56 protein-coding genes (2 of these 56 running past the window's edge) are annotated in these 57,474 nt (G+C 51.1%); 29 read left to right on the top strand and 27 right to left on the bottom strand.

The features are described from left to right. On the bottom strand, positions 1-556 hold the 5' portion of the coding sequence (locus QUF18_RS14325; RefSeq protein ID WP_289387911.1) for a complex I NDUFA9 subunit family protein. 434 nt of this gene lie to the left of the window's left edge; 556 of the gene's 990 nt are visible here — the first part of the coding sequence; its start codon is at positions 554-556; its stop codon lies off the left edge, out of view. A 276-nt stretch (positions 557-832) separates the two neighbouring features. On the opposite strand from QUF18_RS14325, the gene lepA reads away from it, so the two are divergent. Together lepA and QUF18_RS14315 are read left to right on the top strand one after the other, a co-directional pair. Beyond that, positions 833-2,641: a translation elongation factor 4 gene (gene lepA, locus QUF18_RS14320; RefSeq protein ID WP_289387910.1), complete on the top strand. Its 1,809-nt coding sequence runs from the start codon at positions 833-835 to the stop codon at positions 2,639-2,641. Positions 2,642-2,714: 73 nt separating this feature from the next. Then, positions 2,715-2,966, top strand: a complete 252-nt coding sequence (locus QUF18_RS14315) for an Rdx family protein (RefSeq protein WP_289387909.1) — start codon at positions 2,715-2,717, stop codon at positions 2,964-2,966. Positions 2,967-3,314: 348 nt separating this feature from the next. On the opposite strand, the gene QUF18_RS14310 is transcribed toward QUF18_RS14315, so the two are convergent. After that, positions 3,315-4,502, bottom strand: a complete 1,188-nt coding sequence (locus QUF18_RS14310) for a DNA recombination protein RmuC (protein WP_374807178.1) — start codon at positions 4,500-4,502, stop codon at positions 3,315-3,317. A 231-nt stretch (positions 4,503-4,733) separates the two neighbouring features. Between QUF18_RS14310 and def the strand changes: the two genes are divergently transcribed. The 4 genes from def (at position 4,734) to truA (ending at position 7,579) form a co-directional block, all read left to right on the top strand. Then, positions 4,734-5,267: a peptide deformylase gene (def, locus tag QUF18_RS14305; RefSeq protein WP_289387908.1), complete on the top strand. Its 534-nt coding sequence runs from the start codon at positions 4,734-4,736 to the stop codon at positions 5,265-5,267. Between the two features lie 81 nt (positions 5,268-5,348). Further along, positions 5,349-6,299 carry a methionyl-tRNA formyltransferase gene (fmt, locus tag QUF18_RS14300; protein ID WP_289387907.1) on the top strand — a complete coding sequence of 317 codons (951 nt, stop codon included), beginning with the start codon at positions 5,349-5,351 and terminating at the stop codon, positions 6,297-6,299. Further along, entirely contained in the window at positions 6,296-6,823 is a 528-nt protein-coding gene (locus QUF18_RS14295; protein WP_289387906.1) for a GNAT family N-acetyltransferase, read from the top strand. The genes fmt and QUF18_RS14295 overlap by 4 nt, the downstream gene beginning before the upstream one ends. After that, positions 6,824-7,579, top strand: a complete 756-nt coding sequence (gene truA / locus QUF18_RS14290) for a tRNA pseudouridine(38-40) synthase TruA (protein ID WP_289387905.1) — start codon at positions 6,824-6,826, stop codon at positions 7,577-7,579. Positions 7,580-7,595: 16 nt separating this feature from the next. Here the strand turns inward: truA and QUF18_RS14285 are convergent, their stop codons facing one another. Together QUF18_RS14285 and dapE are read right to left on the bottom strand one after the other, a co-directional pair. After that, positions 7,596-8,201, bottom strand: coding sequence for a hypothetical protein (locus QUF18_RS14285; RefSeq protein WP_289387904.1), 606 nt, complete (start codon positions 8,199-8,201; stop codon positions 7,596-7,598). Positions 8,202-8,271: 70 nt separating this feature from the next. Beyond that, complete coding sequence (dapE, locus tag QUF18_RS14280; protein WP_289387903.1) at positions 8,272-9,459, bottom strand: succinyl-diaminopimelate desuccinylase; 1,188 nt, start codon at positions 9,457-9,459, stop codon at positions 8,272-8,274. A 415-nt stretch (positions 9,460-9,874) separates the two neighbouring features. Here dapE and QUF18_RS14275 point away from each other — a divergent pair, with 415 nt between their 5' ends. The 3 genes from QUF18_RS14275 to QUF18_RS14265 all read left to right on the top strand — a co-directional run bounded on the left by QUF18_RS14275 (position 9,875) and on the right by QUF18_RS14265 (position 10,766). Next, on the top strand, positions 9,875-10,090 hold the full coding sequence (locus QUF18_RS14275) for a hypothetical protein (protein WP_289387902.1): 216 nt from the start codon (positions 9,875-9,877) through the stop codon (positions 10,088-10,090). Positions 10,091-10,212: 122 nt separating this feature from the next. Continuing rightward, positions 10,213-10,428 (top strand): hypothetical protein, encoded by a 216-nt coding sequence (locus QUF18_RS14270; RefSeq protein WP_289387901.1) that lies wholly within the window; start codon positions 10,213-10,215, stop codon positions 10,426-10,428. A gap of 122 nt (positions 10,429-10,550) precedes the next feature. Next, a complete protein-coding gene (locus QUF18_RS14265; RefSeq protein ID WP_289387900.1) occupies positions 10,551-10,766 on the top strand; it encodes a hypothetical protein in 216 nt (71 codons plus the stop codon). A 75-nt stretch (positions 10,767-10,841) separates the two neighbouring features. Here the strand turns inward: QUF18_RS14265 and dapD are convergent, their stop codons facing one another. After that, positions 10,842-11,696, bottom strand: a complete 855-nt coding sequence (gene dapD, locus QUF18_RS14260; protein WP_289387899.1) for a 2,3,4,5-tetrahydropyridine-2,6-dicarboxylate N-succinyltransferase — start codon at positions 11,694-11,696, stop codon at positions 10,842-10,844. A 373-nt stretch (positions 11,697-12,069) separates the two neighbouring features. Between dapD and QUF18_RS14255 the strand changes: the two genes are divergently transcribed. Further along, entirely contained in the window at positions 12,070-12,909 is an 840-nt protein-coding gene (locus QUF18_RS14255; protein WP_289387898.1) for an LOG family protein, read from the top strand. Positions 12,910-12,964: 55 nt separating this feature from the next. On the opposite strand, the gene QUF18_RS14250 is transcribed toward QUF18_RS14255, so the two are convergent. Both QUF18_RS14250 and QUF18_RS14245 read right to left on the bottom strand, forming a co-directional pair. Next, positions 12,965-13,855: a DUF817 domain-containing protein gene (locus QUF18_RS14250; RefSeq protein ID WP_289387897.1), complete on the bottom strand. Its 891-nt coding sequence runs from the start codon at positions 13,853-13,855 to the stop codon at positions 12,965-12,967. 1 nt (position 13,856) lies between these two features. Continuing rightward, positions 13,857-14,555 carry a pyrimidine 5'-nucleotidase gene (locus tag QUF18_RS14245; RefSeq protein ID WP_113945137.1) on the bottom strand — a complete coding sequence of 233 codons (699 nt, stop codon included), beginning with the start codon at positions 14,553-14,555 and terminating at the stop codon, positions 13,857-13,859. Positions 14,556-14,701: 146 nt separating this feature from the next. Here QUF18_RS14245 and QUF18_RS14240 point away from each other — a divergent pair, with 146 nt between their 5' ends. After that, on the top strand, positions 14,702-15,607 hold the full coding sequence (locus QUF18_RS14240) for an EamA family transporter (protein WP_289387896.1): 906 nt from the start codon (positions 14,702-14,704) through the stop codon (positions 15,605-15,607). A gap of 161 nt (positions 15,608-15,768) precedes the next feature. Here QUF18_RS14240 and argB read toward each other — a convergent pair whose 3' ends face one another. The 5 genes from argB to rpmH all read right to left on the bottom strand — a co-directional run bounded on the left by argB (position 15,769) and on the right by rpmH (position 20,224). Then, positions 15,769-16,656, bottom strand: coding sequence for an acetylglutamate kinase (gene argB, locus QUF18_RS14235; protein WP_374807172.1), 888 nt, complete (start codon positions 16,654-16,656; stop codon positions 15,769-15,771). Positions 16,657-16,814: 158 nt separating this feature from the next. Further along, the gene (yihA, locus tag QUF18_RS14230) at positions 16,815-17,507 is read right to left on the bottom strand and encodes a ribosome biogenesis GTP-binding protein YihA/YsxC (protein ID WP_374807173.1); all 693 of its coding nucleotides are present in this window, start codon (positions 17,505-17,507) and stop codon (positions 16,815-16,817) included. 141 nt (positions 17,508-17,648) lie between these two features. After that, positions 17,649-19,499 carry a membrane protein insertase YidC gene (gene yidC / locus QUF18_RS14225; protein WP_289387895.1) on the bottom strand — a complete coding sequence of 617 codons (1,851 nt, stop codon included), beginning with the start codon at positions 19,497-19,499 and terminating at the stop codon, positions 17,649-17,651. Between the two features lie 184 nt (positions 19,500-19,683). Further along, on the bottom strand, positions 19,684-20,067 hold the full coding sequence (gene rnpA, locus QUF18_RS14220; protein ID WP_289387894.1) for a ribonuclease P protein component: 384 nt from the start codon (positions 20,065-20,067) through the stop codon (positions 19,684-19,686). Between the two features lie 22 nt (positions 20,068-20,089). Further along, the gene (gene rpmH / locus QUF18_RS14215) at positions 20,090-20,224 is read right to left on the bottom strand and encodes a 50S ribosomal protein L34 (protein WP_113945134.1); all 135 of its coding nucleotides are present in this window, start codon (positions 20,222-20,224) and stop codon (positions 20,090-20,092) included. Positions 20,225-20,513: 289 nt separating this feature from the next. On the opposite strand from rpmH, the gene QUF18_RS14210 reads away from it, so the two are divergent. Further along, positions 20,514-20,861 (top strand): RidA family protein, encoded by a 348-nt coding sequence (locus QUF18_RS14210; protein ID WP_289387893.1) that lies wholly within the window; start codon positions 20,514-20,516, stop codon positions 20,859-20,861. Positions 20,862-20,904: 43 nt separating this feature from the next. Here QUF18_RS14210 and QUF18_RS14205 read toward each other — a convergent pair whose 3' ends face one another. Beyond that, positions 20,905-21,951: an Lnb N-terminal periplasmic domain-containing protein gene (locus QUF18_RS14205; protein WP_289387892.1), complete on the bottom strand. Its 1,047-nt coding sequence runs from the start codon at positions 21,949-21,951 to the stop codon at positions 20,905-20,907. Positions 21,952-22,186: 235 nt separating this feature from the next. Here QUF18_RS14205 and QUF18_RS14200 point away from each other — a divergent pair, with 235 nt between their 5' ends. Then, a complete protein-coding gene (locus tag QUF18_RS14200) occupies positions 22,187-23,182 on the top strand; it encodes an alpha/beta hydrolase (protein WP_289387891.1) in 996 nt (331 codons plus the stop codon). 139 nt (positions 23,183-23,321) lie between these two features. Here the strand turns inward: QUF18_RS14200 and QUF18_RS14195 are convergent, their stop codons facing one another. The 3 genes from QUF18_RS14195 to QUF18_RS14185 all read right to left on the bottom strand — a co-directional run bounded on the left by QUF18_RS14195 (position 23,322) and on the right by QUF18_RS14185 (position 26,383). After that, entirely contained in the window at positions 23,322-24,296 is a 975-nt protein-coding gene (locus tag QUF18_RS14195; RefSeq protein ID WP_289387890.1) for a WD40 repeat domain-containing protein, read from the bottom strand. 2 nt (positions 24,297-24,298) lie between these two features. Beyond that, positions 24,299-25,447: a CobW family GTP-binding protein gene (locus tag QUF18_RS14190; protein ID WP_289387889.1), complete on the bottom strand. Its 1,149-nt coding sequence runs from the start codon at positions 25,445-25,447 to the stop codon at positions 24,299-24,301. A gap of 171 nt (positions 25,448-25,618) precedes the next feature. Beyond that, entirely contained in the window at positions 25,619-26,383 is a 765-nt protein-coding gene (locus QUF18_RS14185) for a creatininase family protein (protein WP_289387952.1), read from the bottom strand. 274 nt (positions 26,384-26,657) lie between these two features. Between QUF18_RS14185 and QUF18_RS14180 the strand changes: the two genes are divergently transcribed. Continuing rightward, complete coding sequence (locus QUF18_RS14180) at positions 26,658-27,170, top strand: MarR family winged helix-turn-helix transcriptional regulator (RefSeq protein WP_289387888.1); 513 nt, start codon at positions 26,658-26,660, stop codon at positions 27,168-27,170. A gap of 391 nt (positions 27,171-27,561) precedes the next feature. After that, positions 27,562-28,575, top strand: a complete 1,014-nt coding sequence (locus tag QUF18_RS14175) for a LacI family DNA-binding transcriptional regulator (protein ID WP_289387887.1) — start codon at positions 27,562-27,564, stop codon at positions 28,573-28,575. Between the two features lie 77 nt (positions 28,576-28,652). Here QUF18_RS14175 and QUF18_RS14170 read toward each other — a convergent pair whose 3' ends face one another. Then, positions 28,653-29,411, bottom strand: a complete 759-nt coding sequence (locus tag QUF18_RS14170) for a gamma-glutamyl-gamma-aminobutyrate hydrolase family protein (protein WP_289387886.1) — start codon at positions 29,409-29,411, stop codon at positions 28,653-28,655. A 507-nt stretch (positions 29,412-29,918) separates the two neighbouring features. On the opposite strand from QUF18_RS14170, the gene QUF18_RS14165 reads away from it, so the two are divergent. From QUF18_RS14165 to QUF18_RS14140, 6 genes are all read left to right on the top strand, one after another. After that, positions 29,919-32,243: a putative bifunctional diguanylate cyclase/phosphodiesterase gene (locus tag QUF18_RS14165; protein ID WP_289387885.1), complete on the top strand. Its 2,325-nt coding sequence runs from the start codon at positions 29,919-29,921 to the stop codon at positions 32,241-32,243. A gap of 377 nt (positions 32,244-32,620) precedes the next feature. Continuing rightward, positions 32,621-33,367 carry an N-acyl amino acid synthase FeeM domain-containing protein gene (locus QUF18_RS14160; protein ID WP_289387884.1) on the top strand — a complete coding sequence of 249 codons (747 nt, stop codon included), beginning with the start codon at positions 32,621-32,623 and terminating at the stop codon, positions 33,365-33,367. A 154-nt stretch (positions 33,368-33,521) separates the two neighbouring features. After that, positions 33,522-33,740, top strand: coding sequence for an aa3-type cytochrome c oxidase subunit IV (locus QUF18_RS14155; protein ID WP_289387883.1), 219 nt, complete (start codon positions 33,522-33,524; stop codon positions 33,738-33,740). A 250-nt stretch (positions 33,741-33,990) separates the two neighbouring features. Then, positions 33,991-35,316: a Re/Si-specific NAD(P)(+) transhydrogenase subunit alpha gene (locus QUF18_RS14150; protein WP_289387882.1), complete on the top strand. Its 1,326-nt coding sequence runs from the start codon at positions 33,991-33,993 to the stop codon at positions 35,314-35,316. After that, positions 35,313-35,729, top strand: a complete 417-nt coding sequence (locus tag QUF18_RS14145; protein ID WP_289387881.1) for an NAD(P) transhydrogenase subunit alpha part 2 — start codon at positions 35,313-35,315, stop codon at positions 35,727-35,729. The genes QUF18_RS14150 and QUF18_RS14145 overlap by 4 nt, the downstream gene beginning before the upstream one ends. 11 nt (positions 35,730-35,740) lie before the next feature. Beyond that, positions 35,741-37,141 carry an NAD(P)(+) transhydrogenase (Re/Si-specific) subunit beta gene (locus QUF18_RS14140; RefSeq protein ID WP_289387880.1) on the top strand — a complete coding sequence of 467 codons (1,401 nt, stop codon included), beginning with the start codon at positions 35,741-35,743 and terminating at the stop codon, positions 37,139-37,141. Positions 37,142-37,293: 152 nt separating this feature from the next. Here the strand turns inward: QUF18_RS14140 and QUF18_RS14135 are convergent, their stop codons facing one another. Further along, on the bottom strand, positions 37,294-38,613 hold the full coding sequence (locus QUF18_RS14135) for an NAD(P)H-dependent oxidoreductase (RefSeq protein ID WP_289387879.1): 1,320 nt from the start codon (positions 38,611-38,613) through the stop codon (positions 37,294-37,296). Positions 38,614-38,846: 233 nt separating this feature from the next. Between QUF18_RS14135 and QUF18_RS14130 the strand changes: the two genes are divergently transcribed. Next, complete coding sequence (locus QUF18_RS14130) at positions 38,847-39,530, top strand: HAD family hydrolase (RefSeq protein ID WP_289387878.1); 684 nt, start codon at positions 38,847-38,849, stop codon at positions 39,528-39,530. 31 nt (positions 39,531-39,561) lie between these two features. Continuing rightward, on the top strand, positions 39,562-40,035 hold the full coding sequence (locus QUF18_RS14125) for a MaoC family dehydratase (protein ID WP_289387877.1): 474 nt from the start codon (positions 39,562-39,564) through the stop codon (positions 40,033-40,035). Between the two features lie 241 nt (positions 40,036-40,276). Here QUF18_RS14125 and QUF18_RS14120 read toward each other — a convergent pair whose 3' ends face one another. The 5 genes from QUF18_RS14120 to QUF18_RS14100 form a co-directional block, all read right to left on the bottom strand. After that, the gene (locus QUF18_RS14120; RefSeq protein WP_289387876.1) at positions 40,277-41,443 is read right to left on the bottom strand and encodes an alpha/beta hydrolase; all 1,167 of its coding nucleotides are present in this window, start codon (positions 41,441-41,443) and stop codon (positions 40,277-40,279) included. A 193-nt stretch (positions 41,444-41,636) separates the two neighbouring features. Then, entirely contained in the window at positions 41,637-42,194 is a 558-nt protein-coding gene (locus QUF18_RS14115; RefSeq protein WP_289387875.1) for a sarcosine oxidase subunit gamma, read from the bottom strand. Next, positions 42,187-45,180: a sarcosine oxidase subunit alpha gene (locus QUF18_RS14110; protein WP_289387874.1), complete on the bottom strand. Its 2,994-nt coding sequence runs from the start codon at positions 45,178-45,180 to the stop codon at positions 42,187-42,189. The genes QUF18_RS14115 and QUF18_RS14110 overlap by 8 nt, the downstream gene beginning before the upstream one ends. Further along, a complete protein-coding gene (locus tag QUF18_RS14105) occupies positions 45,177-45,503 on the bottom strand; it encodes a sarcosine oxidase subunit delta (RefSeq protein ID WP_289387873.1) in 327 nt (108 codons plus the stop codon). The genes QUF18_RS14110 and QUF18_RS14105 overlap by 4 nt, the downstream gene beginning before the upstream one ends. Positions 45,504-45,514: 11 nt before the next feature. After that, entirely contained in the window at positions 45,515-46,768 is a 1,254-nt protein-coding gene (locus tag QUF18_RS14100) for a sarcosine oxidase subunit beta family protein (protein ID WP_289387872.1), read from the bottom strand. 556 nt (positions 46,769-47,324) lie between these two features. Here QUF18_RS14100 and rpsU point away from each other — a divergent pair. From rpsU to QUF18_RS14085, 3 genes are all read left to right on the top strand, one after another. Continuing rightward, positions 47,325-47,555, top strand: a complete 231-nt coding sequence (rpsU, locus tag QUF18_RS14095) for a 30S ribosomal protein S21 (RefSeq protein WP_022712514.1) — start codon at positions 47,325-47,327, stop codon at positions 47,553-47,555. A 523-nt stretch (positions 47,556-48,078) separates the two neighbouring features. After that, entirely contained in the window at positions 48,079-48,876 is a 798-nt protein-coding gene (locus QUF18_RS14090) for a tetratricopeptide repeat protein (protein WP_374807179.1), read from the top strand. Positions 48,877-48,978: 102 nt separating this feature from the next. Continuing rightward, positions 48,979-49,389, top strand: a complete 411-nt coding sequence (locus QUF18_RS14085; RefSeq protein WP_289387951.1) for a VOC family protein — start codon at positions 48,979-48,981, stop codon at positions 49,387-49,389. Positions 49,390-49,483: 94 nt separating this feature from the next. Here QUF18_RS14085 and QUF18_RS14080 read toward each other — a convergent pair whose 3' ends face one another. From QUF18_RS14080 to pbpC, 4 genes are all read right to left on the bottom strand, one after another. Further along, positions 49,484-50,149 carry a methionine ABC transporter permease gene (locus QUF18_RS14080; protein ID WP_289387950.1) on the bottom strand — a complete coding sequence of 222 codons (666 nt, stop codon included), beginning with the start codon at positions 50,147-50,149 and terminating at the stop codon, positions 49,484-49,486. After that, positions 50,130-51,227 (bottom strand): methionine ABC transporter ATP-binding protein, encoded by a 1,098-nt coding sequence (locus QUF18_RS14075; protein ID WP_289387870.1) that lies wholly within the window; start codon positions 51,225-51,227, stop codon positions 50,130-50,132. The genes QUF18_RS14080 and QUF18_RS14075 overlap by 20 nt, the downstream gene beginning before the upstream one ends. 161 nt (positions 51,228-51,388) lie before the next feature. Continuing rightward, entirely contained in the window at positions 51,389-52,240 is an 852-nt protein-coding gene (locus QUF18_RS14070) for a MetQ/NlpA family ABC transporter substrate-binding protein (RefSeq protein ID WP_289387869.1), read from the bottom strand. Positions 52,241-52,610: 370 nt separating this feature from the next. Beyond that, positions 52,611-54,683, bottom strand: a complete 2,073-nt coding sequence (gene pbpC / locus QUF18_RS14065) for a penicillin-binding protein 1C (protein WP_289387949.1) — start codon at positions 54,681-54,683, stop codon at positions 52,611-52,613. A 148-nt stretch (positions 54,684-54,831) separates the two neighbouring features. Between pbpC and QUF18_RS14060 the strand changes: the two genes are divergently transcribed. The 3 genes from QUF18_RS14060 to QUF18_RS14050 all read left to right on the top strand — a co-directional run. Continuing rightward, the gene (locus QUF18_RS14060; RefSeq protein WP_289387868.1) at positions 54,832-55,731 is read left to right on the top strand and encodes a LysR family transcriptional regulator; all 900 of its coding nucleotides are present in this window, start codon (positions 54,832-54,834) and stop codon (positions 55,729-55,731) included. 111 nt (positions 55,732-55,842) lie between these two features. Then, positions 55,843-56,364: a formate dehydrogenase subunit gamma gene (locus QUF18_RS14055; RefSeq protein WP_289387948.1), complete on the top strand. Its 522-nt coding sequence runs from the start codon at positions 55,843-55,845 to the stop codon at positions 56,362-56,364. Further along, on the top strand, positions 56,361-57,474 hold the 5' portion of the coding sequence (locus QUF18_RS14050; RefSeq protein WP_289387867.1) for a formate dehydrogenase beta subunit. It continues 455 nt past the right edge of the window; only the first 1,114 of its 1,569 coding nucleotides appear in the window; the start codon lies at positions 56,361-56,363; its stop codon lies beyond the right edge, outside the window. Before QUF18_RS14055 ends, QUF18_RS14050 begins: the two co-directional genes overlap by 4 nt.

The following is a 57,474-nucleotide window of genomic DNA, read 5'->3' as shown; positions in this document are numbered from 1 at the left end:
AAGGCATGAATGGCGAGAAACGCGACATGCTGGAGAATTTATTGAAGAACTGATCTTCAGGGCCGAAAACAACACTCGGACGCAGAATAATTGCATCCGGTTTAATGCTCAGTACTTGACGTTCAGCTTCGGCCTTGGTGCGGGCATATTCCGATGCGCTTTTCAGGTCTGCACCGAGTGCAGACATATGCAACAGCGGCAGACCGGCAGCTGCGACCACTTCGGCTACGTGTTTTGCACCAATTGCATGCACAGTGTTGAAGCGCTGTTTACCGCTTTCAGACAGGATGCCGACCAGATTGACCACATAGTCCGCACCTTTGACAGCACGTTCAATTGACCAGCGATGACGGATATTGGCCTGTACCAGCTGGATTTGACCGATATTGCCGAGCGGCTGCATATAATAGGCAACTTCCGGCTTACGCACAGCAACGCGGACGCGAAAGCCGCGACGTGCCAGTGCATCAACCACATGACGCCCGACAAAGCCTGAGCCGCCGAAAACTGTAACCAGCTTTGGGGATGTACGGTGATTAAGCGTTTGCGTGTCCATGACCTGTCTCCTGCGCCGGTCCTATTGCGGCATTCTACGACTCTTAAGGCTACTGCTTATCAGTGTTATGCCCGCAGAACCGTAAACTCTTTCATGCTGTTGCTTAAAGCTTTTAAGCGCATTACCAGCTTTTTGCACCGCTTTACTGGTTTTTTGCTGCTTCGCAAAGGGGACATAATGCTCCATACCCCGAAAGATTGAACTTTAAGCCCTGATTTGCCCCGATTTGCACGAAACCCCTTTGCCTTTGCGCAATTCTGCTGCTAAATCGCGCGCATGAGCACACCACTTGACCATATCCGGAATTTTTCCATCGTCGCCCATATTGATCATGGGAAGTCGACCCTTGCCGACCGTCTGATTCAGCAGACCGGTGGCCTTGAAAATCGTGAGATGAAAGAGCAGGTGCTCGACTCGATGGAAATCGAGCGCGAGCGCGGCATCACGATCAAGGCGCAGACCGTGCGTTTGAATTATCGTGCGAAAAATGGTGAGGACTATGTTCTCAACCTGATCGACACACCGGGACACGTTGACTTTGCCTATGAAGTTTCCCGCTCGCTTGCGGCCTGTGAAGGCTCGCTGCTGGTGGTTGATGCCTCACAGGGCGTGGAAGCGCAGACACTGGCCAATGTTTATCAGGCGATCGACAATAATCACGATCTGGTTGTTGTGCTGAATAAGATTGATCTCCCTGCAGCTGATCCTGACCGCGTGAAAGAACAGGTTGAAGATGTGATCGGTATCGATGCATCGGATGCTGTTATGATTTCCGCTAAAAGCGGCATCGGTATTCCTGATGTACTGGAAGCGATTGTTAATCGTCTGCCGGCACCGAAAGAGGGCGATCGCGATGCGCCGCTCAAAGCCATGCTGGTGGATAGCTGGTATGACACTTATCTCGGCGTGATCGTGCTGGTGCGCATTATTGATGGCGTGCTGAAAAAAGGCCAGACCATCCGTATGATGGGCACGGGTGCTAAATATCCGGTAGAGCGCGTCGGCGTTTTTACACCAAAAATGCTATCCGTTGAGGATTTGGGGCCGGGTGAACTTGGTTTTATCACCGCTTCGATTAAGGAAGTTGCGGATACCCGCGTTGGTGATACGATCACTGAGGACAAGCGCCCGACAGCCAATATGCTGACAGGCTTTAAACCGGCGCAGCCGGTGGTGTTCTGCGGCCTGTTTCCTGTGGATGCGGCTGATTTTGAAGACCTGCGTGGCGCTATGGGCAAGCTGCGTCTCAATGATGCGAGCTTCTCCTTTGAGATGGAAACATCGGCGGCGCTGGGCTTTGGTTTCCGCTGCGGGTTCTTGGGGCTGTTGCATCTTGAAATCATTCAGGAACGCCTTGAGCGCGAGTTCAATCTTGATCTGATTGCAACCGCACCATCGGTTGTCTATCGCATGAATATGCTCGACGGTTCGGTGAAAGAACTGCACAATCCGGCGGATATGCCGGATGTGGTGAAAATCACTTCCATCGAAGAGCCTTGGATTAAGGCGACAATTCTGACGCCGGATGAATATCTGGGTTCGATCCTGAAACTCTGTCAGGAGCGTCGCGGTATTCAGGTGGATCTGTCCTATGTCGGCCCGCGTGCGATGGTGACTTATGAACTGCCACTCAACGAAGTGGTGTTTGATTTCTACGATCGTCTGAAGTCGATTTCTAAGGGTTATGCTTCTTTCGACTATAATCTGTCGGAATATAAAGAAGGCGATCTGGTGAAAATGTCGATCCTCGTCAATGACGAGCCGGTTGACGCGCTTTCGATGCTGGTACACCGCTCGGCTGCTGAAAAACGCGGTCGTGTGATGTGTGAGAAGCTGAAAGAACTGATCCCGCAGCATATGTTCAAGATTCCGATTCAGGCGGCAATCGGCGGACGTATCGTGGCGCGTGAGACCATTTCGGCTCTGCGTAAAGACGTGACAGCGAAATGTTACGGCGGCGATATCTCGCGTAAGCGCAAACTTCTGGATAAACAGAAGGAAGGTAAGAAGCGCATGCGTCAGTTCGGTAAAGTGGAAATTCCTCAGGAAGCTTTCATTCAGGCGCTTAAAATGGGTGATGAATAATCACTTCAAAATAACAGTTTTTACAGACCCGCCTTTTGGCGGGTTTGCTTTAACCAGATATGGGATTTTCAATATGACCACTAAACCACGTATTACGATTGAATATTGCATCCAGTGCAACTGGATGCTTCGCGCTGCCTGGGCAGCACAGGAATTATTGCAGGCATTCGGTGATGAGGTCGGTGAGATTGCACTTATCCCTGGTGGCGACGGCAACTACATTATCCGCCTGAATGATCAGATTGTTTGGGATCGTAAAGTCGAAAACGGCTTTCCGGAAACCGATGCGTTGGTCGCACGTATCCGTGAGACAGTGAAGGGCTGATGAGACTCTGGGCTTTATGTTGTATATAAAGACATAAGTGACTGATTTTTATCGTGAAATTAAAGCCGGTTACCTTGTGTGGCCGGTTTTTTATTTGTCGGGGCAAGGACTTGGGAGCAAGATTTGAGCTTTAGATTCTGCGATTGTGGTTTTGGCTGAGCGCCGGATAATTGGTGTATGACGGGTTGGAATGTCCTGTTATGCATTTAATTTCTGTAGCGAATAAAGACTAAATAGTTAATTTTATTGAGTAAAATAAGCTTTTGTCTGTATCTTATCCGGTTTTAAACGGGCAATTGCAAAGGCTTAGAATGCCGCTTTAAAAAATAGATTCTGCAAAGCTGGTCGCTATAAAAAACGTGGAGGTTGTGAAACGCCATTCTGGTGCAGCGCTGGCTGTTCCGGTGTCTTTTTCTGCTCATGATTGTCCGTATTATCCCCTAGCTCCAGCGCTTCGATCTTTGCGCCACGGCGGGTGACTTTAGAGGACGAAATCAGAATATCATCAATGTCGCGGCTCGCTTGCGAGAAGTGGGTTTGTAATTTACGTACCCGTTCATCAAGGCGCGCAACATCATCCATCAGCCGCACGACTTCGCCCTGAATAAGATGTGCCTGCTCCCGCATCCGCGCATCTTTGAGTACAGACTGAATCACCTGAATGGAGAGCATCAGCAGGGAAGGTGAGACAATCACCACGCGTGAGCGATGTGCCCGCTGGATAATGACCTCAAAATTCTCATGAATTTCCGCAAAGATTGATTCTGACGGCACAAACAGAAAAGCCGTATCCTGTGTTTCACCGCTGATGAAATATTTGGCGGCAATATCACGGATATGAACTTCCATATCACGACGAAACTGCTGTTCGTAATGGCGTTTGGCTTCCGGTGTTTCGGAGGCTTTCAGCGCATTCCAGCTTTCCAGCGGGAATTTGGCATCGACCACCAGCGAGGCTGTGCCATTGGGCATCCGTACAAGACAATCAGGCCGCATACCGTTGGATAGCGTGGCCTGAAATTCATAGGCACCCATTGGCAAACCATCGGCAATAATCGCTTCCATCCGTGACTGGCCGAAAGCGCCGCGCGTTTGTTTGTTGGCGAGAATGGCTTGTAACTGCACGACCTGTCCGGCAAGGGATTGAATATTATTTTGCGCGGTATCAATCACCGCCAGTCGCTCTTGCAGCTTGCTTAGGTTTTCATGGGTTGAACGGGTTTGTTCATTGATGCTGCGGCCAAGATGACTGGTCATACCATCCAGCCGGTCGCGGATCGATTTATTCAGTTCTGCCTGCCGCGAGCCGAAGAGCTCGGCCATGGTCTGAATGCGCCCCTGCATTTCTGCCTGACTTTTCAGGATGGAGTGCATCTGCATTTCTGCTTCCCGCGCGCGTTCTTCCGACTGGAACTGCGCATGGATCATCGCTCTGCTGTTACGGCCGGAGAGCCAGACCAGCATGACAATAAAGAGCAGCACAAAACTCGCCGCAAGCAGCAATGTCTGTGCAGGAATGGTGCTGAGTACATCCATAAAGGACGGCGGTGTTTCAGAGGCAGAAAATGTTTCCATTTGCAAAGATTACATGATTCGCGGTAAATATAAGAATAAAACGTGAACAGATTTTTGATGTGATCATGTAAATTATTGACGGCAGAGTGCTGAGAGATTAGATCGGACATCATTCAGATCAGGCCTGCCTTGCGGGTGTTCGATATTTTCAATGAATTGCGACACCGGCAATTGCAACAGCGGATAAATCTTATGACCATTAAGCCGATTATTTTTCTTCCTGATCCGGTTTTACGTCAGGTTTCAAAACCGGTTGAACGCTTTGATGCGGATTTGCGTAAATTCTCCGCTGATATGTTTGCCACGATGTATGATGCGCCGGGTATCGGGCTGGCTGCAATTCAAGTGGCCGAGCCGATCCGCATGGTTGTGATTGATCTGGCTAAAGAGGGTGAAGCGCCGGAGCCGCATGTCTTTATCAATCCGGTGGTGGTTGAGCGCTCAGATGAGCCGAGTTCTTATGAAGAGGGTTGTTTGTCGATCCCTGATTATTATGCGGAAGTGGAACGCCCTGCGACTGTGCGTGTGACCTATCAGGATATTGAAGGCAAACCGCAGGAAATCAAGGCTGAAGGTCTGATGGCCACTTGTCTGCAGCATGAAATTGATCATCTGGATGGTGTGTTGTTCATTGATCATATTTCCAAGCTGAAGCGGGATATGGTGATCAAGAAATTCAAAAAACTGGCCAAGACCCATGAGCCGGCAGCGGCCAAAAAAATCTGAAGCACGATTTGAGTTTCACTCAGGTCAGTGAAGTTATTTAGGCCGGTGTCTCGTAGGCCAGTATTTTCGTTAGGATAGTCTATGTCGTTACGTATTGTGTTCATGGGCACACCGGAATTTTCTGTGCCGGTGATGACAGCGCTGATCGGGCAGGGCTATGAGATTGTTGCCGTCTACAGCCAACCACCGCGCCCTGCCGGACGCCGTGGTCTCGAGCTGACCAAATCACCGGTTCATGAAAAGGCTGAAGAATTCGGCATTCCTGTTTTCACGCCAAAAAGTCTGAAAGGCGAAGAAGAACAGCAGATTTTCCGTGAGCTTAATGCGGATGTCGCAGTGGTTGTTGCCTATGGCATGTTGTTGCCAAAGGCCATTCTCGATGCGCCTGCACTGGGCTGCTATAATGGTCATGCGTCACTATTACCGCGCTGGCGTGGTGCTGCACCAATTCAGCGTGCGATTATGGCTGGCGATGCCGAGAGCGGCATGATGATTATGAAAATGGATGAGGGGCTGGATACCGGTCCTGTCGCCATGGTTGAGAAAATCACCATCACGCCGAATATGACCTATGGCGAGTTACATGATCGTTTGAGCATTACCGGTGCCGATCTGATGGTGCGTGCCATGGCGGCACTGGAGCGCGACAGTCTGAGGCTGAACCCGCAATCTGAAGATGGCGTGACCTATGCTTCCAAGATTGAAAAATCTGAAGCGCGGATCGACTGGTCGCAACCGGCGCAGGCTGTGCATGATCGTATCCGTGGCCTGAGCCCGTTTCCGGGCGCCTGGTGCGAGATGGAAATCAATGGCCAGCTCGAGCGCGTAAAAGTGCTGCGCTCGGTGATCGCTGATGGTGCAGGCAAAGCCGGAGAAACACAAGCTGGTGAAGTGCTGGACGGCCAGCTGGTGATTGCTTGCGGTGACGGAGCGGTTGCGCTGACACTGGTGCAAAAGGCCGGTGGTAAACTGGTGAGCGCTGCTGAGTTTTGCAACGGCGTTAAGCTGAGCCGCGGTGTGGTTTTGCCATGAGCCATTCGCCCGTCAAGCAGTTTGATATCCGTCCGGTCAGAGAGCAGGATCGCTCTCAGATTGATGGCGTGATCGCGGCTGCTTTCAACGGGAATGATGAAGTGCGTTTGGTGCGCCAACTGGTTGCAGACAATGATGTTGTGCTGGAATTGGTTGCTGAGGCGGAAGATGCAATCATCGGGCATATTCTGTTTTCGCGCTTATGGATTGAACAGGCGGATAGCCGTCTGGCTGCGGTTGCACTCGCACCGCTCGCAGTTTTGCCGGATCATCAACGGGCAGGCGTGGGGCATGCGCTGATGAAGGAAGCCCACAGGCTGCTCGTGCAACAGGGTGAAAAACTCAGCGTTGTTTTAGGTGATCCTGCTTATTACGGCAGTTTTGGCTATAGTGTTGAAGGCGCTGCCGGGTTTAAAAGTGCTTATCCGGCGCAATATTTGCAAGCGAAGTGCCTGACCGATAATGATCCTTGCCAGTCTGTGCAAGGACAACTGATTTATGCTTCTGCATTCGGAGACAATTGAGTGCCGCGTTATCGTCTGACAGTTGAATATGATGGTTCACCTTATGCCGGATGGCAAAGGCAGGATAATGCGCCGAGTGTGCAGGCGGCGATTGAAGCTGCGATTTTCAAATTTTGCGGTGAAAGCACTGCTTTGGGTACCGCAGGACGTACCGATGCAGGGGTGCATGCTTTTGCACAAACAGCCCATGTTGATTTGACGAGAGACTGGGCTGCATCCAAAATTCGTGACGCTGTGAATGCTTATCTGACACAGGCTGGCGACAGTATTTATTTGCTGAATGTAGAAAAGGTGCCGGATCATTTTGATGCGCGGTTCAGCGCTTTAGGACGGCACTATATTTACCGGATTGTTAATCGCCGTACACCATTAGCTCTTGATGCAAAACGTGCGTGGTGGGTATCACATAAGCTTGATGCCGATGCCATGCAGGAAGCTGCGCAATTACTCATTGGTACGCATGATTTTACAACATTCCGCTCGGTGCAATGCCAATCCAAAAGTCCTGTGAAAACGCTGGGTGTTTTGAATGTACAGCGTCATGGTGAAGTGGTTGAGGTGCGTGCTTCTGCCCGCTCTTTCCTGCATAATCAGGTGCGGTCATTGGTTGGCAGTCTTTATGAGGTTGGCAGGGGACGCTGGGAGCAGAGTACTTTGCTGGCTGCACTGGAAGCGCGTGATCGCAAAGCCTGTGGTGTGGTAGCGCCTGCCCACGGGCTTTATATGATCGGTGCGGATTATTCGCTTATTTTATAAGGCAAAAGCCTGCGGCTCATGAAGCAGGCATAAACCCTGCCAGATTTTGCAAGATAATTGTCAGCATGATGCTGCCTAATATCACTGAGACAAAAAAGGGTGCTGCAAAACTATGCGGTCTTTGCAGCGCCGCGCGGGTGAGTCTGTAACTGAGCAGTAATGTCACTAGAAAAAGGCCAAAGCCGATACCGGCAAACACCGCTGATAAATCCGGCAGCAGCAGATTAAGAAATGACAGCGGGGCATAGACCCACGCGAACAAAGCCGTGGCCCAGTTGGTTGCCACGACATAGGTCGAGAAACGGCGTTCCAACCCAAGGCTGCGGCTCAGGAAACCGATAATCACCAAGGGCAGCAGCCACACCACCATATCAACCGCACCAAGTTTGGCTGTATTGATAAGACGCAGCGCAGTTTCCCCGCTGTCTTCCGTATTCTCTGTAAGACGTGCAGCGATTTCAACCCAGCCGATCAGCATCGGCGGTATGGCAATCAGAATGGCATAAAACGACCGCCAGAAACCATCAGCATCGGTATTGAGATCATTCAGCGCTTCCGGATGACCGGTCATCGTGCGCCAGACTGCGGAGAAATAATACTGAATCTCTTCAAAACTAGGCATAGGCACCCTGCGCTAACGACGGATAGGTTCAGGTGCCTGTATTTTTACCGGCACCTGAAGGGCATATGAATCAGGCGAAAAAGTCCTCAAGGAATTTTTCATAAATTGCAGTGAGATTTTCAAGGTCGCGCAGCGATGTGCGCTCATTGGCCATATGCATAGTCTGACCAACAAGGCCGAACTCCACAACAGGGCAATAATCCTTGATGAAACGGGCATCGGATGTGCCGCCGGAAGTCGAAAGCGCTGCCTGTTTGCCTGTCACTGCTTTGATCGAGCCATTGAGTGCATCAATCAGCTTGTCATTGCGGGTCAAAAACACATGGCTTGGATCTTCACCCCAGATCAATTCATAATTGACCGGCTCAGCTTTGCCTTGTCTGAACGGGCTGTTCAGCGCTGCTTCTTGTAAACGGCGCGAGACTTCCTGTTGCAGGCTGTCTGCAGTCCATGTGTCATTAAAGCGGATATTGAATGAAGCGGTTGCTTTGGCCGGAATAACATTAGTGGCCGGATTGCCGACGTCAATCGAAGTGATTTCGAGGTTGGTTGCCTGAAAATTCTCAGTGCCCTGATCATAAGCCGGTATCAGCAGGCTGTTCAGCAGTGCCATAATACCGCGCACGGGATTATCGGCATTATGCGGATAGGCGACATGACCCTGTGTGCCATGAACAATAACCGTACCGGTGACTGAACCGCGGCGGCCGATCTTGATTGCTTCACCCAGACGATCAGGATTAGTTGGCTCGCCAACCAGTGAGGCATCCCATTTTTCGCCCTTAGCTTTCGCCCATTCCAGCACTTTGACTGTGCCGTTAATAGCGGGACCTTCTTCATCACCGGTAATCAGGAATGAAATATTAGGTTTGCGGTCAGGAAACTTTTGCAAGTAACGCGCTGTTGCCGCAACAAAGCAGGCGATGCCGCCTTTCATATCCACTGCGCCACGGCCATAAAGCTCGCCATTATCGATGACCGCGCCAAAAGGTGGATGTTTCCAGAGCGATAAATCACCTGTCGGCACCACATCTGTATGGCCGGCAAACATCAGGTGAGGGCCGGTTCCGGTCAGGCGGGCATAGAGATTTTCTATATCCGGCGTCCCCTCTGCGGTAAACACAGGACGGTCTATATGGAAGCCGAGCGGCTCCAGCATTGACTGAAGAGCGGTAAGGGCTCCGCCTTCTGCCGGCGTAACAGACGGGCAGCGGATCAGAGCGGCGAGATTTTCTGCGGGATCAAATGTGGTCATCATAATGAAGGCTTAGCAGATGCCGATTACCGGTGCATCCGGAATTTCCGTTCTGGCTCTCAACTTCTCACGGTAATGTGTTTTTCGCGCAATAAACGGACTCTTTCAAATGGTAATATTTCCGTGAGAAAAGTGTCATTGTCTTCATTTTGTGAACTATAAGAGATACAGATCGTTTGCTATTTGCGAACGATTAAGGACGATTTTTTGAGAAATTGTAAAATCTTTTCAGCTAAATTACTGTAATTGTTTATCAATTTAGATTAAAGATTTAAACATTTGTGGAAATGTGTTCTAAATTTGTAATTTTCGTAAAATTTACGTGAGTTGAAATCATAAACAATCAGGCATATCTCATGTTCATCGGAACGGCGCTCCTCCCAAGCACGTTCACATAAGTTGAACAAGGAATATGAAAATGAAAAAGATTATTTTGACTATTGCTGCTCTTACCATGACTGCCGGTGTAGCTCTTGCCGATAATCCAAATGTGGGCACACCGGACAATCTCTATGGCAATGACCAGACACCGGTGGTGACAACATCCACTGTGAAGAGCACTGCGCCTAATACTTATACTGACGGTTCTGCCAATGGTTTTGGTGACAATTCACCATCCAGCTACAACCGCTAATCAGGCCGATAATTTTACTGCGTATTATATGAAGATGATCTGCCGCTCATTCTGAAGTGTACCAAGACAGACCTCCCAAGCGTCCTGACCAGAGTGAACGGCACCTAAAAAGGAAGATTGAAATGAAAAAGATTATTTTGACTGTTGCTGCTCTCACCATGACTGCCGGTGTGGCTCTTGCCGATAATCCAAATGTGGGCACGCCAGCTGATCTCTATGGCAAGGATCAGACGCCAGTGGTTACAACATCCACTGTGAAGAGCACTGCGCCTAATACCTATACTGACGGTTCTGCCAATGGTTTTGGTGACAATTCACCATCCAGCTACAACCGCTAATCAGGCCGGTAATTTTACTGAGTATTTAATGAAGATGATTTGCCGCTCATTCTGAAGTGTACCAAGACAGACCTCCCAAGCGTCCTGACCAGAATGAACGGCACCTAAAAAGGAAGATTGAAATGAAAAAGATTGCTTTGACTATTGCCGCTCTTGCTATGACTGCCGGTGTTGCTATGGCTGAAAACCCAAATGTGGGTACTCCGGATAACCTTTATGGCAATGATACAACACCAGTCGCTGCTAACTTCACCCTTAAAAGCACACAGCCTACCACTTATTCAGATGGCTCAGCCAATGGTTTTGATGATCATTCACCTGCAAGCACACGTCGCTAAGAACGACTTGTGTCTGAAAATAAAAAGCGACAGGCTTGAAGCCTGTCGCTTTTCTTTTTGTCGTCATGAATAATTTTAGTCGCGCAGCAGATCATTGATCGAGGTTTTTGAACGGGTTTTTTCATCAACGCGCTTGACGATAACTGCGCAATACAGGCTTGGGCCCCAGTTTTCGCCCGGGACATTTTTACCCGGCATCGTACCGGCAACAACCACCGAGTAAGGTGGAACCTCGCCATAGAACACTTCGCCGGTCGCACGATCGACGATCTTGGTGGATTTACCGATATAGACGCCCATACCCAGCACGGAACCTTCACGGATGATGCAGCCTTCTACAACTTCAGAGCGTGCGCCGATAAAGCAGTTGTCTTCGATGATGGTTGGCTCGGCCTGTAATGGCTCAAGCACGCCGCCGATGCCAACACCGCCGGATAGATGCACATTCTTACCGATCTGCGCGCAGGAGCCGACAGTTGCCCATGTATCCACCATAGTACCTTCACCGACATAAGCGCCAAGATTGACAAAAGACGGCATCAGAATGGCATTTGGCGCAATATAAGCGGAGTGACGAACAACGCAGTTTGGTACAGCGCGGAAACCGGCTTGCGTAAATTCATTCGCAGACCAGCCGTCAAATTTGGAAGCCACTTTGTCCCACCAGACGGATTCACCAGGGCCACCTTTGATGATTTCCATCGGGTTGAGACGGAATGAAAGCAGCACTGCTTTTTTCAGCCATTGATTGACCGTCCAGTTGCCGTCGGCTTGTTTTTCAGCAACGCGTACTTTGCCCTGATCAAGCAACAACAGGGATTGTGCGACGGCATCACGGATTTCTCCGGTGGTTGATACCGACACTGTGTCGCGCTCATCAAAAGCTTTTGTGATAATTTTTTCGAGAGCTGACAGATCAAGTTGGGACATATTACTGCTCCTGAGGCGTTAAAACGCAGTTAATTCAGTTTTAATTCGGCGTTAAGACGAAAATAACGACGAAATATGTAAATTACGAAATATTTTCGGCAAATGATTAGGCTATGCTCAATGCAGGGTCAATCTTGGCAATGCCGCTTTTGCACTATATGCCTCAGTATCTGATCCAAAAGTCGCCATGCCGACCTGCAAAGAGCGATTTCTGCGTTTCCGGTACTCACGTACATTCAGTACGCTCCGTTCCGGTTCTCGAAATCACCCTTTTCGATGCGACCTGACGGTTTTTGATTCAGATATTCTAAGAAAACACGAACAGTGGCTCGCTGTGATGATTTATGGTGCTGCCACAACAGGATGATACTGCATGAATCCGCTTGAGAAAGACGGCTGGACACCTTTCAGCAATTCCGGTGAAACTGTTAAACGTGTGGCGGCGGTGCCGGATACACCGCAGACCCGTGCACCTGCCTATAAGCTGGCATTCAGTGATACGGAATTTATGACCAAGCGTGAATTGCGCCCGATCCGTTTGCAGCTTGAATTGCTGAAGCCGGAAATGGTTATGGAAGAACGCGGCATTAAATCAACCGTAGTGCTGTTTGGCGGTGCACGTATTCCTGAGCCGGGTGGTGAAGCATGGGCTGCGAAAAACGAAGTTCAGAAAAAGAACCTCGAAGCCAATTCAGTCTATTATGAAGAAGCGCGTGAATTTGCCCGTCGCTGTTCGGAATATTCGGCCTCTACCTATTACCGTGAATTCGTCGTTGTGACCGGTGGTGGACCAGGTGTGATGGAAGCGGGCAACCGCGGTGCTGCCGATATTGGTGCGCCGTCTATTGGCCTGAATATTGTGCTGCCGCATGAGCAGGCGCCGAATGCCTATGTCACGCCGGAACTGTGCTTCAACTTCCACTATTTCGCATTGCGCAAGATGCACTTCCTGTTCCGTGCCAAGGCTTTTGCAGTTTTTCCGGGTGGTTTTGGTACCATGGATGAGCTGTTTGAGACGCTGACCTTGATGCAGACCGGTCGTATGGAACGTGTGCCGCTGGTACTGTTCGGCAAAGAGTTCTGGACGAAAGCGATCAATATTCCTTATCTCTCCGAGCAGGGGACGATCTCACCGGAAGATCTGGAGCTGTTCCATTATGTGGACACGGCTGATGAAGCTTGGGCTGTGGTGAAAGACCATTATCAGCTTTAATTTTTAATCAGATCATATTGATTAAACGCCGGTGCAGTCTCTGTACCGGCATTTTTTATGGCTGATCGTCCGGCTTTTTCGGCGGATGAATGATGGTGACCAATACCACGGAGATAATCATCAGCAGATACCATGCGCCGAGCTTGGACAATGAGACCGGCACCCATTGGTCATGCTGCCCCGGATAGAGCCAGACGCGTGACCATGTGCCGATATTTTCGGCAATCCAGATAAACAGCGAGGTCAGGAAGAACGCCAGCAGCAGGGGCATACGATGGCGAAAGCGGAAGACGCGATAATGCATGCTGGTACGCCAGAACATCAGCCCCGTGACTGCGAAAAGTAGCCAGCGCATATCCGGTAAATAATGATGACTGAAGAAATTGATGTAAATGCCTGTAGCGAGCGCTAAAGTGAGCGGCAGCGGCGGATAGTTCGCCAGCCGGATGTCAAAAATCCGGTTGATCCGTGCCATATAGGAGCCGACTGCGGCATACATAAAGCCGGAGAACAGCGGCACGCCGCCGATACGGAACAGATTTTCTTCCGGATAAATCCATGATCCCATATGGGTTTTGAAGATTTCCATTGCGGTGCAAACAATATGGAAAATCAGAATGACTTTAGCTTCGCGTAAGCTTTCCAGTCGGCACAGCAGCATCAGCAGCTGAATGGTAACGGCTGACAGGAACAGGAAGTCATAACGTGTGATGAGGTGCGGCAGGGCAGAGCCTTCTGCCCAAAGAAATTTGCTGAGGATGATCAACCCGAGCATGACGCCGCCGAACAGACATGCCCATGCCTGCTTCAGCCCGAAAACCAGAAACTCCACCAGTGCACCGGACAAGCCGCGACGGGGCAGCTGATCGAGCAGCCGGTGTGCGGCTGCATCAATCATCGCCTCGAGTGAGGTAAAACGGCGTTTTCCGTTCACTGATTTATGCATTTTACGGGTGCAGAGCCGTCAGGAATTCAGTGAGATTGTCGGTGACAAAATCCACATGATCGGTAAAGGCCGGATCGCTTTCCCAGATTTCGCTAAAGTCCGGTTCAAAATTATTCGGCACAATCAGCACCGTGCGCATGCCGGTGGTTTTCGGCACAACCAGATTGCGTGCCAGATCTTCAAACATCGCTGCTTTTTGCGGATTGATACCACATTGTTTGTAGAACAGCTCATAGGGCGCACGTTCCGGCTTCGGCACCAGTTGTGCGGCAACAATATCGAAAATATCATCGAAACGGTCGAGAATGCCAAGCTGTGCCGCCGCATTTTCCGCATGTTTGCGGTCGCCGTTGGTATAGATAAATTTGCGGCCGGGCAGGCGGGCAATGGCCTCGCCTAACAGCGGATCGGGCTTAAGCCATGTGTAGTCAATATCATGCACTTTGGCGAGAAAATCGTCAGGATCAATATTGTGGCATTCCATCAATCCTTTGAGAGTTGTGCCATAGTCCTGATAAAACTGCTTCTGAACCTTGCGCGCCTCATCACGGGGCAGCTGCAGCAGTTCCGAAACATAGGATGTCATCCGCACATCCACCTGTGAAAACAGATTGGTATCATGCGGATAGAGGGTGTTATCCATATCAAACACCCAGTCTGTGACATGGGCGAAGTGGTGTGGTTCAGGTAAATTGGTCATGCGGATGTTATGCCATGAAGTTTGGCAAAGAGCAGCCTTTATTTATCGTGACCTTTAAGCGCTGAGGAGTGTGGCTTGTATTTGACGGCAGGGCAGGGCAAACAGGGCTGATATATTTATGTAAAACAGAAAAGCGCAGCATTATCATGGAACTCTGGATACCGATTACGATTGGCGCTGCCTTTATGCAGAATGTGCGCACAACACTGCAAAAGAAGCTGCAAGGCAAGCTCGGTACCAGAGGCGCCAGTTTTGTACGCTTCGGCTATGGTTTCCCTGTAGCTATTCTTTATGTGCTCGGGCTGCATTTTTTCGCAGAATTTGCTTTGCCGCAGCTCAATGGCACTTTCATGTTCTGGAGCGTTGTCGGTGGTCTGGCGCAGATATTTGCTACCATCATGCTGGTTTATTTGTTCACATTACGTAATTTTGCTGTGGGCACAGCTTATTCCAAAACCGAGCCGGTGCAGGCGGCAATTTTTGGTCTCATCCTGCTTGGCGAGCGCTTAACAACCGGTGCCGTACTGGCGATTATTGTCGGTGTATTGGGTGTCATGCTGATTTCAGTCGCGCGTATGCCGCTGAGCTGGGGTAATTTGTTTAAAGCGCTGGTTAGCCGCACGGCGCTGATCGGTATTGCATCGGGTGGTGTGTTCGGTATTTCGGCGGTTGCTTATCGCTCTGCTGCACTGTCATTGGATGGCCCTAACCCGATTATGCAGGCGGCTGTGACGCTCGCTTGTGTAACAACATTTCAGACAGCTTTTATGTTGGTATGGATGCTGATTAAGGATAAGAGTGAGATTGTGCTGGTGCTGAAATCATGGCGCTCATCATCGCTCGTCGGCCTGTCCAGTGTGCTGGGATCAATGGGCTGGTTTACAGCGATGGCGTTGCAGCAGGTGGCTTATGTGCGTGCGCTCGGGCAGATTGAACTGATTTTTACCTTCATCTCAGCAGTGTTTATTTTTAAAGAACGCATCAACCGTATGGAAGTGGCCGGTTGTGTATTGATCGTCACTGGCATTCTGTTTTTGTTGCTGTGGCAATAAACATTTATATTTCGCATTATCCATCGCAAAACCGGTGCCCACTTTTGCTGGAAATGCTTTATAAAAAACCCCGCAATCTGCGGGATTTTTTATAAGCTCTTTAGTTTACGGCACGATAAGCGTGCTTCTTAAATTATGGCACTATCAATGTGCCCCTAAGTTCATGGCACGATAAGCGTGCCTGCACCGTGCTCTGTAAACAGTTCCAGCAGAACCGCATGCGGGGTTTTACCGTTGAGGATAACCACGCCTTCCACGCCACGTTGGATTGCCTCAATGCAGGTTTCCACTTTAGGAATCATGCCGCCGGAAATGGTGCCGTCTGCAATCAGTGCCAGAGCATCTGCAACAGACAGTTCTTTGATAAGGTTTTTATTCTTATCCAAAACGCCCGGCACATCAGTGAGGAACAGCAGACGTGTGGCGGTCAATGCACCGGCAATCGCACCGGCAAACGTATCCGCATTGATATTATAGGTATTGCCGTCACGACCCGGTGCAACTGGCGCAATCACCGGAATAACAGCCGAGCGTGCCAAAAGGTCGAGCAGAGTGCGGTCAACTTCAACCGGCTCGCCGACAAAGCCCAGATCAAGCACGCGCTCGATATTGGAATCCGGATCGCGATAGGTCTTGTGGGCTTTTTCAGCAAAAACCATGTTGCCGTCTTTGCCGCACAGGCCGATTGCCCATTCGCCTTCGGCATTGATCATCGCCACGATTTCTTTGTTGATAGAACCGGCGAGAACCATCTCAACCACTTCAACCGTTTTGGCATCGGTAACACGCAGGCCGCCTTCAAAGCGGGATTCAATGCCGAGTTTGGCAAGCATTGCCGCAATCTGCGGGCCGCCGCCATGAACCACAATCGGATTGATGCCGGACTGCTTGAGCAGGGCGATATCGCGGGCAAAAGCCTTGCCGAGTGCCGCATCACCCATGGCATGACCGCCATATTTGACCACGACAGTTTTATTCTCATAGCGCTGCATAAATGGCAGCGCGGCTGAGAGAAGTTGTGCTTGGATTTCAGGGCTTGTCGCGGTCATGATCACTCCACGGCATGAAGGGTTATGTGAAAGATGGGGCGGCCACGTTAGAGCATTTCGTATTTAAACTGACTTGTCGAAATGCTCTATCTTTTTGTGTTTACGCACGCCTATGCCCAAAAGCGTCGCTCGCTTTTGGGAGACATGTTGTAGTGGCTCTATTCCTTGATCCGCAGGGCAATTGCTGCACGCACGGCGTCAAAGCCGATTGCCTTTTCTGAGGAGGTCGCAAGGATTTTCGGGAAAGCAGCCGGACGGCGTGCAATCGCTTTATGTGTTTCTTCCATCAGGCGCGGAACGCCTGCTTCCTTGATCTTATCGATCTTGGTGAGAATGATCTGATATGAAACCGCTGCTTTATCCAAGAGGTCAAGCACATCGGCATCATTTTTCTTAATGCCGTGGCGGGCATCAATCAGCACATAAACGCGCTTCAGGGTTGTGCGGCCGCGCAGGTAATCGAAGACCAGCCGTGTCCAAGCATCAACCATGGATTTCGGTGCTTCCGCAAAGCCGTAGCCCGGCATATCGACAAGTGCCAGCGGCGGCAGGTCGCCATTTTCACCGGAATAGCCATCCGGTACAAAATAGTTGAGCTCTTGCGTACGACCCGGGGTGTTGGATGTACGCGCCAAGCCATTCTGTCCGACAATCGCATTAATCAGGGAGGATTTCCCGACATTGGAGCGACCGGCAAAAGCGATTTCCGCAGGCCCTTCAGGCGGCAGAAATTTCATGGAAGGCACACCGCGGATAAAAATCCATCGCTTGTTGAAGAGAGCCTTACCCTCGGCAACAAGTGCTGCATATTTTTCTGCTTCTTTTGCGACGGCCAGTTCTGCTTCGGTCACTCAATTCTTCCTGTAACTTATCTTGGGTGTCATGACGGGATAACACTGTTCTTTATGGCATTGAGCTTTCAGTGGCTTTTGTCAACCGTCAATGCGCACCAGATATAAAAAAGCCCCCGAAGAGGGGGCTTTTCTTATTATTTATTTCTTGGCAGGCTTGTCATTCTTGGCCGGTGCCGCAGGTTCTTTCTTTTTGAACATACCTTTCAGATTGTCAAAAAGTTCGATCTTGGCACCCTGACGCTTCATAATCATGCCCTGCTGGAGAATGGACAATGTGTTGTTCCACGCCCAGTAGATAACCAGACCTGCAGGGAATGCAGCCAGCATGAATGTGAAGATAATCGGCATCCATGTGAAGATTGCAGCCTGTGTCGGATCCGGCGGTGTCGGGTTCATACGCATCTGCAGGAACATGGTGATACCCATGATCAGCGGCCATACACCAACCATCAGGATCGACGGAACATCCCATGGCAGCAAGCCGAACAGGTTGAACAGCGATGTCGGATCTGGCGCAGCAAGGTCATGAATCCAGCCAAAGAACGGCGCATGGCGCATTTCGATGGTGACATAGAGAACCTTATAGAGCGCGAAGAACACCGGAATCTGCACCAGTACCGGCCAGCAACCAGCCAGCGGATTGATCTTTTCGCGCTTGTAGAGCTGCATCATTTCCTGCTGCTGCTTAACTTTGTCATCCGCATATTTTTCGCGGATTTCCAGCATTGCAGGCTGCATCATCTTCATGCGGGCCATCGACTTGTACGATTTGTTGGCCAGCGGGAAGAACAAACCCTTCAGCAGAATGGTTACGACCAAAATGGCGACACCGAAATTGCCGGAGAATTTATAGATCCAGTCGATGAGGTAGAACATCGGCTTGGTAATGAAGTAGAACCAGCCCCAGTCGATCAGCAGTTCGAACTGCTTGATGCCGAGCTTTTCTTCGTATTCTTTGATCTTGGCAACTTCTTTGGCGCCGGCAAAAACGTGATTTTTGACCACGGCGTTCTGACCGGCAGCAATTGTTATCGGCGCGCTGAGGAAATCAGCCTGATAACGCGGTGTGCCATCGGTAAAGTAAGAGAAGCGTGCTTCATAGCTTTCGTTCTGCGGCGGAATCAGTGTCGCAGCCCAATACTTGTCAGTAATACCGACCCAGCCGCCTGTCGCTTTGGCAAGCGGCTTGTTTTTCTCGTCTTCGATCTTGGAATAGGAGATTTCCTGCAAGCCCTGATCACCGACGACGCCGATCAGACCTTCGTGCAGCACATAGGTGCCGCTGGCATGTTCAGGCTTTTCGAAGCGCGTTACGCGACCGTAGGAGCTGAGAGAAACAGCCGCTTCAGTCGGGTTGGTGATCGTATCTTCAACGGCGAACATATAGTTCTCGTCAACGGAGATCACGCGTTTGAACTGGATGCCTTTTTCATTGGCATAGGTCAGCGTTACCGGTGTTGAAGGGGTGAGCTTGTCATTGCCTTCAATATTCCATTCGGTCGCAGGCCCCGGAACAGTGCCGATCGCATCATTGCCGGAGAAGCCGAGCTCAGCGAAATAGGCCTTTTTCACGCCCGATGGCGCAAGCAGTTCAATTTCAGGAGAGGTCGGATCAACGGTCTCGCGATAATCTTTCAGGAAAAGATCATCAAGGCGGGCGCCGACAGTATTGATCGAGCCGCTGACGCGCGGTGTATCAATGCTGATACGCTTGCTCTGGGTCAAAGCAACGTCACGGGTCAGAGGCTGTGCGGCAGGAGCCTCGGCGGCCTGACCCGGAATGCCAGCCTGAGGAGCGCTGCCCTGAGGAATGGTATTGGATGTCTCGCCATTAGCCGTTGTGGGTTGGGCTGCCTGATTGTTCTGAGCTTCAATCCGTGCCTGTTCTTTCTGAGCCTCAGTCTTGGGCCCCAGATAGAATACCTGCCAGAGAGTGAGAATCAGAATCGACAGGCCAATGGTGAGAAAGAAATTACGATTTTTTTCCATTGACGGGTCCTGGTTCCTGTCAGTTCATTATTCATTGAAATTGCATCCGTAAGGCTGCACTGTCTCAACGGATAATATGCTGGCTGACAGAGCGTTGTGCAGATTATGCCCCATACCTGTCAGAGTTAAGTGCCTGCCTTATAATACGAGCGGTTCAGAAAAGCGAACGCTCAGACACTATAATTCAGGCCTTTTTGTTAGGCAGCTCTTTAAACCGCCTGCTAAGCTCTCTGGTCAGTGCGCTGAAGGGAGCATTTAAGGTTTCCCTGCGTGCAACGACGACATAATCGGTTTGCGGAGCCATTGCGGCTTCAGTGAGTGCGGCGGCAGCTTTAAGACGGCGACGAATCCGGTTGCGGATAACCGCATTGCCGTTTTTCTTGGTAACCGTGAAGCCAATACGCGGGCTGTCACCGGTTTTTGCCTGTTTGCTGGTCGCCTCATCGCGCTGTTTAACTTCCATCAGGAAATATTTGCCGCGACGCTTTTCTCCGCTACGCATAGCCAAAAACTCCGCTCTCTTACGAAGGCGGAGTGTTTTGGTCTGCTTTTTTGCTTGTTGTGTCACCGCGTCACCCGCGGAGGCAGCATTATGCAGAAAGCTTGCCACGACCGCGTGCACGGCGGGCTGCAATAACTTTACGACCGCCTGGTGTTGCCATGCGTGTACGGAAACCGTGACGACGCTTGCGGACGAGTTTAGATGGCTGATATGTGCGCTTCATTTGTTTAATACCGCGGTGTGCGGCCCTTCTTAAGTCTGTTTTTTAACAGGAGCTGGTTCGGGCGCGGTCTATTAAAGACCTGCATATAATGCCTGAACGTGGGGCGGCTTATAAATGCAGGCGGGTTTTGAGTCAAGAATGGCGCGCAATATTCGGCAGGTTTGGAGTTTGCACTGTGAAATATGAAAAAATATGTGCTGTTTTTCGTTTTCTTCGTCGCAGCAAATAGTCTTTATGCCGTTTGCTGATTATAAAGCCGGTATCGAATTTACAATGAGAGGAAAAGACTATGTCCATTAAACGTTTAGAATCCGGCAAGCGCATGAGCGGTGCGGTTGTGCATGGCAATACTGTTTATCTGGCCGGTCAGGTTGGTACAGAAAATGCCAGCGTAACCGAACAGTGCAAAACTGCTCTGGCAGAAGTTGATCGTCTGCTGGCCGTTGCCGGTACAGACAAATCCAAGATCCTTCAGACCATCATCTGGCTCGATGACATGAAAGATTTCGCAGAAATGAACGCCGTTTGGGAAGCATGGGTTGATCCTGCAAACACACCGGCACGCGCAACCGGTTCTGCCCATCTGGCAACACCGGGCTACAAAGTTGAGTTCATCGTTACTGCTGCTCTCGACTAATTTGTTTCCGGTGCCGCAGGTTGTTGCCTGCGGCACCGGTTTTTTATTCTGCTGCCTGAGGCTGAGGTTGTGGCTGAGGCATAGCCATACGGATACGTTGTGAGTAGCCTTCACGGCTGCCCTTTGCCTGTTCGCTGATATCGGCGTTGAGACGCATGGATTGTACATTCGTTTCCGCTGTGACGATCAGCTGTTTCTCAAACATATATTCAGGCAGATAGCCTGAGAGCAAAACGCGGTAATCAAGCGCGATGGACGGGTCGAGTATCCGAGCCATGTCAAATACAACCGTTGTGCAATTGGCGGTCAGCGTATTATAGAAACCGGCCTCTTTGCTCAGGCGGTTACCTGTGTCGGTATAAAGTCTGAAAAGCTGGCGCGCCTGTTCGGGTTCAATATCGACATGATAGCGATAGACCCGCTCACCACGTATATTGGTACGCAGATAAACAATGTCGCTTTCTTCCGCTGCAATCATCGCCAGTTCGAAATCTTTGAAGAAGCCGCCGATTTCCGAGAATGCCTGACCGCGCTTCTTGCGGATTTCCGCTGAGAACACGATCTGTCGCCCATCCTCAAAGCCGAAGCTGACTAAAGTGTGTGCAATTGCAGGGCTCGACCAGTAGGACAGAAACAGATCAACACTTTTGATCTTGCTGAGGTTGTAATCAGCACTTTTCCAGTTAGTGGTGAAATCTTTTTCCGTGCGCCAGTCAAAGTCACGGATATGATCGAGGCGCACCATGTCACCATTATATTCAGCGGTGACGGTTTGCGAGACTTCCGGCGCCCAGTCCCGGTTCAACAATGGTTTGATTGTGTGCCACCAGATCAGCAATACGGCGAAGACAACGGCAAAAATGATAAATGCTGCCTTGCGATAGTTTTGCAGATCGGAAAACCAGAGAGTGCTGAGTGCTGCCAGTGCAATCAATACCCACAGGCCGATCGCCGCATAGGTTATCAGGCGCGATTCCGAGAGTTGGTAATAAAGCGCAAGACTTCCCCAGATCGTGATGATGATGAGAACCAGACTAAAAAAAGCCTGTGCCAGAAATGTCAGAAAAATCAGAGCTGGTTTATATGTCATGCAGTTTCGCTATTGGCTGGGAGGAGGGCAGGAAAGCTATACAGAATTATTTATCATCCGGCATTAAGTTAAAATAATTATGTATGGCATGTTTTCGCCGCGATTGCGTTTTAAACAATGTGCTTGTGTAGAGGACTGATGCATGGCGTCATTGAAAATACTCTCAACGGCATTCAGCGCACAAATTTATCGTATTGTTAGATTATTTTAATATTTGTCCGGCAAAATTTCTCTTATGGTAAACAAATTCTTCAAACTCTCCGCTCCTGCTGTTTTGGCCGGACTATTGGTCTCAGGACTGCCGCAAATTGTTTTTGCGCAGGTTGAGCACCCGCAGGTCGATAGTGCTTCGGGTAATGCGGCATTTATCAAGAAATCTGATACAATGACGCCCGCTCCGGGCGCAGGGGTGATGATGCATAATCCGAAAAAACCTGTCACTGAAACAGCGAATGATGCGGACAAGGCGGTGAAAGAGGTTATTTCCCGCAGTCAGAAGTTCGTTTATCACTTTACCAAGCCGGAGAATGGCAGTGGCGATACGATTGTATTGTTGCATGGCTCGGGTGGCGATGAAGCAAGTCTTGTGCCTTTTGCGCAAAAAGTCTGGCCGCGTGCCACATTGCTCGGTATTCGCGGACGGGTTTTGCAGGAAGGCCGTACACGCTGGTATGCACGTATTACACCGGTGAAATTCGACCAGAAAGACGTGCGTACTGAAGCAGATGCTTTCGTTCAGTTTCTGACGAAATTATCGGAAGATGATCAGATTGATCTGAGCCGCACCACTTTTGTCGGCTATTCCAATGGTGCCAATTTGTTGGCGGCAGCGATGATGCTCCATCCTGATTTGGTGAAGAAGGCTGTGCTGATGCGCTCAATGCCGGTGCTGGATCACACGCCGGTCGCCAATTTGAATAAGGCTAAAGTACTCGTGGTAACCGGTGCCGACGATAAAATGTATGCGCCTTTTGCACCGGCTTTGTCGGACTTGTTGCGCAGCAGCGGTGCCAAGGTTGATGCCCGTGTTGTTAAGGCAGGACATATGATCGGCGATCGCGATGTGTCACTTGTGACTGCATGGTTCTCGGGGCAGGGGCCTGATGGCACGCCTGCTATGTCACAGGCTGTGACGCCGAAGGTGAAAGATAAGGCCGATAAATCCAAACCTCTGCCGGATGCGCAGGAACCTGCCACGCAAAGCGAGCAGGCATTGGAGCAGTCTAAATAATTTAGAGCACATCCCGAAAAGTGTGTAGCGGTTTTCGGAAAAGATGTGTGTCAAAACAAATGATTAAAGCGCCGATCTGATCCAATCAGATCGAAACGCGCTCTAAAAGCAAAAGGCGGTTTTGAAACCGCCTTTTTTATTACCATTTGATATTGATGAGACCGCAGTCGCCGCTCTCGGAGCCATAGGCAAGGCGTTCGCCGCTTTTGTCCCAGCCCATTGAGGAGATGGCACCTTTGCCCGGACGGCGCAGTAGCACTTCTTTCTGATCGGCAAAACGGCACAGCAGCACCATGCCGTCCTGGTAACCGACAGCCACAATATCTTCGACCGGATGACAAGCAACGGAGGTAACCATTGTGTCTCCGCGCAAGCCAAGTTCCAACGGGGCTTTGCCCATCGGACCGTCTTTGCCTGCAAACGGCCAGATAATAGCGGCCGGAGCGCCGGAGGTCGCCAGCCATTTGCCTTTAGGGCTCCATGACCAGTCTTTAACCTTGGCCGGATAGCCGGTCATGCGCATGTTACGGTTATCTTCCAAACGCCAGCCATGCAGGGCATTTTCCTGCATTGAGGTGATCAAAAAGCGCCCGTCCGGCGAGAAGATTGCGCCGGTATGCGCGCCTTTCCATTCCAGATCGACCGGTTTGCCAGCGGTGCCTGCCCAATGCAATGTCGCGCCATTATAGCGCGCAACGGCAAGACGCAAACCTTTAGGAGCAAAAGCCACACCTTCGACACTGCGTTCATGGGCGAATTCCGTGGTCTTGCCCTTGGCTTCACACACCCATGCAGTGCGGCCGGAAGCATAGGCCACTGCACCATTCGGGCCACTGGCCACGGCAGTAATCCATTTACGTGGCAGAACGGCGAGTTCTTCCACATTGCCTTTACCGTCGGTCTGGCAGATACGACCGTCTTCACCACCGGTAATCAGCGCTTTATTGTCTGCCGTTGGTGTAATGCACAACAAGCCGTCATGCATCGTGACTGTTTTATGGGCTTCATCCAGCCAATGGAGTGTACCATCAGCCAGCGCGAAATAGGCATTATCATTAAGGAAGCCAGCTTTCAGGCAGTGGCTTCCCAGATCAATAGGGGCAATCGTCGGCATGATTATTTACATTTCTCGAAGCCGGAACGCAGTGCCTGCTCGTTCAGATTACGGCCGATAAAGACCAGACGGCTTTCGCGTTTTTCGCCCTCTTTCCACGGACGCTGGTGATCGCCTTCGATAATCATATGCACGCCTTGCACCACGTAGCGGTCATCATCCTCGGCAAAGGCAATAATGCCTTTAAGACGCAGAATGTCTGGGCCTTGCACCTGCGTTACATTCTGAATCCACGGGAAGAATTTTGCAGCATCCAGTTCACCGGTGCGCAAAGAGACAGACATAACGGTAACGTCGTGAATGGCTGAAGCATGCCCATGGTCGTGTCCGTGGTTACAGTCAGGACCGCAAGTATGATCGTGGTGATGGTGGTCATGGTCGTGATGATGTCCATGGTCATGCTTGTGGTCGTGCCCGTGGTCATGATCGCAGTCAGGGCCGCAAACATGATCTGGATGATCATGGTCGAGGAAATGCGGATCATTATCGAGCGCACGTTTCAGATCAAAAGCACCGCGATCCAGCACTTTGGTCAGGTCAATTTCTGCGCGCTGGGTACGGTGAATAATGGCATGCGGGTTGATGGCGCGGATGGTGGCTTCCACATGGGTAAGTTCCTGCGCATTCACCAGATCAGTTTTGTTCAGCAGAACCACATCGGCAAAAGCGATCTGGTCTTCAGCTTCCTGACTGTCTTTCAGGCGCAGTGGCAGATGCTTGGCATCGACGAGGGCAACCACAGCATCAAGCTGGGTCTTGGCGCGCACATCATCATCCATGAAGAATGTCTGGGCAACCGGCACCGGATCAGCAAGACCGGTGGTCTCGACGATAATCGCATCAAAACGACCAGGACGACGCATCAGGCCTTCAACCACGCGGATCAGGTCGCCGCGCACGGTGCAGCAGATGCAGCCATTGTTCATTTCATAGATTTCTTCGTCGGACTCGACGATGAGATCATTATCAATGCCGATTTCACCGAATTCATTGACAATCACAGCATAGCGTTTGCCGTGGTTTTCGCTGAGAATACGGTTGAGCAGGGTGGTTTTACCGGAGCCGAGATAACCGGTCAGAACTGTTACCGGAATTTTAGGAAATTCAGTTGCTTGGGTCGCAACCTGATCTGCTGCTGGGCTATTGCTCATGGGGTGAGTGCCTCTTCATCGTCAGAATTTTTACCGGATCGGGTAACGGGTGTTCAATCCGAGCCGGACTGTGTGTTGAAATCTTTGTGCATATAAGAACTGCGAAACCGTAATTCTATAGAACAGACTAGCTATATAGAGCAATCACTTCTGCAGCTTTGCCGACAGATTTCAAAGTGTCGGAGCTTCACCAAAGGCCGAGATGTCGAAGCGATGCACATCTTCCATTAAGCCGGTGAGACCCTTGACGGCATGGGCGATGATCTTTTCACCGTCTTGTGCATTGGCACGCAGTGCATTGCCGGCGGCACCCTGTTTGTTCAAATCGCTCATCATCCAGCCGAAAGCATGGGGGCCATAGGCACGCAGATATTGATAATCTTCAATAAGTTGCCCCTGCACATTGGTGAAATTCTGTGCCTTGTCCATATGCACAAGCTCCGGCGCCAAAGCCAGCATCACCGAAGTTTCAATATAGCCCGCATGAATATCCAGATGCTTTTGTTCGAGGCTGATCAGTTCTTCCGGTATGCCGAAGCGTGTCCAATGGGTGGCAACCGCCAACATACCTAAACGTGCGCGCAATTCTGTCGCGACAATGGTGGCAAGCGGGGAGTTGCCGCCATGGGCATTGAGAATAACCAGCTTGCGAATATTGGCGGCACAAAGATTTTCACCAATACCGACCCAGCGGTTCACGGCTTCGGAAAAAGCCAGCGTGCGGCTGCCTTCCACATCCATATGCTCAACGGAATAGCCGACCGGTTCGGTGGTCAGAAAGCGGGCGGTAATATGCTCCGGCAGATTATTGGCAAGGCGCGCAGCAATACCGTCTGCAATAATCGTATCTGTTTCAAAAGGCAGATGCGGACCATGTTGCTCGTGCGCACCGAGAGGCAAGACGGCGATGAGATTGTCCGGAACGGTTTCCTGCACAGGGTCGCTTGCAAGTATTGCTGCAGGCTGGGTGGTTATTTCAGAAAGGGCGGAACTAGCGTGCTGGTTGATCTCCGGCAAAATATTTCTCCTCTGATTGTGCAGGTCAGACAATAGCATAACGGGTGCGAGCCCCTGCGGCTATTCTAAATACGCCTTTGAGGCGCATTTGAAAGGATTGTCTCATTGAGTGGCCAATCAGACTGCTGCTTGTCAGTGATGAATCCTTCAACTAGGTTGTATATCAGAGACGATGCGCACAGATGGGAAGACGATGAGTAAGTCAGGTAAAGCCGGTATTCTTCAGCCGTTACAACATAGTGCGCGGATGATGCGGACAGTTCTTGCAACACGGTTGCTGGAACACGGGCTTTATGCGGGGCAGGATGCCGTGTTGCTCAAACTCGCCGAAGAAGATGGTTTACCGCCCGGAATTCTGGCGCAGCGTTTAGGCGTGCGTCCGCCGACCGTGACCAAGACAATCAGCCGTTTACAGGCGCAAGGTTTTGTGACCAAGCAGGCATCAGTCAGCGATCAGCGTCAGACACATGTGTTTCTGACCGAGCAGGGGCATGATGTTATCCGCATCATTGAGAAACTGGTACGCAAAACAGAGAAAGACTGTTTGCGTGGTTTTGAAAAGAAAGAGCGTAAAGTACTTTTAAAGTTGCTGGCGCGGATGGAAAATAACCTCAATGCCGTTTCTGCGGGTCGCCCGTTGCGTACAGTTGCGATTGACGAGCCGACTACTGATGAAGATGCACTTGGTGATAGTGAACTTGATTAAGTTTGTTCAGTATCAATATTGCCTGCAAATTATGCTCTAATTTTAAAGTGTTAGAGCGACCTTTGTGTGCCAAGTCTGGCACACGGCGCTCTAAAGCCACTTTCACGCAGAAAAAAGGCTTTGAGCGGCTTCAGTTGAAATTGTATGGTTGAGCCGCTCAAAGTATTAATTTGAACGCATTATCCTTACGCAAAACCGCTTCGCACTTTTGCTGGAAATGCTTTATTGTATAATTTGCCAGACAAGATGCAAAAAACCGGCTCGCTATTTGCTTAAGGATAATCTAGAGCTTGATATGCAGAGATGAGATGAACATTGCGGATAGACAGAATTATTTGCAGATGTTTATCGTGACAGCGGATATGTTTGTTCAATAAGGGGCGGTCGGCTTTTGGCCCAGAAAATCAAACTTTCAACGATTGCTGATGCGCTTGGCGTATCAACGGCCACGGTTTCTCTGGCGTTGCGTGACAGTCCTTTGGTGGCGGATCAGACCCGCGACCGTATTAAGGAACACGCCCGCACGATCGGCTATATTTATAATCGCCGCGCTGCCTCTCTTCGCACATCCCGCTCCGGTATTATCGGTGTTGTAGTTCATGATATTATGAACCCGTTTTTTGCTGAAATTCTGCGCTCAATTGAAACGGAACTCGACCGTTCCCGCCAGACTTTCATTCTCAGCAACCATTATGACCAGCTGGAAAAACAGCGCACTTTTGTTGATACACTTTTGCAGCTTGGCGCAGATGGTGTGATTATGTCACCGGCCATTGGCACACCCGCTGAAGATATTGAACTGCTTGAGAATAATGGTCTCCCAGTGGTGCTGATTGCCCGTAATGTTGAAGGCGCAGATGTGCCGGTGTTTCGCGGCGATGATGCCTATGGCATCAGCCTTGCGACCAACCATCTGATTTCCCTCGGGCATACCCGCATTGCGATGATCGGTGGTACAGATCAGACCTCAACCGGTCGTGACCGCTATCAGGGCTATGTCAATGCAATGGAAAAAGCGGGTCTGACGGTAAAGCCGGAATGGCGTATTCCGGGGCCGCGAACCAAACAGGGTGGTTTTGAAGTCGCTCCGCAGTTTCTGTCTCTCAAAGACAAGCCGACGGCAGCTGTGTGCTGGAATGATCTGGTTGCTATCGGCCTGATGAATGGTATTGCCCGTGCCGGTCTGGTACCGGGTGAAGATATTTCTGTGACTGGTTATGACGATCTGGAAGAGGCGGCAATTGCCACACCTGCACTGACAACGGTCTGGAACGGCCAGCGTGAAGTCGGTCGTCAGGCGGCGCGTGCGCTGCTGGATCAGCTGAACGGTGTTGAAATGCACAGCGATCAGCCACTGATCAAACCTGAGTTACATATTCGCCAGTCGACTAGCAAGCCCAATTGAATGCTCTTGGTCGTTGAATGATAAAAAGCCGCGGGTCGATAAATCCGCGGCTCTTTTAATCAGGCTGATTGCATTGTTTATTTTGTAATGCCTGCATGTTTGCGCACGGCATCGCCAAAAGCGTGGAAGATTTTTGCCGAAGGGGCATCACTGCGCACCCAATATTCCGGATGCCATTGAACAGCCAGCGCAAAATCCTGCGCGCCTTTCACAGTTACAGCTTCAACTGTGCCGTCTTCAGCGATTGCCTCAGCAGAAAGCTTATCAGAGAGGCGATCAATAGCCTGCCGGTGTACCGAATTGGTGCTGATGGTGCTACTTTCCAGAATGGCGGCGAGGCAGGAATTCTCTGTGACTTCAACCGGATGGCAAATAGCATAGCGTTCATCACGGATGGTGGAAACCGGTGCGCGATGATCATTTTTACCATCCAGTTCCTGAATGTCGTTAGCCAGAGAGCCGCCGAGCGCCACATTCATTTCCTGCAATCCACGGCAGATACCAAGAACCGGAATACCACGTTCCAGTGCAGCGCGGATCAGCGGCAGCGTGGTTGCATCGCGATCCGGATCAAAAGGGCCATGTTGCTCGGTGGCTTCCTGTCCGTAATGTTGCGGATGCACGTTGGATCGTGAACCGGTGATCAGCAGACCATGGACGGCAGCAAAAAGCGCGTCATGATCAATTTTTTCACGAAGGTTGGGAACGAGCAGTGGTGTGACTTCGGCAACTTCTGCAAGCGCCGTAATATATTCAGATGGCGTGGCATGCCAGTTATTACCGTCAATATCGCGAATATCGGATGTGACAGCAATCAAAGGACGGGATTTCTGCATAATAAAACAGGCCTTGTCATGGTTGCGCGTGGCGGCAGGTCAGCCATTGGCACAGAATATGGTGACAATTGTAAGAGCCGGATTGAAACTATGGTCGGACTTTATAGACAGGCCGGATCATCAGCTTTCAGGCTTGGAATTTATCTACTGCAAAGTTGGCTGTTTTGAAACTGATTTTCTGGTGAGCGAAGCTATTTGAAAGCATCTTTGCAACAGACCTGATATGCGTGTCAGGAGCACTCATTCAAGGATAATCACAGCTTGCAAAGCTGCGAAATCCGGCTAAAAAACGACTGCTACTGTGCTGATTTGCATTGTGGTGCCATGGTGCTGCGTATAACAGAATTTTTAAATATATTTTTATAGTTATAATTCATACTAAGCCTGTCACAGCATTAACAACCTATGGCGTTGATTTTAATGTGAAAACACTTAAAAGTAGAAAAAATTGATACTAATTTTTAAAGTATTTTGGGCATACTTCCCCGCAAGGGGGAGCTGTAACAAATGACGTGGTTATTTAAAACCAATATTCCGGTGGATGTTCGCCTGTCATTTGTCAGAGCGCTATACGGCAATCGGGAAACTTTATGGTTCGGGTTAGCAGCACATTTGCTGACCTGTGCGGTTATTTATTTAAAAACCGATGATATTGTTTTCCTCGGATTTGCGGGCTTTTTTGCACTAACCACCAGTATTCGTATGCTGGATATGTATGTTTTCGACAGAGCCGATTTCAGCAAATTATCGCATGATAAAATCAATCGCTGGGAGTTGCACTATCTGATAGGTGCCTGTGCGATTTGCCTTTTGCTGGGGCTTTTGTGTTTTTACAGCACTTATATCATTAGTGATTCTTTTGCCGAACTGGCCAGTCTGGCTGTGTTGCTGGCATCAGTTGTTTCCATTGTCGGTCGCAATTACGCATCACGTAATGCGGTGGTCATGATGTCAGTTTGTGCTCTTATGCCCGTTCTAGCGGGCTTTGTTTTAACCAATAGTATTTTTCATATTATCATTGGCGCATTATTGGTGCCGTATTTTCTCAGCAATATTCAGATGGCCAATGGTCTGCGTCAGTCGCTGTTTGCAGCTGTGATGAATGAGCGCCGTCTGAGTACCGTTGTCAGCCGTTTCGACACCGCATTGAACAATATGCCTCAGGGGCTGGTAATGCTGGACGGCCGCGCTGCGATTGCCGTGGTTAATAAGCAAGTGCGGGATATGCTGAATATTTCGCAGAATATCAGCCTGTTGAACCGCTCTTTTGAAGTTGTGCTGCGCTATTGCAGCAAGCATGGTCTGTTCCCGCGTGCAGAGCTGGATAATGTGCGCATGCGCATTGCTGACCTGCTGGAAGGGCGACGTCAGCGCGATGTTTTTCAGTTTGGTGATGAGCGTTATATCGAAGTGATGTGTAATCAGCGCCGCGAAGAGGGAGCCGTGCTGATTTTTGACGATGTGACCGGTCGCATTGAGGCTGAGGCGCAAATTCAGCATATGGCACGCTATGACGGCCTGACAGGATTACCGAACCGCTTTTATTTTGAAACGCTGGTTCGTTCGCTGACGACGGGCAATAAACCGGATGATCTGGTTGCTTTGGCGGTTATTGATCTCAACCATTTCAAGCATGTCAATGATACCTATGGTCATCATGCCGGTGATGAATTGTTACGTCAGTTTGCCGAGCGGATGGCTGGTCTTGATCCGCAGCGCTTTGTGGCATCGCGTTTTGGCGGCGATGAATTTGTGCTGTTTATTCAGGGTATTAAGAACCGCGCACATATCAATACCGTTATGGATGAGGTTATTTCTTTCCTGTGCGGTGTTTATGAGTTTGCTTCACAGCAAATCTATCTGGATATCAGTGCCGGTGTGGCTGTTGATGTTACGAAAAATCTGGATTTACGCGGTCTGCATGTGAATGCTGATCTTGCTTTATATGAAGCCAAAAGCAGCGAGCATGATCGTTGGGTCGCTTTTGTTGAGGCGATGGATACCAAATATCGCTCCCGACAAAAGCTGAAAAATGATCTGCGTGAAGCGGTCAGAGCAGGTAATTTGACGGTTGTCTATCAGCCGATTGTCAGCCTCAACTCTTTGCGCATTGTAGCGGTTGAGGCGCTGTCACGTTGGCATCATCCGCAATTGGGACCCATCGGTCCCGCAGATTATATTCCTCTGGCTGAAGAAATGGGCATTATTACAGAGCTGACGCAATTCATGTTGCGCCGTGCTTGTGAGGATTGCGCCAGTTGGGGGCATAAAATCGGCGTTTCGGTCAACCTGTCGGCGATTGATCTGAAAAATACCGGCATTGTCGATATGGTGGTCGATGCTTTAAAGAAAGCACAGTTGCCGTCCTATCTGCTGGAAGTGGAAGTGACGGAAAGCGCAATCATCAGTGATCGTGTGAAAACCTGTGAGATGCTGCAAAAGCTGAAAAATTCGGGCATTAATATTGCGCTTGATGATTTCGGTACCGGTTATTCCAGTCTGAGTTACCTGAACACATTGCCTTTGACTAAAGTTAAAGTTGACCGTTCTTTTGTGCGCGATATTGTGACTGATCGCCGGGCTTTCATGTTGCTGCGTGGTGTCACACAGCTATCTCATGAGCTGGGCTTCGGCGTCACAATCGAAGGTGTTGAGACTGAAGAACAGTTGAAACTGATCCGTGGCACCGGTGGCGCTGATCTGGTGCAGGGCTTTTTGCTTGGTGCCCCACTGAGTGCCGCAGAAATTAATAAGCAGCTTGAGCAGTCACTGACAATAATCCCGAAGGGTTATAAGGTCAGTGTTGAGACAGACGGCCTGTCATCTTTTTAAAGTTATTTTGAAAGATATATCTCCGTATATACAAATTCTTTGCACGCAAATGCAAAAAATATCGATTGCACCTCATCGGGCACTTGCTTTTTCCACGTATTAAGAGAAATGGTTACCAGCATATTTGCGAATTGCTGTCAGCGGGCAAATATGTGCGGTGAGGCCCGAAAGGGATGTTGCTGTTTCCAGACGTTTGATATTTTCCAAAGCAGTAAACTGTGAGGGCAGGTTAGTGCTTTGAAAATATGCTGTATTTTAGGTTTGGCTTGAATTGGCCGGTTCTTAAAGTTGATAGCATATGCACTGTGCTTTGCTGCACAGATGTATTGGGAATGGCTGCACCATAGCTTTAGTTTATTGGTGGCGGACGATAATTTATGGCAGTCTCTCAACCGGTTGCGAAAGCACCATCCATATCGAATTTTGCCCGGCATATGCTGGAGTTTCTTGATCGAGTGGAATACCGGCGGGTTATTCATGCGGAAGATCTCGAGGAGATCGGCCGGTTGCGTTATCGTTCCTATATGACACGCAATGTCATGGACGATAATTTTCTCGGCACCATTATTGATGATGTTGACCGTGATCATCAGGCCTATGTCTATGGTGTTTATGTCGACAATATTCTGGTCAGCACCTTGCGTGTGCATCATATCACGGCAGACCACCGGATTGGCACCAGCGCCAAATTGTTTCCGGATATTCTGGGGCCGATGCTCGATAATAATATGAGCTTTGTTGACCCGACACGTTTTGCAGCAGACCCTGCTTATCTTGCCGAGTTTCCGGCGATTCCCTATCTGACCTTGCGCATTGCGGCGATGGCCTCAGAATATTTCAATGCCAGTTTTTGCTTGGCTGCCGTGAAACCGGAGCATATGGCTTTTTATAAGCGTATTTTCGGCTCGCAAATGCTGGCCGATCCGCGCGATCATGAAGGCTATGGCATTCAGGTGGGGTTGGGTGCCGCAGCTGTCAGCTCGATCCGTGATGCCGTTGCGGTACGGTTTCCGTTTTTTAAATCCCAGCTTCATGAACGGCGTAATATGTTTGCCGATATGCGTATTGGTAATGTGCCGCTGACTATTTTCCCGACGGCTAAATATACCGGATTGGGTGTCTGATCAGGTATATTGCGGAGCATTGCAGCAGATTGTCGCAACATTGCCTGTGAACTGGGCTTGCCTATCATGGGAAAACTGTGGTCAATTGATTTAACAAGATTTCTGAACCGGAAGACGGCCGTAAAGGAAGATATCTTTGGGGAGGAAGAAAGATATGGCAGAAATTCAGCATTGTCCCGCAGAGCTTGGTGCGCAGATGGATTATCCGGAGCATGAGCGGACCTATCATGGCTTTACCTTTCTGGTAAAGTGGGGAACCATTGTGCTTGTCGCATTGATGGCTGCGATGGCTTTTGCATTTTTTGCCGCAGGCTGGTTCGCAGGTGTTATTTTATTCGCGCTGATTATGGCTGCCGCTGTTTTTCTCATGTGAGCTGTTGCTTACAGAGCGCCGGAGATATGCAGAGTTTGGTTATACCGCCTTTAGGGCGGTATAATTTTTATGTCTCTCTGGTCAGTAAATCTGACATAAATGCGTATTTTCGATCACATTATAGATTTTTTGCATAATGGCACTTGCAGCCTGATTTTTCCGTGATTTACTGCGCCCGTTCAAAATTGTGCTTGGTGAGGAACCCGAGCTGATTTTGGCATGATTGGGGATAAGGAAAGTGAGGGCAGTTTTGTCTCAGGTAATATTCATTCCTGTTGAAACTGATCCGGTTGAAACACGGGTGGCGGCAACGCCTGAAACCGTGAAAAAGCTGATCGGTTACGGATTTAAGATCATTGTGGAAAGCGGGGCAGGTACGCAGTCCCGGATACCGGATCAGGCTTATACTGAGGCCGGTGCCGAGATTGGTAAAACCACCGATATTAAAACCGCAGATATTATTCTTAAATTGCGCCGTCCCTCACAGACCGAACTAAAAAACTATAAGACCGGCGCTGTATTGATCGCGATGATCGATCCTTATGGTCATGAGGACAGCGTTGCGGCTATTGCGCAAGCTGGCTTAACGGCTTTTACGATGGAATTTATGCCGCGCATCACCCGTGCGCAGGTGATGGATGTATTGTCGTCGCAGGCTAATCTGGCCGGTTATCAGGCGGTGATTGATGCGGCCTCAGAATATGACCGCGCCATGCCGATGATGATGACCGCTGCGGGAACCGTACCTGCTGCTCGTGTCTTTGTTATGGGGGCAGGCGTTGCCGGACTTCAGGCAATTGCGACTGCACGACGCCTCGGTGCCGTGGTAACGGCGACTGATGTGCGGCCTGCGGCTAAAGAGCAGGTTGCTTCACTTGGTGCGAAGTTTGTTGCCGTTGAGGATGAAGAGTTTAAAGCGGCTGAAACCGCCGGTGGCTATGCCAAAGAAATGTCAAAAGACTATCAGGCAAAACAAGCCGCGCTGGTTGCCGATCATATTGCCAAACAGGATATTGTAATTACTACGGCGCTTATTCCAGGGCGTGCGGCACCACGTCTGGTGAGTGCGGCTATGGTGGCCAGTATGAAGCCGGGCTCTGTGCTGGTTGATCTCGCGGTTGAACGCGGAGGCAATGTGGAAGGTGCCGTTGGCGGACAAGTGACGACAAAAGACGGTGTGAAAATTATCGGCCATATGAATATGGCCGGTCGCATTGCAGCGTCTGCATCGCAGCTTTATGCGCGTAACCTGTTCGCTTTTCTTGAGACCTTGATCGACAAAGAGACAAAACAGGTTGCGATCAATCTTGATGATGAACTCGTAAAAGCAACGGCACTGACCCATCAGGGCGCCATTGTGCATCCGGCTTTCGCTAATGTGTCTGTGGTGGCGGTAAAAGCTGAACCGGTCATCAAGGCAAGGGCCGCATCAACGCCTGCGCCAAAGAAAGCGCCGGTAAAAAAAGCTGTGCCGAAGAAGCCGGCAGCGGCGAAAGATGCGGCAAAACCGGCAGCTAAAACCGCTGTGCGCAAAAAAGCCGGAACAGAGACCGGAAATAAGGGAGATGAGGCATGAGTGCGGATTCTTTGAAAGAGGCACTGGGCGGTCTCGATAAAGCCGTTGAAAATCTGCGGGCTGCTGCGGAAGGGCTGGGCGGTTCAGACTCAATCAGCAATGCTGTGCATATTGCCAGCGGCGGCGTGATTGATCCGTTTGTATTTCAGCTGGCGATCTTCGTGCTGTCGATCTTTGTCGGCTATTACGTGGTCTGGTCGGTAACGCCTGCTTTGCATACGCCGTTGATGGCCGTGACCAATGCAATTTCCTCGGTGATCGTTGTTGGCGCACTGCTGGCCGTGGGGCTTTCCCTGTCCGGCTGGGCAACCGGTTTTGGCTTTGTTGCTCTGGTGCTGGCCAGCGTCAATATTTTCGGCGGTTTTCTCGTTACGCAACGCATGCTCGCCATGTATAAGAAAAAAGAGAAGTGAGGGGCATGGATATGAGTGTTAATCTGGCAGCCTTTCTTTATCTCGTTTCCGGCGTGTTATTTGTTCTGGCATTGCGCGGGCTTTCGCATCCGACAACCAGCCGACAGGGCAATTTTTACGGCATGCTCGGTATGGGCATTGCCATTGTTACCACGCTGGTACTGGCGCAGCCGTCTATCAACGGTTTGGCACTGATTGTGCTGGGTCTGGTGATCGGTGGCGGTATCGGTGCTGTTGTGGCCAAGCGTATTGCGATGACAGCCATGCCGCAGCTGGTGGCGTTTTTCCACTCGCTGGTTGGCCTTGCAGCTGTCATGGTCGCTGCCGCAGCTCTCTACTCGCCGCATTCTTTTGGCATTGGTGAAGTCGGCATGATCCATGCACAGGCGCTGGTGGAAATGTCGCTCGGCGTGGCCATCGGCGCCATCACATTTACCGGCTCGATCATTGCGTATCTCAAGCTGGACGGACGTATGTCGGGCAAGCCGATCATGCTGCCGTCACGCCATGTGATCAATGCGGCTCTGTTTATCGGCATTGTGGTGCTGGTCGTTGCGCTGGCGATGACCGAGAGCTATCTGGTGTTCTGGGCAATTGTGGTGCTGTCACTGCTGTTCGGTGTGCTTATCATTATCCCGATCGGCGGCGCGGATATGCCGGTGGTTGTGTCGATGCTCAACTCCTATTCAGGCTGGGCTGCGGCAGGGATCGGCTTTACGCTGGGCAATCTGGCACTGATCATCACCGGTGCGCTGGTTGGGTCTTCCGGTGCGATCCTGTCTTACATTATGTGTAAGGGTATGAACCGCTCGTTCATTTCGGTGATCCTTGGTGGCTTCGGTGGCGATACATCGTCTGCCGGTGGCAGCGGTGAAGTCGAACAGCGTCCGGTCAAGCAGGGTTCTGCCGATGATGCGGCTTTCATCATGAAAAATGCTGCCAAGGTTATTATCGTACCGGGTTATGGTATGGCGGTGGCACAGGCACAGCATGCACTGCGTGAAATGGCTGATAAGCTCAAAGCTGAAGGCGTTGAGGTTAAATATGCCATTCATCCGGTGGCAGGGCGTATGCCGGGGCATATGAACGTGCTGCTGGCAGAAGCAAATGTGCCTTATGATGAAGTGTTCGAGCTGGAAGATATCAACTCTGAATTTGCGCAGGCCGATGTGGCTTTTGTCATCGGCGCAAATGACGTGACCAATCCGGCAGCAAAAACCGATCCGCAATCACCGATCTTCGGTATGCCTATTCTTGATGTGGATAAGGCCGGAACGGTGCTGTTTATCAAGCGCGGCATGGGCTCCGGTTATGCCGGTGTGGAGAATGAATTGTTCTTCCGTGACAACACCATGATGCTGTTTGCTGATGCAAAGAAGATGGTCGAGAATATCGTCAAGGCACTGGATTAAACCGTATTCTTGAACGGATGAAAGAAAAGGCGGCTTTCGAGCCGCCTTTTTTAATGTGATTTTAGAAGTGTTTAACGCCGCATTTAACAAAAATCCATACTGTCAGCAGCTTGAGGAATTTTGTTTATCAGGAGATTCAATTCGTATCCGGCTTACAGGCCGTACACTAGTTTATCCTGACGGGCGCGTAGTTCTGCAAGGCGCGAATTGGCAGGCAAGGCTGCATTATCATAGGTGATAAGTTCGCCTTTTTTGATTGGCTTCAACACTTTTGCACCGGTCAGCATTCCGCATGGGATGGCTTTGGCGCTACGTGCTTCACCGGCCGTCATGATCCATGCGCGGTAGCAATATTCACCGATCGCATCGAGTGTTTCACCCGCTGCCATATCTTTCTTGGCAACCGCTGCAACTTCAGCTGTGGGTTTGCTCAGCGGCACCATATCGGCTTTGCCGTAAAGCACTGCGCGGGCGCACGTGAGTGGGACTTCCAGCGAGGTCAGGTGATATGGGCGATGGAAGGTGAAATAAGGGCCTTTGCCCATTTTCAGGTCTTCCATGCGCTCGGAAATACGTGGATGCGACATATCCGCGACGACAAACACACCCGGTGCCACACCTTTGCCGATTGTGTAATCGACCACGCCGACCTGAGACAGCAAGCCGCCGTCTTTCTCAGGGATGAGCGTTGAGGAGAGCTGATCCAGTGTGGCCGCAGGGCCATGCATACCGGCTTTGTCCGGCACTAAGCCGGTAGCATTGGCAATCGCTGCCATTTCCACCATGGTTTTGGAGCCGTCCACAAATTCCACCAGCAGGCGCACATTCATGTTACGACGGGTGGCTTCCTCAATGTAATTATCGGGAATAGCATCAATATTGAGTGGATTGTTCTTGCCTTTACCGGCTGCGACAATAGGATGCCCCATAGCCGAAACAAACTCGATCAGCTCCATACAGGCGGAAGGCTCGTCACCGGCGCCGAGTGAATAGACAACGCCAAGACGATCTGCTTCGCTTTTTAAATAAGCGCCGATTGTCACATCAGCTTCAACATTCATCATTACGAGGTGCTTGCCGTGCTCCATAGCACGCAGACCGATTTCCGCACCGACTGCCGGAATACCGGTCGCATCAATTACAACATCAATTCGGTCGTCATTGAGAATGAGGTCTGCATTATTAGTTACAGCAATTTTATGGGCTTCGAGCGCAAGGCTCAGATCAGAGCCGGTGCCAACCTCACGGGCATGGCCTTGTTCGCCATAGGCAATTTCAGCGGCTTTGAGGGCGCGTTCAGGATTGTTTTCTGAAATGGCGCCGATCTCAATTCCCGGCATATGGGCAACACGGGTCACGATGTCGGTTCCCATTTCGCCACAGCCGATCAGGCCGATGCGGATAGGTTTGCCGGTATCAGCGCGGGCTTTCATATCACGCGCTAAGCCGGTGAGAGCGACATTGGTGGCCATGATTTTTCTCCGCGGATTGTGTTTTGCGGGAGTAAGACCCGCCTGATAATGACACGTATTAAAGACCAGAGCATTTCGCAGTCAAGTTGGAACAACTTGATGGCCGTGATAATGCGACCACTAAGAAGCTAGAGCGAGCAGCGTAGTTTAACATGGGCGTAAACCGCTCTAGATTAAAGATCAATAAGATAAAGGCTGCATCAGTGCGGCATGACAGAGCAGGAGTAGTTAGAGTGCCGGATAGCGTAAAAAAGCCTGAATGGGATCTCGTGATCTTTGATTGTGACGGTGTTCTGGTGGACAGTGAGCCGTTGGCAGCACTGGCTTTTCATAATGTTTATGCCCGTCATCATATGCCAATTCCTGACGGCACGGTAGCCAAAGGTGTGGGAATGAAGCAGGCGGATATTATTCGTCTGATCGGTGATCTGACAGGCCATTATCTGCCGGATGCGGCGCAGGATGACATCTGGCCGGAAACGCATCGTGTGTTTTCTGAAGCCTTGCAGCCTTGTGACGGTATTGCCGGTGTGTTGGAGCGTCTGAAAGCGCCTCGTTGCGTAGCCTCATCCTCTTCACCGCAGCGTATTGCCTTTAGTCTGGAAAAGACCGGTCTGATTAATGCGTTCGCCAAAGGTGAAATACCAGCGTTATATTCGTCAACAATGGTCAAACGCGGTAAACCGGCACCGGACCTGTTCTTATATGCGGCAGAGAAATTCGGTGCTGATCCGGCACGTTGCGTGGTGTTTGAAGATTCACCTTTCGGCGTGGAAGGCGCGGTTGCAGCAGGGATGACAGCGATCGGTTATACCGGTGGCGGACATACTTATGCGGGACACACGGAAAAGCTTTTGGAAAAAGGTGCAAAAGCGGTTTATAGCAGCTGGAAAGACATAGAGAATAACCTTCTCTGAAAAAGCGAATCCATCATAAAGGTCTATAGCAATGAAAGATGCGATCACTCTGGATCAGCTGCGCGAAGCAATCGGCACGGAAATCGGTTGCTCTGAATGGCGGGTGGTAACTCAGGAAATGATCAACCAGTTTGCGGATGCAACGGATGATCACCAGTTTATTCATGTCGATCCGGAGCGTGCTGCAGCAGAAACACCGTTTGGCGGCACAATCGCTCATGGTTTTCTGACGATTTCATTGCTTTCGACTTTGGCCTTTGAAGCGCTGCCGATGTTGCAGGGCGCAACCATGGGCATTAATTACGGTTTTGACAGTGTGCGTTTCATGTCGCCGGTCAAAACCGGTACCCGCGTTCGTGCCCGTTTCAAACTGGCTGATGCGGATATCCGCCCTTCCGGTCGTGTGGTCAATCATTATGATGTGACACTGGAAGTGGAGGGGATGGTCAAACCGGCGTTGACTGCGCGGTGGCTGACTATTGCCGTCGTCCCACCTGCTGAGTAAAGTTTCAGGCCAGAACGGACTGCAAATGGCGTTTTTCTACGTTTCCGGTACTCATGTACTTAAGTACACTGCGCTCCGCTTCTCGAAAAACACCATTTTCGCCGCGTGCTGACCAAAAACGTGGCCGCGCCGTTTTAGAGCATTTCACAGTCAAGTTGGATCAACTTGGACAGTCCGGGATAATGCGACAAACTAAAGAATCTAGAGCGGGCACTACGATCCAACATGAACGTAAACCGCTCTAGTGTAATGTATCCAGCGGGGCAGGCCGATCAGGATACTCGGTCAGCAGGGCTTTAAGCGCAAAAGGCCCGTGCAAAAACATGCCGATATCATAGGCGTTTTTCTTCTGGCTGCCGGAAATAAACAGCAAATGCATTTTGAAAAAGTTGCCCTTTGCCTGTTTGTAACGGGCCGGGGAATGAATGTGTTTGAAACGGATATGGTTGATCAGCGGCGGATTATTCGTCTGAATTTTCAGTGCCTTGGCAGGTTCTGAGTTATAAAAATGAATGATATCCGTCAGTGCTTGAAACTCTGCCCAGAAGAGCGGACTGTCATTCAGCAGCACGCGCACATCTTCCCGCAGGGTCTTCGCGCGTGGGTGGAGAGCAATCATCAGCAGGCAGGAACCGGCAGCCAGCAAAGAGACCGGCTGTTTGCGCAGAAGTTCCGGCTCGGTGCGCCAGACCTCGGTTAAAGCTTCAATTGCCGGTACTGTGCCGAGACTGTGCCCCATGATGATAACTTCATCCGCATCACTGCCACGTAATTTCTCTGCCAGCATTTGTGCAAAGATTTGTTTGCGTTCCCGTAGTTTTGGACTGTTGTCATAAATCCGGTCATAGGCCGCTGACCAGTCATCAAGCAGGTAGGAGATGAAGAGTTTTTCATCCAGTGCCCGTATCAGTGCGTAGCAAATGCCAAATGCCAGCGGCAGCGACCAGAGCATGTGCAAAGCTGAAAAGCCTACCAGTACCGGTGCGGCAGTGATGCCGAGTGTTAAGGCCAGCATAGCCAGCACCATCAGAAACGGCCACATGAAGAACATCACAAAACGCCAGCTTGTACGGCCATAACGCCATAAAGTGCCGGTGAAAAGAATGTTCAGAAAGGCACGACTGCCGGTAAATAAACGGCGGGGCAGGGAACGTGCTGCATAATCGTCAAAAATATCTGCGGTGCCGAATTGGCAGAATTCACTTTGCGTTTCCCAGTTCTCACCTTGGGCGCGTACCTGCATTGCGCCGCTGCCGTGGGCGGCGTCAATCATTGGCGATATGGCCGTTTTTGTACCCCACAGCTTGTCGAAGTCGCTCATAATTTTGCGATGGCGCACACGAACAGCTTTGGGATGAAGACCCTCATAACCGGTAAAATTGATAATGAGGCGTTTTTGAATGGTCATGAACAGGGTGCTTGTCAAAATAAATCAGGGTAATGCGGCGCAGTGCAGTGCAGAAGATGCTTTAGAGCGCTCCGCTGTAAATGAACAATCACATTAAAGCTATTGATCTTTGCTCAAATAAAAACACCGCGCCTTATGAAAGACGCGGTGCTTAAAGATGAATTATGACAGTTTCAGGACGTTGAAAGTATCGTCAGACGGCTGCGTCCAGTGCGCCTTCACTCAGCAGTCCGAAAACATAGGTGCCAAAAGAGCGCCAGCATTCCAGCCGGAATTCTGTTACTGACAAGCGCCACAGCACAATTTCAGCTTTGCCGAAGACTGTGCGCGATGCAGCACCGACCGGAAAGACGGTCAGCGATAAATCTTGCGGGCAACCGGCATTGATGGTTGCCTCTGCACCTTCGCCGGAAATAATCAGGCCGATATTGCGGTGTGACACATCGGTGGCAGCATGCAAAATTTCCACACCTTGCAAATCCGTAAAGGGTGACTGCCCGCCGGTATCAATCACCAGCCATTCATCGGGCCCGAGCCATAGAGCTGAACGCGTGCCTTTTGTGGCACTGTGTTTCGGCTTTTGTGGCAGGGTGACGCCAAGTGCCTTGGACAGCGCAGCAATATCAGCGGCACGAGCGCGGAGCGAAATGCGCTCCGCTGGTTCTGCCGGAATGATCTGTACTGCACCGTTACCGGCACGGCGATTGCCCAGAACTGTGATGCGCTGTGCGGTTACTTCTGAGTTAGACATGCAGGCGCTCTCCCTTTTCGTCAATAAAGACGGGGCCGGTTACTTCAACTTCGATCACACGGTCGCTCATCGGCACAAACAGAGTTTTGCCATGCAGATTAAATCCGTCATGCACCACAGCCATTGCAATGGAACGTCCAAGATTGGACGACCAGTAGGAAGAGGTGACGTGACCGAGCATTTTCATTGGCTTTGGCTGGTTCGGATCGGCAACGATCTGTGCGCCTTCATCCAGCACCGTGTTCGGGTTTTTGGTCAGCAAGCCGACCAGTTGTTTACGGCCATCGGCCACCAGATCAGGGCGACGCATACCGCGAATACCAACAAAGTCGGTTTTCTTCTTGGAAACAGCCCAGCCAACCGCTGCATCATGCGGGGTCTGAGTGCCGTCTGTATCCTGACCGATAATGATATAGCCTTTTTCGGCACGCAAAACGTGCATGGTTTCTGTGCCGTAGAGGCAGGCGCCCATAGTTTTGGCGCGTTCCCACACTTTTTCCAGCACGGATTGACCGTAATCGGCAGGGACGTTGATTTCAAAGCCCAGTTCACCGGTAAAGGACATGCGGAACAGACGGGTCGGTACACCGCAGAATTTACCTTCAGCCACGCTCATATGCGGGAAGGCTTCGTTGGAAATATCAATGCCTTCAACAAATGGCGCGATGATTTCACGGGCTTTTGGCCCCTGAATGGCAATCACTGCCCATTGCTCGGTAGTTGATGTCAGCCAGACATTGAGATGCGGGAACTCGGTCTGGAGATAATCTTCCATATGGTTGAGCACACGCGGTGCGCCGCCGGTTGTGGTGGTGACGTGGAAGCGGTCATGTGCCATGCGGCCGACCACACCATCATCCATCACAAAACCGTCTTCACCGGTCATGATACCGTAGCGGCAGCGACCTGGTTTCAGCGTATCCCATGCGTTTGTGTACATCAGATTGAGAAACTCAGCCGCATCAGGGCCGACAACTTCGATCTTACCCAAGGTCGAGGCATCGAAAACACCGGCCGCTTCACGCACGGTTTTGCACTCGCGGGACACTGCATCATGCATGGTTTCACCGGCCTGCGGATAGTACCACGCACGCTTCCAGTTGCCGACATCCTCATAGACTGCACCGTTTTTCACTTCAAACTGATGCAGTGCGGTCTGGCGTGCCGGATCAAACAGATGATCGCGGGACGAATTGATGAGAGTGCCGAAAGTGACCGGCGTATAAGGCTGGCGGAAGGTAGTGAGACCAACCTGTGGAATTGGCTTGTTCAGTGCTTCCGAGGCAATCGCCAACCCGTGCATATTGGACATTTTGCCCTGATCGGACGCCATGCCGTTGGTGGTGAAGCGCTTGATATGCTCAATCGAATGCATACCTTCGCGCACGGCATTGCGGATATCCTTGGCGCAGACATCATGCTGGAAGTCGATAAAGGCTTTTACATTGCTGTCAGGGCCTGCACCGGCTGTGGCGCCAACCATACCGCCACTCCAGCTATAGGCTGTGGTGCCGCTGATGCTGGTTGCATCGCTTACTTTTCCGCTGGTCGCAAGACCTGCAGAGGTTCCGGCTGCAATGGCTTCATCAATGGTGGCCTGCAGGTCGTCGGTGCCGTTGCAGGTGCCGACGCTGACGGACGGCTGTGCGTAGACATCCGGCAGGAAACGCTGTTTGGCATCGTCAAAGCGCAGCTTGCCGCGCGATTGCGAGAACAAATGCACCGATGGTGTCCAGCCGGAGGAGGTGATCAGCGCATCAATGGTATATTTGCGGCCTGATTTTGCGCCATTGGTGCCAACCGTCATGGATTTCACGCGCAGCTTGCCGCCAACGGTCAGAACACAATGATTGACCAGCACCGGAATATTCAACCGGCGGGCTTCCGCCAGTACAGCCTCACCCGGATGGGCGCGGGCATCGACAATCACCGGAATATCAACGCCTGCATTTTTTAGATCAAAGGCAGCTTCATAGGCACTGTCATGAGCGGTGAAGACACCGACATGCGCGCCGACAGCCACACCGAAATGATTGAGATAGGTGCGGGCAGCCGAAGCCAGCATCACACCCGGACGGTCATTATTGGCAAACACCATATGCCGCTCAATAGAGCCGTTCGCGAGAATAACGCGTTTGGCACGTACCTGCCACAGACGCTCACGCGCGGTGTTCTTCTCCGGCAATGCAACATGGTCGCTGACGCGCTCGGCCAGAGCTACAAAATTATGGTTATAATAGCCGAAAGCCGTGGTGCGGGTGAGAACGCGTACATTTGGCATGGCGTTAAGTTCAGCCGCGGTGGCCTGCGCCCAAGCAAAACCGTCTTGCCCGTTAATCTTGGTGCCGTTTTCATGGTGCAGGGCACCGCCAACTTCCGGCTGCTCGTCGCAGAGGATAACTTTGGCACCGGTACGCGCCGCAGCAAGTGCTGCGCTTAAACCTGCAACCCCTGCGCCGACAACCAGCACATCACAATGCTCATAGCGGCCTGCATAGCGGTCAGGGTCGGGCTCGGTCGGTGTAACGCCCAGACCCGCAGCGCGACGGATGATCGGCTCGTAGACCTTCTCCCAAGCCTTTCTAGGCCACATGAAAGTCTTGTAGTAGAAGCCTGCACCAAAGAAAGGCGAGAACAGGTCATTTACTGCGCCGATGTCGAAGGACAAAGACGGCCAGCGGTTCTGCGACTCTGAGTGCATCCCTTCGAAGACTTCCTGCACGGTGGCACGCACATTTGGCTGACGATGGGCTTTGTCGCGGGAAATATCCAGCAGCGCATTCGGCTCTTCCGGCCCTGCAGACAGAAAGCCGCGTGGACGGTGATATTTGAACGAACGTCCGATCAGGTGAATATCATGGGCAAGCAGTGCCGAGGCGACAGTATCGCCTGCCAATGCTGTATAAGACTTGCCGTCAAAGGTGAAACGGGCGGTTTTCGCCGGTGTCAGACGGCCTTTACCGGTAATGCGTTTTGAGCCGCTCATTTGCCACTCTCCTTGGCCGCAACACTGTTTGTCTGCGTAATTTTGCTGAGATCCGGTTTCGGCTCTCCGGCTTTGTAGGTGAGCAGGAACCTGTCGCTCACCGTATCACGCGCTGCGTTGAAGAAGCGGCCGCAGCCGTGAATATGCCGCCAGCGTTCAAAAATCACGCCTTTGGGATTGTCGCGCCAATAGAGAAACTCAACAAATTCTTCGTCCGAAAGCTCGGTTATATTGGTCGGGCGGGCAATATGGGCATCGTGTGCGCTGCGGAACTCCAGTTCCGAGCGGTCTTCGCCGCAATAAGGGCAATGGATCAAAAGCATGATAATTATCCTTAGTGGGCTACGGCTGCTGCTGCTGCTTCGTCAATCAGGCGGCCGGTGCGGAAACGATCAAGCGTGAAGCCGGCAGCCAATGCATGGGGTTCACCACGGGCGATCAGATGGGCGAACAGATGGGCAGAACCCGGTGTTGCCTTGAAACCGCCAGTACCCCAGCCTGCATTGATGAACAGGTTTTGCACAGGGGTTTTGCTCTGGATTGGTGCGCGGTCGATGGTGTTATCGGTGACACCGCCCCATTGGCGCATCATCTTCACACGGCGGAACATCGGGAACAGCTCACAGATTGCATCCAGCGTATGAGTAATGATCTGCAACCCGCCGGTTTGGGAGTAGGAGTTATATTGATCTGTGCCTGCGCCGATCACGAACTCGCCTTTATCCGACTGAGAAATATAAGCATGAACCGCATTAGACATGACGACGCATGGTACAATCGGTTTCATCGGTTCAGAAACCAGTGCCTGCAATGGGGAGCTTTGCAGTGGCACGCGAACATCAGCCATATTCATGATGACAGAGGAGTGACCGGAAGCCGAGACGCCGATCTTCTTAGCGCCGATAAAGCCGCGATTGGTTTCTACACCGCTGACACTGCCGTCGGCATTGCGGCGAATGCCGAGCACTTCACAATTCTGGATAATATGAACACCACGGTCTGAAGCCGCACGGGCATAACCCCATGCAACGGCATCGTGACGGGCAACGCCGCCGCGACGCTGCAAGGCCGCACCATTGATCGGATAGCGGGAGTTTTGTGAAATATTCAGCGGCGGGCAATAGGCCTTGGCTTGTTCCGGTGTCAGCCATTCATTGTCGATGCCATAAAGGCGGTTGGCATTGATGTGGCGGCTGAAGGATTGCTTGTCATGGATATTATGCGACAACATCAATACGCCGCGCGGCGAGAACATCACATTGTAGTTGAGATCCTGCGACAGACCTTCCCACATTTTGAGCGAATGCTCATAGATATTCATGCTCTCTTCATACAGGTAGTTGGAACGGATGATGGTGGTGTTACGGCCGGTATTGCCGCCGCCGATCCAGCCCTTTTCCAGTACTGCAATATTGGTGATGCCGTGTTCTTTGGCCAGATAATAGGCGGCACCCAGACCGTGGCCGCCGCCGCCGACAATAATCACATCATAGCTGGCACGCGGTTCCGGTGAAGCCCATTGTGGCTCCCAGCCTTTATTGCCGCGCAGTGCTTCACGGGCAACTGCAAATACTGAAAACTTACGCATAATGTCCCCTTATTTGGGAGCGGAAGGTTTTTCCGCCTGTTGTTTTCAAGATAGACCAAATGCCGACACCAACTTTGCCATTTTACGACGGGTTGTGGCGTATCATGCGGTTTTTATTTGCTGAAAAGCTTCAAAACGCTGTTTGCTTTCCAAGCAGCATAACAGAGAAAGGACTCACTATGTTTTGTGCTTCTTTACGCGATATCAATTGCAGAGAATCTCTGTGAAAAGACCGGAGATTTTTGGGTGGTCTGAAAGAAAAGTAGTCCTGTTCACTCAACGAAATACCCAAATAAAACGTGATTTTTACCGTTAAAACTGTAATAATGAGGTTGATAAGGCCTGATCGGGGGTGCCGTTGCGGATTCCGTGTGGACAATTACGCCGGAGACTGTTAAACGGCACTCGAATTTGCATCGGAAGGCCGTTGCGAAGTCTTAAGATTTCCAGCCATCAGACGGCTCCCTAGCGGAACTGCCAGACTGAGTTGTCTTTGAGGCTCACCGATGCCTTCAGGCTAAACTGAAAATCTAACTGAAACGGAACGGGATTACACGTGCAGGTACTCGTACGCGATAATAATGTTGATCAGGCTCTCCGCGCTCTTAAGAAAAAGATGCAGCGTGAAGGTATTTTCCGCGAAATGAAAATGCGCGGCCATTATGAAAAGCCATCTGAAAAGCGCGCCCGCGAAAAGGCTGAAGCCGTTCGCCGCGCACGCAAGCTGGCTCGTAAGCGCGCACAGCGTGAAGGTCTGGTAGGCGGCGGTCGCGTAGCGGCCCGCTAATCAGAGCGAACCTGTAGCTGTTTGCTGCATGGTTTCTGATCAGATATACTGATGAAGCAGCGCATGATCGTGAGATCGTGCGTTTTGCTTTGTGTTAGAGCATAATTCCTTAAACTTTGATCAGTTTAAGGTAAAATTATGCTCTAATTTTAAAGTGTTAGAGCGACCTTTGTGTGCCAAGTCTGGCACACGGCGCTCTAATGTTTTTGACAATGCTGATCACTTGTTCACGGGAACTGGTGAAATATGTAGCTTTATTGTAAAATTTGACCATGCCAATATATTTGCATCGCTGAAAAACAGCTTTAAGGTGGGGTGAATATTCGCTTCCGCCTTTTTTCTGTATGGCGGGGTAAAGCTGTCGGGCAACAGGCGATCATCGTCTGCGCAAGCCTTGGGATATAATCTGCGGTGTGTCGCCTCTGATAAGAGCGTTGGTATGCTGCTTTTGAGGAGTGCATGAATGGCATCTTTGGTGAGTGTAAATCTGACGCGACAAGAGCCGCGCCGGTTTTGGCGCAATATGGTGCTGGGTGCAGCATCCTGCGCAGTTTTGGCTCTTGCGGGCTGTCAGAGCACTTCCAATTCCATTCTCACACCTGTCGATCTGGCGCAGGGCTCCAGCGAGAATATCGGTTCGCTGACAACGGTTATTCAGAGCAATCCGCGTAATCCTGAGAGCTATAATGTGCGTGGCTCTGCCTATGGTAAGGCAGGGCGCTACCGTGAGGCGATGAAGGATTTTGATACAGCGATCCAGCTCGACCCGAATTATTATCAGGCCTATGCCAATCGCGCGCTTATTCAGCGCTATCTGAAAAATGATGCAGCGGCCGTACAGGATTACAGCCGCGCCATTCAGATCAATCCGCAATATGATGCGGCCTATACCGGTCGTGGTAATGTGTATCGTCAGGCAGGGCGTCTGGATGAGGCGATGTTGGATTTCAACCGCGCCATCCAGCTGGATACGACGGATGGCCGTGCCTATCACAATCGCGGTCTGATTTATCAGGCACGTGGCCAGCACAAACAGGCGATTGAGGATTTCTCGGCTGCTGCCTCCCTCCAGTCGAATGCGCCAGAGCCTTATAATGGCCGCGGGATTTCCTATGCGGCACTTGGCGATTACGATAACGCCTTTGATGATTTCAATACGGCTATCGGGCTGGATGACAAGGTTGCTGAGAGCTGGGCCAATCAGGCGCTGGTCTATGAGCATCGTGGCGATAAAAAGCGTGCAGCGGCCTCCTATGCCCGTGCTGTGCAGCTTGATCCGCAATATAAGCCGGCCAAAGATGGTCTGAGCCGCACACGATAACTGTGTGCACTTATATTAGCTCAGCATAGCAAGTTAAAGAGCCGCAGGATTGAATATCCGGCGGCTCTTTTCTTATGGCAGAAGCTCTCTATATTATTGGCTATGTCTTTATTCGACCATATCGGCTTTGAGAGCCGGAATATTCCGGCATCCTATCAATTTTACTCCGGCAGCATGGCTGCACTGGAGCTTCGTGTGTTGCAGACGGCTGACAATCTGTTTTTTGTCAGCGGCAATGCCCGTAGTTCATTGCCGTTTTTGCGGGTGATTGCTGCAAAGGGTGGCGCTGCAGAGGAACCGGCGCTGCAACCCGGAGAGCATCTGCATCTGAAATTCAGTGCCAAGAGCCGTGAGCAGGTCGAGATCTTTTATCAGGCGGCGTTGAAATCCGGCGGACGCGACAGCGGCGCGCCATCCTATCAGGGGCCGCAGGAGATGGGCTATTTCGCGGCTCTGGTATTTGATCCCGACGGCAATACTGTTGAAGTCGGTGTTCATGAGAAACATAGCTAATTCTGTGAGATAGTAAAAAGGCCGGTTTTCACCGGCCTTTGTTTTTGCGCATGTCTTTATCCCAAAACCGGTGTCCACTTTTGGGAGACATGCTTTAGCGCTTAACGATACGCTTATCGACTTTTTGTACTAAGCGGTCACCGATCCACTGGATCAGGCAGACAATCACAATCAGCACAGCCACAACAGCCGCCATAATCGGATAGTTAAAGCGCTGATAGCCATAACGGATAGCAAGGTCGCCCAGACCACCGGCACCGATTGCACCGGCCATAGCCGAAGCACCAATCAGCGTGACGATTGTCACGGTAAAGCCTGCAATCAGACCCGGCATGGATTCCGGTATCAAAACTTCCTTGATAATCGTCCAGCGGCTTGCACCCATGGAACGCGCAGCTTCGATCAGACCGTGATCGACTTCACGCAGCGATACTTCCGCCATACGGGCATAATAAGGGATCGCGGCAATCGACAGCGGCACAATGGATGCCCAAGTGCCAAGTGCCGTACCCATAATCAGGCGTGTGAACGGGATCAGTGCCACCAGCAGGATGATAAAGGGTACTGAGCGGAAGGCGTTGACCACTGCACCGACAACACGGTTCACGGCAATATTTTGCAACAGCCCGTTACGGTCTGTCAGGATCAGCAGCAGACCGAGCGGCAGGCCGAAAATCAGAGTGAACAGGCTGGAGAAGCCGGTCATGATCAGGGTTTCGCCAAGTGAGCGCCAAAGCAGATCAAGCATTGCGGGTGTCAGGAACTGAGACATATCCAGCAACCTCCGTTTCATCACAAATTGTCTTCAGAAAACCAACAGCCTTTTGCAGGTCTGACTGGTTATGTGCGGGGAGGCCGAGGAATAATGTACCGACCGGCTCTCCCTGAATGGTATCAATACCGCCATGAACAAGGCGGGCATTGAGGCCGGAGGCAGAGGCGATATCATTGATGATCGGTCTGCGGGCAGCTTCACCGGAAATGCGGATGCGGATGATGGCTTCACTCGCAGCTTGCTGATCCTGTGTCAGATGCGCAGCGATACTTTCCGGCAAGGCAGGGGTCAGCATTTTCAGCAGGTTCTTAGTGGTTTCTGTTTTCGGGCGGGCAAAAACCTCCCAGACAGGGCCTTGTTCGGCGATCTGTCCGTGATCCAGCACAATCACACGGTCGGCAATTTTGCGGATTACATCCATTTCATGGGTAATCAGCAGAATGGTCAGACCGAGTTTCTGGTTGATGTCTTTCAGCAGTGCCAGAATGGACTGGGTAGTTTCCGGATCAAGGGCAGATGTTGCTTCATCGGACAGGAGCAAGCTCGGTTTAGCCGCCAAAGCACGGGCAATACCGACGCGCTGTTTCTGACCACCGGAAAGCTGTGCCGGATAATGCTGTGCACGTTCAGAGAGGCCGACCAGTTCCAGAAGCTCGGCAACGATTTTTTGCCGTTCGGGTTTGGCAATACCTGCAATCTTCAACGGCATTGCAATATTTTGCGCAACAGTTTTGGCTGACATCAGGTTGAAGTGCTGAAAAATCATGCCGATACGGCGACGTACCGGTTGCAACTGGCGCTCAGTAAGTCCTGTAATTTCCTGACCTTCAATGATGACCGAGCCATTGTCCGGCTGCTCCAACCCGTTGAGGCAACGGATCAAAGTCGATTTTCCGGCACCGCTGCGGCCGATAATGCCGAGAATTTCACCGCGATTCACTGAAAGGGAAATATCATTGACGGCAGGTGTGTCGCCGAACATGCGTTTAATATTGGAAAGTTTGACAACTTCATCACCGGTCACGGGAGGCTGACCGGATACGGAAGACAGCTTTTGCTGCATATTCTTTATTGGAGCTGAAGTATTCACTTTATCCTCGAGCTCTTTCTTTAAATTGAGGCAATAATAACGGAGCAAAAAAGGCAATGCTCAGAGTGCAAAACGGTCCGGATGAATCCGGACCGTTAATATGCGCGGTTTAAGCCTGAATGTTAAGACAGGTCTTATTCCCAGGCTGGGATACCGGTGCCTTTATAGGCGCGGTCAAGCTCTGCTTTAACAGGTTCATTCTGGAAAGCTGCAATCAATGGTTTGACCCATGCTGCATCTTTGTCGCCTGTGCGGATTGCAATAAAGTTGCGGTAAGGATTGTTTTCCTTAGCTTCCCAACCGATTGCATCTTTCACTGGATCCAGACCGGATTTGGCAGCCCAGTTGTTGTTAACCACAGCTGCATCGAGATCATCGATAGAAAGGCCGACAACACCGGCATCCAGTTCTTTGATTTCAAGCTTTTTAGGGTTTTCAACAATATCAATCGGGGTTGCAAGAATGCCTGCATCCGGATTGAGTTTAATCAGACCTTTGCTTTCGAGAACGCGCAGGGCGCGGCCTTCATTGGTCGGGTCATTCGGTACGCCGACAATTGCGCCGTCTTTCAGATCTTCCAGCTTTTCAACTTTGCGGGAATAAATGCCGATCGGGAAAAGGGCAGTATAACCGGCAACAGAAATTTTGTAGCCCTGTTGTTTGATCTGCTCATTCAGATAAGGCTCATGCTGAAACGCATTGGCGTCAATTTCTTTACGTTCCAGCGCTTCATTTGGCTGGGTGTAATCATTGAAGATAACGGTTTCGATTTTGAGGCCTTCTTTTGCAGCCTGCTCAGCGACAACTTTCCAGATGTCTTCATCTTCGCCGCCCATAATGCCGACTTTGATCGACTGATCTGCGGCCTGAACTGACAGAGGTGCAGCAAATGCAACGCTCATGGCAACAGCGGAAAGCAGCATCATTTTCATGCCGGTGCGGCGCGAAATTAAAGTTTTGACGCGGGCGATATCTAACAACGACATTGCTGTTTTCCTTATAAAATCGTCAGGAAGCGATCTTTCGCTTGCCTGTTTTGCCTCACCAATCTCTCACCTGTTTGCTCTCAATCGGAGGCAGGCGGATTGTGTGATCATATTCTTCACAGAATGGCGTCTGATAACAAGGAAGTTTAAACTACGAAAAAGATATTTTTAGAATATTTTTGCTTAATTATTGATATTTACGAATAAAACTATCGCAGATAAATATATGTTTATATTTAGCATTGTGCGTTTCGTAATAAGGTGCAGTGGTGCGGAATCGTCTTTCACCGTTAAGACAGCACAAAAACGCCCGCAATGCATGATGCGCTGCGGGCCGGGTAAAATGCGGAAATATGTTTAGTGCTAAGTTTTAATCGATGAATACGCGCACACTGGCGGCACGGCCAATGGCATCAATGACGGTTAGTGTGGAATAGCCTGCGCCATCCGGTTGCCAGAGACCAGAACGCTTGCGTGAAGCTTTATCCAGTGGTTTGCCATTGGCTAGCCAGATGAACGGAGCGCGGCCGCCCTGCATTTTCAAAGCCAGCGGTGCGGTGCTGCCGTCAGACTGGTTGGAGAGTTCAACCCGTGCACCTTCCGGCGGAAACAGGATTTGCGGTGCGGATTCCCGCACGGATGCACTGACAAGCGGCGAGAGATAAGGCGTGAAGCGGCGTAGAGATACGGGCAGCTCGGACTGGCGCAGCCGCATCGTGCCGACAGGCGCGGGGCTGAGCGGGGTGAACCCGACGCCGGATTTGGAAAAAGCTTCAAACAGGATCGGCGCGGCAGAACCATAGCCGCTCAAACCCGGAACAGCGCCATTATCAGCGCGGCCAACCCATACACCCAGCACATAACGTCCGTCAAAGCCCACTGACCATGCATCGCGATAGCCATAGCTGGTGCCGGTTTTATAGGCGAGGCCGCGTTGCATCGAGCCAAGCGGTGGTTTGACGCCTGCCAGCACATCGGCAACCTGCCATGCGGCGGCAGGTTGCAGCAGCGGCTCACCGGCAATGATGTTGGTGCCGTCTTTGGCACGGGCATCCACACCATTGGAAATAATAGAGGCTTTGCCGCGATTGGACAGACCGGTGTAAAGCTGCACTAGATCTTTGAGACTGATGCCAAGCCCGCCAAGACCAATGGCCAGCCCCGGTGTTTCACCCGGCGGCAATGTGGTTTTGATCTCTGCGCGGCGCATCCGCACCATCAGACGTGTTGCACCAACACTATCCAATAAGCGGACAGAGGGCACATTGAGCGAGAGTTGCAGTGCCTCACGCACCGTCACATCGCCCTGATAGCTCATATCAAAATTGCGCGGGCGATAGCCGGAGAAATTAGTTGGCCGGTCTTCAATAATAGTTTCCTGCATCACCAGACCGTCTTCAAAAGCCAGTCCGAAGATGAAAGGTTTGAGTGCCGAACCCGGTGAGCGTTGCACATTGGTCATATCAATCCAGCCGGAGCGGCTGGAGTCGAAATAATCCGAGGAACCGACTTCACCGATAATCTCACCGGTGAGTGCATCGGCCATCACCATGGCGACGGAGATTTTAGGGCCAAGGCGTTTGGCAGAATCCATTGCCACGGTTTCCAGCGCCTGTTGTACAGAGCGCTTGAGCGTAACATGATGCACATTGGCTTGGCTGTCTTTGCGCAGAGCGGTTTCACTGACATGCGGTGCAAGTGCTGGCATTGGCAGACGACGTTTCGGTATTGCCAGATGTGCGGCACGGTCTGCCTCATCATTACCGATCAGCGAGACGACGGCTAAGCGGTTGAGTACCCGATCACGGGCGGCACGCGCATTATCAGGATAGCGGTCGGGACGGCGGCGCTCCGGCAATTGCGGCAAGGCAATCAGCAGGGCTGCTTCCGAGGTTGTGAGCCTGCGCGGTTCTTTGCCGAAATAGGCGAGGCTCGCAGCACGGATGCCTTCAAGATTACCGCCAAAGGGCGCAAGTGTCAGATAGGCATCGAGAATTTCTTCTTTTGACAGACGGCGCTCAATTTGCACGGCGCGCAGCATCTGACGAAACTTGGCGAAGAACGAGCGCTCCGTGCGCGGTTCAATCAGACGGGCGACCTGCATCGACAAGGTGGAGCCGCCGGAAATAATGCGCCCGTGGCTGGCAAGTTGTACCGCCGCACGCCCCATAGCGCGCGGATCAATGCCGGTATGATCGCGGAACCGCTGATCCTCATAGGCAATCAGCATTTCGATGAATTGCGGATCGACATCTTTATGGGTGGTGGCAAGCCGCCAATGACCGGACGGAATAGCAAAGGCACGCAGCAGATTGCCGTCGCGATCCATCACTTCTTTGGATGTCTGGGTGACAACCTCCAGCGGCGGCGGAAAGGCCTTATCGAGAATTTCCAGACTGCCCCATGCCACAGCCAAAGCAATCGCAGTGCCGCTCAAAAACATGAGCATTTTATGCGCGCGCAATGTTTTACTGGGTTGGTTCTCGGCCAAAAGCTGTCTCCGCCTGCAAGCTCAGGCTTAATTTAAGACGGCTGATTGTACCGTCCTGATAATATTGCATATAACAGAGCAGAAAATAACGGGGAACACTATGATCGACAAGCTGGAATATTTTATTGCGCTTGCGCGGGAAAAGCACTTCGGCAAAGCTGCAGAAGATTGCGGTATTACCCAGCCGACATTATCCGCCGGTATTCGCCAGCTTGAAGATAGTCTGGGCGTTATGCTGGTGCAGCGCGGTTCGCGCTTTCAGGGGCTGACACCGGAAGGCCAGCGCGTTCTGGAATGGGCGCGGCGCATTGTCGGTGATGCACGCACGATGAAAGAAGAGATGCGGGCGGCGCGTTTCGGCCTTGGCGGACATATCCGTATTGCAGCAATTCCCACCGCGCTGGCTATGGTCTCTCAACTGACAACGCCTTTTCGTGAAAAGCATCCGGATGTGACTTTTACCGTCATTTCCCGCACCTCTGTTGAAGTGCTGGCGGCGCTAGACAATTTCGATATTGATGCCGGAATCAGCTATCTGGACAATGAGCCGCTTGGCAAAGTGACCGCCGTGCCGATCTATCGTGAGAGCTATCAGCTGATTACATCGGTCGGCAGCCGGTTGTCGGAGCGTGAAAGTGTCACATGGGCGGAAGTGGGCGGTCTGCCGCTTTGCCTGCTGACAAGCGATATGCAGAACCGCCGCATTATCAATCAGCATCTGGCGCAGGCGGGTGTTACCGTGCAGCCGACATTGGAATCCAATTCGATGATTGTGCTGTTTTCGCATATTCGCACAGGTAAATGGGCAAGCATCATGCCACTTAATCTCTCGCAAATTCTAGGGTTTAGCGAGCCGATCCGCTCCATTCCGATTGTCGAACCGCAGGCCAGCCATAGTGTGGGGCTGATTGCTGCACAGCGTGAGCCGCATACGCCACTGATCGCGGCACTGTTGCATGAAGCCCGTGCTTTATCCCGTCTTATGCTGCCGCTGGTTTAATAGATTATTTCTATCGATCAACGGTTTTAGCCTATTGAATTTAAACCGCAGCTTTGATCTGTTCTAATGTGGGGAACAGAAAACATGACAATTGCGGGAGACTTTGACGGTATGTCAGGCTCAAATTCAGTTAATACCAGGAATACAGGTCTTACGCACAAGCGTTCAGCCAACAATGACATTACTGCACGAACGATAGAGATTATCAATGAGTATAAGGCTGTCGAAGGCCCGTTGCTTCCTGTTTTGCATGCCATACAGGAAGAGTTTGGTTACGTACCGGCGGAAACGCTGACGCTGATTGCCGAGGCGCTGAACCTTTCGCGTGCGGAAGTGCATGGCGTTATGACTTTCTATCACGATTTTAGGGCATCGCCTGCCGGTCGCCATGTGATCCGGTTGTGCCGCGCCGAGGCTTGCCAGTCCATGGATGGCGACCGCGTGGCAGAAGCGGTGCAAAAACTGCTCGGTATCGGCTGGGGTGAAACAACCGGAGACGGTAAAATCATGCTTGAGGCGGTTTATTGTCTTGGTCTGTGTGCCTGTGCGCCTGCGGCGCAAGTGGATGACCGGTTGATCGGTCGCCTCAGTGAGCACAAAGCAGAGCAGATGATCGCGGAGGCACGGGCATGAGTGTAACGATTTATGTGCCTTGTGATGCTGCCGCTCTGGCGCTTGGTGCAGATCAGGTTGCCGATGCGATTGCCGGTGAAGCTGTCAAGCGCAGTCTGGATATCAAGCTGGTGCGCAATGGCTCCCGTGGTATGGTCTGGCTGGAGCCGCTGGTTGAAGTGGCAACAGACAAAGGTCGTGTGGCCTATGGCCCTGTGGAGGTGTCTGATGTGGCCTCGCTGTTCGACAACGGATTGCTTGAGGGCAAAGACCACCCGCTATCGCTGGGACTGACAGAAGAAATTCCGTTTCTCAAAAAACAAACCCGCCTGACTTTTGCCCGTTGCGGTGTGACCGATCCTTTGTCGCTGGAAGATTATCGCGCCCATGATGGGTTGAAAGGTCTGCAAAATGCAGTCGCGATGCAGCCTGCGGATATTGTGGCGCAGGTCACGGATTCCGGCCTGCGCGGTCGTGGTGGCGCTGGTTTCCCGACCGGCATCAAATGGAAAACCGTTCACGATACCCAAAGCCCGCGTAAATATATTGTCTGTAATGCGGACGAGGGCGACAGCGGTACTTTTGCCGACCGTATGATTATGGAAGGTGATCCTTTCGTTCTCATCGAAGGGATGGCGATTGCCGGTATCGCAGTGGGTGCCACCAAAGGCTATCTTTATACGCGCTCGGAATATCCGCATGCGATTGCGATGATGGAACAGGCTGTTGAAATTGCCCGCAAAGCAGGGGTGCTTGGTGCTTCGGTACTTGGCTCACGTTTTGCTTTTGATATGGAAGTGCGCACCGGTGCCGGTGCCTATGTCTGTGGTGAAGAAACCGCTCTGCTGGAAAGCCTTGAAGGTAAACGAGGACTGGTTCGTGCCAAGCCGCCATTGCCCGCGCATAAAGGCCTGTTTGGCAAGCCGACTGTGATTAATAACGTGATCTCGCTGGCCTCTGTTCCGGTGATTATGGATAAGGGTGCTGCCTATTACCGTGATTTTGGTATGGGGCGTTCCCGTGGTACAATTCCGTTGCAAATTGCCGGTAATGTGAAATATGGCGGGTTGTTTGAAACGGCTTTCGGTCTGACGCTGGGCGAGATTGTCGATGATATCGGCGGCGGTACCG

It is taken from the genome of Pseudochrobactrum kiredjianiae (genome assembly GCF_030362795.1).
In the GTDB taxonomy this organism is placed as follows: domain Bacteria; phylum Pseudomonadota; class Alphaproteobacteria; order Rhizobiales; family Rhizobiaceae; genus Pseudochrobactrum; species Pseudochrobactrum kiredjianiae.
The sequence above is the reverse complement of the archived record's forward strand: the minus strand, read 5'-3'. Positions and strand labels throughout refer to the sequence as shown.

Coding starts and splice junctions, on each gene's coding strand:
- QUF18_RS14240 (WP_289387896.1), top strand. CDS start 14,702: ATGGAACTCTGGATACCGATTACGATTGGCGCTGCCTTTATGCAGAAT.
- QUF18_RS14285 (WP_289387904.1), bottom strand. CDS start 8,201: ATGCCTAGTTTTGAAGAGATTCAGTATTATTTCTCCGCAGTCTGGCGC.
- QUF18_RS14140 (WP_289387880.1), top strand. CDS start 35,741: ATGAGTGTTAATCTGGCAGCCTTTCTTTATCTCGTTTCCGGCGTGTTA.
- QUF18_RS14190 (WP_289387889.1), bottom strand. CDS start 25,447: ATGAGCAATAGCCCAGCAGCAGATCAGGTTGCGACCCAAGCAACTGAA.
- QUF18_RS14170 (WP_289387886.1), bottom strand. CDS start 29,411: ATGCAGAAATCCCGTCCTTTGATTGCTGTCACATCCGATATTCGCGAT.
- pbpC (WP_289387949.1), bottom strand. CDS start 54,683: ATGTTTTTGAGCGGCACTGCGATTGCTTTGGCTGTGGCATGGGGCAGT.
- QUF18_RS14155 (WP_289387883.1), top strand. CDS start 33,522: ATGGCAGAAATTCAGCATTGTCCCGCAGAGCTTGGTGCGCAGATGGAT.
- QUF18_RS14060 (WP_289387868.1), top strand. CDS start 54,832: ATGATCGACAAGCTGGAATATTTTATTGCGCTTGCGCGGGAAAAGCAC.
- QUF18_RS14135 (WP_289387879.1), bottom strand. CDS start 38,613: ATGGCCACCAATGTCGCTCTCACCGGCTTAGCGCGTGATATGAAAGCC.
- QUF18_RS14090 (WP_374807179.1), top strand. CDS start 48,079: ATGGTGCTGGGTGCAGCATCCTGCGCAGTTTTGGCTCTTGCGGGCTGT.
- QUF18_RS14165 (WP_289387885.1), top strand. CDS start 29,919: ATGACGTGGTTATTTAAAACCAATATTCCGGTGGATGTTCGCCTGTCA.
- QUF18_RS14195 (WP_289387890.1), bottom strand. CDS start 24,296: ATGCCGACGATTGCCCCTATTGATCTGGGAAGCCACTGCCTGAAAGCT.
- lepA (WP_289387910.1), top strand. CDS start 833: ATGAGCACACCACTTGACCATATCCGGAATTTTTCCATCGTCGCCCAT.
- QUF18_RS14075 (WP_289387870.1), bottom strand. CDS start 51,227: ATGCAGCAAAAGCTGTCTTCCGTATCCGGTCAGCCTCCCGTGACCGGT.
- QUF18_RS14105 (WP_289387873.1), bottom strand. CDS start 45,503: ATGCTTTTGATCCATTGCCCTTATTGCGGCGAAGACCGCTCGGAACTG.
- QUF18_RS14245 (WP_113945137.1), bottom strand. CDS start 14,555: ATGACCAATTTACCTGAACCACACCACTTCGCCCATGTCACAGACTGG.
- def (WP_289387908.1), top strand. CDS start 4,734: ATGACCATTAAGCCGATTATTTTTCTTCCTGATCCGGTTTTACGTCAG.
- QUF18_RS14210 (WP_289387893.1), top strand. CDS start 20,514: ATGTCCATTAAACGTTTAGAATCCGGCAAGCGCATGAGCGGTGCGGTT.
- QUF18_RS14270 (WP_289387901.1), top strand. CDS start 10,213: ATGAAAAAGATTATTTTGACTGTTGCTGCTCTCACCATGACTGCCGGT.
- QUF18_RS14295 (WP_289387906.1), top strand. CDS start 6,296: ATGAGCCATTCGCCCGTCAAGCAGTTTGATATCCGTCCGGTCAGAGAG.
- QUF18_RS14275 (WP_289387902.1), top strand. CDS start 9,875: ATGAAAAAGATTATTTTGACTATTGCTGCTCTTACCATGACTGCCGGT.
- QUF18_RS14200 (WP_289387891.1), top strand. CDS start 22,187: ATGGTAAACAAATTCTTCAAACTCTCCGCTCCTGCTGTTTTGGCCGGA.
- QUF18_RS14085 (WP_289387951.1), top strand. CDS start 48,979: ATGTCTTTATTCGACCATATCGGCTTTGAGAGCCGGAATATTCCGGCA.
- QUF18_RS14250 (WP_289387897.1), bottom strand. CDS start 13,855: ATGCATAAATCAGTGAACGGAAAACGCCGTTTTACCTCACTCGAGGCG.
- rpmH (WP_113945134.1), bottom strand. CDS start 20,224: ATGAAGCGCACATATCAGCCATCTAAACTCGTCCGCAAGCGTCGTCAC.
- QUF18_RS14070 (WP_289387869.1), bottom strand. CDS start 52,240: ATGTCGTTGTTAGATATCGCCCGCGTCAAAACTTTAATTTCGCGCCGC.
- QUF18_RS14055 (WP_289387948.1), top strand. CDS start 55,843: ATGTCAGGCTCAAATTCAGTTAATACCAGGAATACAGGTCTTACGCAC.
- QUF18_RS14180 (WP_289387888.1), top strand. CDS start 26,658: ATGAGTAAGTCAGGTAAAGCCGGTATTCTTCAGCCGTTACAACATAGT.
- QUF18_RS14310 (WP_374807178.1), bottom strand. CDS start 4,502: ATGGATGTACTCAGCACCATTCCTGCACAGACATTGCTGCTTGCGGCG.
- QUF18_RS14315 (WP_289387909.1), top strand. CDS start 2,715: ATGACCACTAAACCACGTATTACGATTGAATATTGCATCCAGTGCAAC.
- QUF18_RS14110 (WP_289387874.1), bottom strand. CDS start 45,180: ATGAGCGGCTCAAAACGCATTACCGGTAAAGGCCGTCTGACACCGGCG.
- QUF18_RS14120 (WP_289387876.1), bottom strand. CDS start 41,443: ATGACCATTCAAAAACGCCTCATTATCAATTTTACCGGTTATGAGGGT.
- fmt (WP_289387907.1), top strand. CDS start 5,349: ATGTCGTTACGTATTGTGTTCATGGGCACACCGGAATTTTCTGTGCCG.
- dapE (WP_289387903.1), bottom strand. CDS start 9,459: ATGATGACCACATTTGATCCCGCAGAAAATCTCGCCGCTCTGATCCGC.
- QUF18_RS14100 (WP_289387872.1), bottom strand. CDS start 46,768: ATGCGTAAGTTTTCAGTATTTGCAGTTGCCCGTGAAGCACTGCGCGGC.
- QUF18_RS14255 (WP_289387898.1), top strand. CDS start 12,070: ATGAATCCGCTTGAGAAAGACGGCTGGACACCTTTCAGCAATTCCGGT.
- QUF18_RS14115 (WP_289387875.1), bottom strand. CDS start 42,194: ATGTCTAACTCAGAAGTAACCGCACAGCGCATCACAGTTCTGGGCAAT.
- QUF18_RS14160 (WP_289387884.1), top strand. CDS start 32,621: ATGGCAGTCTCTCAACCGGTTGCGAAAGCACCATCCATATCGAATTTT.
- QUF18_RS14145 (WP_289387881.1), top strand. CDS start 35,313: ATGAGTGCGGATTCTTTGAAAGAGGCACTGGGCGGTCTCGATAAAGCC.
- dapD (WP_289387899.1), bottom strand. CDS start 11,696: ATGTCCCAACTTGATCTGTCAGCTCTCGAAAAAATTATCACAAAAGCT.
- argB (WP_374807172.1), bottom strand. CDS start 16,656: ATGACCGCGACAAGCCCTGAAATCCAAGCACAACTTCTCTCAGCCGCG.
- QUF18_RS14125 (WP_289387877.1), top strand. CDS start 39,562: ATGAAAGATGCGATCACTCTGGATCAGCTGCGCGAAGCAATCGGCACG.
- QUF18_RS14205 (WP_289387892.1), bottom strand. CDS start 21,951: ATGACATATAAACCAGCTCTGATTTTTCTGACATTTCTGGCACAGGCT.
- yidC (WP_289387895.1), bottom strand. CDS start 19,499: ATGGAAAAAAATCGTAATTTCTTTCTCACCATTGGCCTGTCGATTCTG.
- QUF18_RS14265 (WP_289387900.1), top strand. CDS start 10,551: ATGAAAAAGATTGCTTTGACTATTGCCGCTCTTGCTATGACTGCCGGT.